This window comes from Cognatilysobacter bugurensis, from assembly GCF_014652095.1.
GTDB classification, from domain to species: Bacteria; Pseudomonadota; Gammaproteobacteria; order Xanthomonadales; family Xanthomonadaceae; genus Cognatilysobacter; species Cognatilysobacter bugurensis.
The window spans coordinates 1-56,308 of the sequence record NZ_BMYD01000002.1 but is presented as its reverse complement, the minus strand read 5'-3'; the positions used below and the strand labels follow the sequence as shown (position 1 = coordinate 56,308).

Annotated in this window: 50 protein-coding genes and 1 pseudogene (1 of these 51 cut by a window edge); 21 read left to right on the top strand and 30 right to left on the bottom strand. The window is 69.2% G+C overall.

Annotated elements, in window-relative coordinates; all coding sequences use genetic code 11:
- The 6 genes from IE075_RS07420 to IE075_RS07395 form a co-directional block, all read right to left on the bottom strand.
- On the bottom strand, positions 1-1,087 hold the beginning of the coding sequence (locus tag IE075_RS07420) for an amidohydrolase family protein (RefSeq protein WP_229792394.1). 2,396 nt of this gene lie to the left of the window's left edge; the window shows 1,087 of its 3,483 coding nt (coding positions 1-1,087); the start codon lies at positions 1,085-1,087; its stop codon lies off the left edge, out of view.
- A gap of 206 nt (positions 1,088-1,293) precedes the next feature.
- Positions 1,294-2,241, bottom strand: coding sequence for a DegV family protein (locus IE075_RS07415; RefSeq protein WP_189454977.1), 948 nt, complete (start codon positions 2,239-2,241; stop codon positions 1,294-1,296).
- Positions 2,242-2,445: 204 nt separating this feature from the next.
- Positions 2,446-2,781, bottom strand: a complete 336-nt coding sequence (locus IE075_RS07410; RefSeq protein ID WP_189454975.1) for a KGG domain-containing protein — start codon at positions 2,779-2,781, stop codon at positions 2,446-2,448.
- Positions 2,782-2,955: 174 nt separating this feature from the next.
- Positions 2,956-3,360 (bottom strand): DUF1761 domain-containing protein, encoded by a 405-nt coding sequence (locus tag IE075_RS07405; RefSeq protein WP_189454973.1) that lies wholly within the window; start codon positions 3,358-3,360, stop codon positions 2,956-2,958.
- Between the two features lie 109 nt (positions 3,361-3,469).
- Entirely contained in the window at positions 3,470-4,774 is a 1,305-nt protein-coding gene (locus tag IE075_RS07400) for an amidohydrolase family protein (RefSeq protein ID WP_189454971.1), read from the bottom strand.
- Positions 4,771-6,231, bottom strand: a complete 1,461-nt coding sequence (locus IE075_RS07395; protein ID WP_189454969.1) for an amidohydrolase — start codon at positions 6,229-6,231, stop codon at positions 4,771-4,773. Before IE075_RS07395 ends, IE075_RS07400 begins: the two co-directional genes overlap by 4 nt.
- Before the next feature lie 243 nt (positions 6,232-6,474).
- Between IE075_RS07395 and IE075_RS07390 the strand changes: the two genes are divergently transcribed.
- The 3 genes from IE075_RS07390 (at position 6,475) to IE075_RS07380 (ending at position 8,531) form a co-directional block, all read left to right on the top strand.
- Positions 6,475-7,251 carry an AMP nucleosidase gene (locus tag IE075_RS07390; protein WP_189454967.1) on the top strand — a complete coding sequence of 259 codons (777 nt, stop codon included), beginning with the start codon at positions 6,475-6,477 and terminating at the stop codon, positions 7,249-7,251.
- A 75-nt stretch (positions 7,252-7,326) separates the two neighbouring features.
- On the top strand, positions 7,327-7,953 hold the full coding sequence (locus tag IE075_RS07385; RefSeq protein ID WP_189454966.1) for a lysozyme inhibitor LprI family protein: 627 nt from the start codon (positions 7,327-7,329) through the stop codon (positions 7,951-7,953).
- Between the two features lie 11 nt (positions 7,954-7,964).
- Positions 7,965-8,531, top strand: a complete 567-nt coding sequence (locus IE075_RS07380) for a DUF924 family protein (protein ID WP_189454964.1) — start codon at positions 7,965-7,967, stop codon at positions 8,529-8,531.
- Between the two features lie 111 nt (positions 8,532-8,642).
- On the opposite strand, the gene yihA is transcribed toward IE075_RS07380, so the two are convergent.
- Positions 8,643-9,263 (bottom strand): ribosome biogenesis GTP-binding protein YihA/YsxC, encoded by a 621-nt coding sequence (gene yihA, locus IE075_RS07375; RefSeq protein WP_189454962.1) that lies wholly within the window; start codon positions 9,261-9,263, stop codon positions 8,643-8,645.
- A gap of 181 nt (positions 9,264-9,444) precedes the next feature.
- Here yihA and IE075_RS07370 point away from each other — a divergent pair, with 181 nt between their 5' ends.
- The 4 genes from IE075_RS07370 to IE075_RS07355 all read left to right on the top strand — a co-directional run bounded on the left by IE075_RS07370 (position 9,445) and on the right by IE075_RS07355 (position 12,891).
- Complete coding sequence (locus IE075_RS07370; protein WP_189454960.1) at positions 9,445-10,350, top strand: c-type cytochrome; 906 nt, start codon at positions 9,445-9,447, stop codon at positions 10,348-10,350.
- A 121-nt stretch (positions 10,351-10,471) separates the two neighbouring features.
- Positions 10,472-11,125 (top strand): thiol:disulfide interchange protein DsbA/DsbL, encoded by a 654-nt coding sequence (locus tag IE075_RS07365; protein ID WP_189454959.1) that lies wholly within the window; start codon positions 10,472-10,474, stop codon positions 11,123-11,125.
- A gap of 115 nt (positions 11,126-11,240) precedes the next feature.
- On the top strand, positions 11,241-12,116 hold the full coding sequence (locus IE075_RS07360; protein ID WP_189454957.1) for a thiol:disulfide interchange protein DsbA/DsbL: 876 nt from the start codon (positions 11,241-11,243) through the stop codon (positions 12,114-12,116).
- Positions 12,117-12,135: 19 nt separating this feature from the next.
- Positions 12,136-12,891, top strand: a complete 756-nt coding sequence (locus IE075_RS07355) for an endonuclease/exonuclease/phosphatase family protein (RefSeq protein ID WP_189454956.1) — start codon at positions 12,136-12,138, stop codon at positions 12,889-12,891.
- 305 nt (positions 12,892-13,196) lie between these two features.
- Here IE075_RS07355 and IE075_RS07350 read toward each other — a convergent pair whose 3' ends face one another.
- Together IE075_RS07350 and IE075_RS07345 are read right to left on the bottom strand one after the other, a co-directional pair.
- Positions 13,197-16,121, bottom strand: coding sequence for a TonB-dependent receptor (locus IE075_RS07350; RefSeq protein WP_189454954.1), 2,925 nt, complete (start codon positions 16,119-16,121; stop codon positions 13,197-13,199).
- 122 nt (positions 16,122-16,243) lie between these two features.
- A complete protein-coding gene (locus IE075_RS07345; protein ID WP_229792393.1) occupies positions 16,244-17,047 on the bottom strand; it encodes a sulfite exporter TauE/SafE family protein in 804 nt (267 codons plus the stop codon).
- Positions 17,048-17,363: 316 nt separating this feature from the next.
- Between IE075_RS07345 and IE075_RS07340 the strand changes: the two genes are divergently transcribed.
- Genes IE075_RS07340 through IE075_RS07330 form a run of 3 tightly spaced genes read left to right on the top strand, consistent with a single transcriptional unit; the run spans position 17,364 to position 21,487 of the window.
- Complete coding sequence (locus IE075_RS07340) at positions 17,364-19,325, top strand: lytic transglycosylase domain-containing protein (protein ID WP_425489358.1); 1,962 nt, start codon at positions 17,364-17,366, stop codon at positions 19,323-19,325.
- A 9-nt stretch (positions 19,326-19,334) separates the two neighbouring features.
- Complete coding sequence (locus IE075_RS07335; protein ID WP_189454949.1) at positions 19,335-20,237, top strand: complex I NDUFA9 subunit family protein; 903 nt, start codon at positions 19,335-19,337, stop codon at positions 20,235-20,237.
- Between the two features lie 11 nt (positions 20,238-20,248).
- Positions 20,249-21,487 (top strand): multifunctional CCA addition/repair protein, encoded by a 1,239-nt coding sequence (locus IE075_RS07330; RefSeq protein WP_189455821.1) that lies wholly within the window; start codon positions 20,249-20,251, stop codon positions 21,485-21,487.
- Between the two features lie 187 nt (positions 21,488-21,674).
- Here IE075_RS07330 and IE075_RS07325 read toward each other — a convergent pair whose 3' ends face one another.
- Entirely contained in the window at positions 21,675-22,106 is a 432-nt protein-coding gene (locus IE075_RS07325; protein WP_189454947.1) for a VanZ family protein, read from the bottom strand.
- Between the two features lie 46 nt (positions 22,107-22,152).
- Positions 22,153-23,418 carry a class I SAM-dependent methyltransferase gene (locus tag IE075_RS07320; RefSeq protein WP_189454945.1) on the bottom strand — a complete coding sequence of 422 codons (1,266 nt, stop codon included), beginning with the start codon at positions 23,416-23,418 and terminating at the stop codon, positions 22,153-22,155.
- A 92-nt stretch (positions 23,419-23,510) separates the two neighbouring features.
- Here IE075_RS07320 and IE075_RS07315 point away from each other — a divergent pair, with 92 nt between their 5' ends.
- Complete coding sequence (locus IE075_RS07315) at positions 23,511-24,254, top strand: pteridine reductase (RefSeq protein WP_189454943.1); 744 nt, start codon at positions 23,511-23,513, stop codon at positions 24,252-24,254.
- 319 nt (positions 24,255-24,573) lie between these two features.
- Here the strand turns inward: IE075_RS07315 and IE075_RS07310 are convergent, their stop codons facing one another.
- The 3 genes from IE075_RS07310 to tsaD form a co-directional block, all read right to left on the bottom strand.
- Positions 24,574-24,972 (bottom strand): 2-amino-4-hydroxy-6-hydroxymethyldihydropteridine diphosphokinase, encoded by a 399-nt coding sequence (locus IE075_RS07310; RefSeq protein ID WP_189454941.1) that lies wholly within the window; start codon positions 24,970-24,972, stop codon positions 24,574-24,576.
- A 1-nt stretch (position 24,973) separates the two neighbouring features.
- Positions 24,974-25,330, bottom strand: coding sequence for a dihydroneopterin aldolase (locus IE075_RS07305; protein WP_189454940.1), 357 nt, complete (start codon positions 25,328-25,330; stop codon positions 24,974-24,976).
- A 172-nt stretch (positions 25,331-25,502) separates the two neighbouring features.
- Positions 25,503-26,540 (bottom strand): tRNA (adenosine(37)-N6)-threonylcarbamoyltransferase complex transferase subunit TsaD, encoded by a 1,038-nt coding sequence (gene tsaD / locus IE075_RS07300; protein ID WP_189454938.1) that lies wholly within the window; start codon positions 26,538-26,540, stop codon positions 25,503-25,505.
- 163 nt (positions 26,541-26,703) lie between these two features.
- Between tsaD and rpsU the strand changes: the two genes are divergently transcribed.
- The 4 genes from rpsU (at position 26,704) to dnaG (ending at position 30,006) form a co-directional block, all read left to right on the top strand.
- Positions 26,704-26,919: a 30S ribosomal protein S21 gene (rpsU, locus tag IE075_RS07295; RefSeq protein WP_182823286.1), complete on the top strand. Its 216-nt coding sequence runs from the start codon at positions 26,704-26,706 to the stop codon at positions 26,917-26,919.
- Positions 26,920-27,137: 218 nt separating this feature from the next.
- Positions 27,138-27,584, top strand: coding sequence for a GatB/YqeY domain-containing protein (locus tag IE075_RS07290; protein ID WP_189454937.1), 447 nt, complete (start codon positions 27,138-27,140; stop codon positions 27,582-27,584).
- Between the two features lie 3 nt (positions 27,585-27,587).
- Positions 27,588-28,112, top strand: coding sequence for a GNAT family N-acetyltransferase (locus tag IE075_RS07285; RefSeq protein WP_189454935.1), 525 nt, complete (start codon positions 27,588-27,590; stop codon positions 28,110-28,112).
- Positions 28,113-28,272: 160 nt separating this feature from the next.
- Complete coding sequence (gene dnaG / locus IE075_RS07280) at positions 28,273-30,006, top strand: DNA primase (protein WP_189454934.1); 1,734 nt, start codon at positions 28,273-28,275, stop codon at positions 30,004-30,006.
- A 144-nt stretch (positions 30,007-30,150) separates the two neighbouring features.
- Here dnaG and IE075_RS07275 read toward each other — a convergent pair whose 3' ends face one another.
- From IE075_RS07275 to IE075_RS07245, 7 genes are all read right to left on the bottom strand, one after another.
- On the bottom strand, positions 30,151-30,987 hold the full coding sequence (locus tag IE075_RS07275; RefSeq protein WP_189454932.1) for a phytanoyl-CoA dioxygenase family protein: 837 nt from the start codon (positions 30,985-30,987) through the stop codon (positions 30,151-30,153).
- 672 nt (positions 30,988-31,659) lie between these two features.
- On the bottom strand, positions 31,660-32,967 hold the full coding sequence (locus tag IE075_RS07270) for a Xaa-Pro dipeptidase (protein WP_189454931.1): 1,308 nt from the start codon (positions 32,965-32,967) through the stop codon (positions 31,660-31,662).
- Between the two features lie 220 nt (positions 32,968-33,187).
- Positions 33,188-34,057, bottom strand: coding sequence for a calcium-binding protein (locus IE075_RS07265; protein ID WP_189454929.1), 870 nt, complete (start codon positions 34,055-34,057; stop codon positions 33,188-33,190).
- 54 nt (positions 34,058-34,111) lie between these two features.
- Positions 34,112-35,032: a heme o synthase gene (cyoE, locus tag IE075_RS07260; RefSeq protein WP_189454927.1), complete on the bottom strand. Its 921-nt coding sequence runs from the start codon at positions 35,030-35,032 to the stop codon at positions 34,112-34,114.
- Positions 35,029-36,219, bottom strand: a complete 1,191-nt coding sequence (locus IE075_RS07255; protein ID WP_189454926.1) for a COX15/CtaA family protein — start codon at positions 36,217-36,219, stop codon at positions 35,029-35,031. Before IE075_RS07255 ends, cyoE begins: the two co-directional genes overlap by 4 nt.
- A 10-nt stretch (positions 36,220-36,229) precedes the next feature.
- Positions 36,230-36,820 carry a hypothetical protein gene (locus IE075_RS07250; RefSeq protein ID WP_189454923.1) on the bottom strand — a complete coding sequence of 197 codons (591 nt, stop codon included), beginning with the start codon at positions 36,818-36,820 and terminating at the stop codon, positions 36,230-36,232.
- Positions 36,817-37,563, bottom strand: a complete 747-nt coding sequence (locus IE075_RS07245) for an SURF1 family protein (RefSeq protein WP_189454921.1) — start codon at positions 37,561-37,563, stop codon at positions 36,817-36,819. Before IE075_RS07245 ends, IE075_RS07250 begins: the two co-directional genes overlap by 4 nt.
- A gap of 66 nt (positions 37,564-37,629) precedes the next feature.
- On the opposite strand from IE075_RS07245, the gene IE075_RS07240 reads away from it, so the two are divergent.
- Complete coding sequence (locus IE075_RS07240) at positions 37,630-37,836, top strand: twin transmembrane helix small protein (protein WP_189454919.1); 207 nt, start codon at positions 37,630-37,632, stop codon at positions 37,834-37,836.
- A gap of 115 nt (positions 37,837-37,951) precedes the next feature.
- Here IE075_RS07240 and IE075_RS07235 read toward each other — a convergent pair whose 3' ends face one another.
- Genes IE075_RS07235 through coxB form a run of 5 tightly spaced genes read right to left on the bottom strand, consistent with a single transcriptional unit; the run spans position 37,952 to position 42,222 of the window.
- Positions 37,952-38,833: a cytochrome c oxidase subunit 3 gene (locus tag IE075_RS07235; protein ID WP_189454917.1), complete on the bottom strand. Its 882-nt coding sequence runs from the start codon at positions 38,831-38,833 to the stop codon at positions 37,952-37,954.
- A 29-nt stretch (positions 38,834-38,862) separates the two neighbouring features.
- Positions 38,863-39,471 (bottom strand): cytochrome c oxidase assembly protein, encoded by a 609-nt coding sequence (locus tag IE075_RS07230; protein WP_189454915.1) that lies wholly within the window; start codon positions 39,469-39,471, stop codon positions 38,863-38,865.
- On the bottom strand, positions 39,468-39,602 hold the full coding sequence (locus tag IE075_RS15780) for a hypothetical protein (RefSeq protein WP_268244920.1): 135 nt from the start codon (positions 39,600-39,602) through the stop codon (positions 39,468-39,470). The genes IE075_RS07230 and IE075_RS15780 overlap by 4 nt, the downstream gene beginning before the upstream one ends.
- Positions 39,603-39,610: 8 nt before the next feature.
- Positions 39,611-41,233, bottom strand: coding sequence for a cytochrome c oxidase subunit I (ctaD, locus tag IE075_RS07225; protein ID WP_189454912.1), 1,623 nt, complete (start codon positions 41,231-41,233; stop codon positions 39,611-39,613).
- Between the two features lie 50 nt (positions 41,234-41,283).
- Positions 41,284-42,222: a cytochrome c oxidase subunit II gene (gene coxB, locus IE075_RS07220; protein WP_189454910.1), complete on the bottom strand. Its 939-nt coding sequence runs from the start codon at positions 42,220-42,222 to the stop codon at positions 41,284-41,286.
- Positions 42,223-42,608: 386 nt separating this feature from the next.
- On the opposite strand from coxB, the gene putA reads away from it, so the two are divergent.
- Positions 42,609-45,857, top strand: a complete 3,249-nt coding sequence (gene putA, locus IE075_RS07215) for a bifunctional proline dehydrogenase/L-glutamate gamma-semialdehyde dehydrogenase PutA (protein WP_189454908.1) — start codon at positions 42,609-42,611, stop codon at positions 45,855-45,857.
- A gap of 239 nt (positions 45,858-46,096) precedes the next feature.
- On the opposite strand, the gene IE075_RS07210 is transcribed toward putA, so the two are convergent.
- The gene (locus tag IE075_RS07210) at positions 46,097-47,467 is read right to left on the bottom strand and encodes an OmpP1/FadL family transporter (protein WP_189454906.1); all 1,371 of its coding nucleotides are present in this window, start codon (positions 47,465-47,467) and stop codon (positions 46,097-46,099) included.
- A gap of 194 nt (positions 47,468-47,661) precedes the next feature.
- Between IE075_RS07210 and IE075_RS07205 the strand changes: the two genes are divergently transcribed.
- Together IE075_RS07205 and IE075_RS07200 are read left to right on the top strand one after the other, a co-directional pair.
- Positions 47,662-48,354: a rhomboid family intramembrane serine protease gene (locus IE075_RS07205; protein WP_189454904.1), complete on the top strand. Its 693-nt coding sequence runs from the start codon at positions 47,662-47,664 to the stop codon at positions 48,352-48,354.
- Positions 48,355-48,517: 163 nt separating this feature from the next.
- Positions 48,518-48,838 carry a DUF1820 family protein gene (locus tag IE075_RS07200; RefSeq protein WP_189454902.1) on the top strand — a complete coding sequence of 107 codons (321 nt, stop codon included), beginning with the start codon at positions 48,518-48,520 and terminating at the stop codon, positions 48,836-48,838.
- Between the two features lie 48 nt (positions 48,839-48,886).
- On the opposite strand, the pseudogene IE075_RS07195 reads toward IE075_RS07200, so the two are convergent.
- The 3 genes and pseudogenes from IE075_RS07195 to gpmI all read right to left on the bottom strand — a co-directional run.
- A pseudogene (locus IE075_RS07195) lies at positions 48,887-50,143 on the bottom strand (S41 family peptidase); the annotation flags it as partial.
- Between the two features lie 59 nt (positions 50,144-50,202).
- Complete coding sequence (locus tag IE075_RS07190) at positions 50,203-51,408, bottom strand: murein hydrolase activator EnvC family protein (protein ID WP_189454899.1); 1,206 nt, start codon at positions 51,406-51,408, stop codon at positions 50,203-50,205.
- A complete protein-coding gene (gene gpmI, locus IE075_RS07185) occupies positions 51,405-52,958 on the bottom strand; it encodes a 2,3-bisphosphoglycerate-independent phosphoglycerate mutase (protein ID WP_308427817.1) in 1,554 nt (517 codons plus the stop codon). The genes IE075_RS07190 and gpmI overlap by 4 nt, the downstream gene beginning before the upstream one ends.
- Positions 52,959-53,082: 124 nt before the next feature.
- On the opposite strand from gpmI, the gene IE075_RS07180 reads away from it, so the two are divergent.
- Both IE075_RS07180 and IE075_RS07175 read left to right on the top strand, forming a co-directional pair.
- A complete protein-coding gene (locus IE075_RS07180) occupies positions 53,083-53,748 on the top strand; it encodes a DUF4097 family beta strand repeat-containing protein (RefSeq protein ID WP_189454895.1) in 666 nt (221 codons plus the stop codon).
- Positions 53,749-53,833: 85 nt separating this feature from the next.
- Complete coding sequence (locus IE075_RS07175; RefSeq protein ID WP_189454893.1) at positions 53,834-55,615, top strand: M28 family metallopeptidase; 1,782 nt, start codon at positions 53,834-53,836, stop codon at positions 55,613-55,615.
- Positions 55,616-56,308: the final 693 nt, after the last annotated feature.

Genomic DNA, 56,308 nt, shown 5'->3' with positions numbered 1-56,308 from the left:
AGTTCGCGTACGGGCCGAAGATCGCCCACGCCTCCTGCTGGTCGTGGCTGAGGCCGTCCCAGACCGGGCGCACGAGACCGCTCGCGAGATCCATCACGTGCAGCACCGACTTGTCGCGAACGCGCTTTACAAACGCGAGCGAATTGCCGTCCGGCGAGGGCTGCGGGCGCACTGCGCCGCCGGGCGTCGCGATCAGCGTGTCGATCTTGCCGGTCTCGCGATCGAGGCGCTTGATCGCGTAGATTAGCCCGTGCGGGTTCTTGTTGTACTGGAACGTCGGGCCGGGGCTGACGTCCTCGGAGAAATAGACGTAGCGACCATCAGGCGACACGGCCGGCTCGCCGAGGTCCTGCTGGTCGTTCTTCTGCTTCGTCAGCTGCAGGCCGGCGCCGCCGGCGCCGCTCGTGTGATAGATCCACAGCTCGCCCGCGCCGAGCGAACGCTCACCGGTGAAGTGCTTGCGGCCGACGAGGAACTGCCCGTCCGGCGTCCACGCGGGGTTGTTGAGCAGGCGGAAGTCTTCCTTCGTCACCTGCACCGGGTTGCGGCCGTCGACGCCGATGCGCCAGAAGTTGTTGCCACCGCCGCGGTCGGAGGTGAACGCGAGTTCCTGGCCGTCGGGCGAGAAGCGCGGTTGCACGTCCCAGGCCGGGCCCGAGGTCACGCGCGTCGCGCGGCCGCCGCTGATCGGCATGCGGTAGACGTCGCCGAGCAGCGAGAACGCGACGTCGCGCCCGTCGGGCGAGACGTCCACGTCGAGCCAGGTGCCTTCGCTCGTCTCGAAGCGAATCGTCTTGGTCGGGCCGTGGGCGGCGGTGATGTCCCACTTCGCTTCCTTGCCGTCTTCGCCCGGCTTGCGCTGGCCCTTCGCGGTGTCGAGCGGCGCCTGCGCGGGGTCGTTCGCGACCGGGTCGAGCGCATCCTGTTCGAGCTGCACGCCGTTCGCGTCGCCGTCGGGGTCGGCCGTGTCCTTGTCCTGCGGCGCCGGCTGCGGCGTCGGCGGGGCGGGCTGCTGGCTGTAGGCAACGCCAGCGGAAACGGTGAGCGCGCTCGCGAGCGCAAGGGCGAGCAGGGTGCGGGTCGGCATGGGATTGGGTCACGCGGTCGAACGGACCCGCAGCCTAGCGCGAGCAGCCCGGCCCATGCCCGGGCCGAACCGCGTGTTCAGCCATCCGCGTGCATCGATCGCCCGATTCGGTCAATCGCGTCGGCGCGGCCCATGTCGGCGATCGCGTAAGCCGGGCGGCGCGGATCGATTGCACGACCGCGCTGCCCGGATCAGCAACTTGCGACTCAGTCGTCGAAGCCGCCGGCCTCGGACGCAAAGCCGACTGCGAGCGCGCCTTTGCCGACGTTGACCATGCCGGTGAGGCTCATCACCGATTCGAACAGCTCGACCTGGTGCGTGCGGCAGCTGTCGACGAGCTCGCGGTAGCCCGGCAGCGCGCGCATCTCGTTGAGTTCACCGCCGTAGCAGAGCGCTACGGTCGGCGTCATCAGTTCGCCGTTGCGCACGCGCCGCGCGGTGAACTTGAACAGCCGCTCGACCGCCGGGTCGAAACCCTTGATCTTCGCGACCGGCGAGGTCTCGCCGCGGTGGCAGTGCAGCACCGGTTTGATGTCGAGCGCGCTGCCGAGCGCCGCGCTGAACAGGCTGACGCTGCGGTCGCCCTTTTTCCGGGCGCGCGCGCGGATGTAGTACAGGTCGCGCGGGACCATGTACGCGCGCGTGTTCTGCGCGACCTGCTCGAGGCGCGCGCGCATTTTCGGCGGTGACTCGCCCGCTTCGCGCAGGCGGATGGACTCGACGGCGGTGATCGCCTGACCCGAGAACAGGCTCTGCGTATCGAGCACGCGCAGTGCGAACGGCGTGGTGATACCCGCAGCCGAGCGCACGGGCTTGTAATCGTTGAGGATCGCGAAGCTCGCCTGCGTGGCGTTGTCGAAAATCGGGCTGCGCGTGCGCGCGATCGTCATGCAGAACACGTAGTCGTAGTCGATGACCAGCCGCTGCAGGAACAGGTCCTGGATCTGCTGGACGGTGTACGGCATCGTTTCGGCTTCGTGTCCGTGTTCGGCCACATGCGCTTTCAGGAACTCGAGCGTCGCCTCTTCGTTGCGCTGATCGGCGAGCACGGCTTCGCCGATTCGCACCGTGATCGGCAGAATCGTGACGTTGTGTTTTTGCAGATAGTCGATCGGCAGGTCGCAGGCCGAGTCGACGACGATTCCAATGCGCATGATGTGCCGTCCCCTGTAACGGCGAAGAAGTCTCTCGTTAACGGCCAAAGAATACCGCCGCTTGAGGCCGGAAAAATTCTTGCCCACCAAACGGTTGCGTACGTTTGCAGCGGAGCGCCGCTGACCCGGGGGTACGGCGCGAGCACGCATGCGGATGCACCGCCGCGACATGCGCGGCGGTGCGGGGACGGAGGACGGCTCGGATCAGTGACGGGCGTCAGGACCGCGGGCGTCGGCCGCGGCCGGGCCCGATCCTGTTTCGCGCGGAGTGCGCGCGCTGCGCTGCCCGCTCGCTTCGCCGCCGCGCGCGCCGATCTCGGCCATGTGCTCGCGGTTTCGGCTCACCGCCTCACCGCCCTTGCGTCCGGCGGCACGCGCTTCTTCGGGCGTGAACTCGTGCGCGTTGCCGCTGCGGTGTGCCGCGCGGCCGCCCAACGAGGCGATCTCGCGCTGCTTGCGTTCGTCCATGGCCGCAAACCCGCGCCGGCTGCGGCCTTTTTCTCCGGAACCGTTGCGGTCGGAGTTGGTCTGGTTCGGCATGGTCGTGCTCCTGCTGGGGACTGCGCGCCCCGGCGCCGGAATAGCGACGGGCCGCCCCTGCAGTGCCGCAACGCGCGTGCCAGCCGTTTCGCACACGAAACTACACCGCACCGGGCTGGGCGGAAAACGCGGCGCGCAAATTATTCCGCGGTCGGCACGACTTGCCGGAATGGGTCAGCGCCAGGCGCCGAGGATCAGCCCGTACAGGCAGAACTGCAGCACGTGGTAGCCGCTGTCGATCATCCACAGCATGACGCTGCGCTGCGAAAACGCGTAGTTGATGCCAAAGCTCATCGCGACGAAGAACACGCCGACGACGAAGCCCGCACCGAAGCCGTCGGCCGCCGACGCGGTCGGGCCCAGGAACACCGAGAACATCAGCGCCGAGAACAGGCTGCACAGCAGCGCGGTCGCGAAGATGCGCGCGGGGTGAGCCGGCAGGGCGTGGAGGTCGATGCCCGCCTCCCGGCACCACGTGCGCTTGAACAGCGGCCCGTACCAGAGTGCGCCGAGCGCGAATGAGGACAACGCCGCGACGAGGATCGCGAGCCAGTTGAGGTCGATCGAGGGCATCGTCATGGCCGGCTCCGGTCGGCCGCGATGGCGGCCCGGCGCGCATCGTACTGCGCGCCAACCGTACGACCGACGCCGCGCCGATGCCCGCAGGCACCGGCGCGACGCATCACGCTCAGCGCGTGTCGCCCGCCGGGTACGCGCGCGGCAGACCGCCCTGCTCGGCCGGGATCGCCGTGCGCAGGTAGCGATCGCGCAACTCGGTCTGGCGGCTGCGCATCGGGATCGCGCGGCCGTCGAGCCAGACCTGCGCGGCGACCGTCGTGACTTCGAGCGGGTCGCCGGTCCACAGCACGAGGTCGGCGCGCTGGCCGGGTGCAATGCGGCCTATCTGGTCGCCGACACCGAGCGCCTCGGCGGGAACGGACGTCAGACCCTTGAGCCCGTCTTCCCACGGCAGTCCGTTCGCGACCGCATTGCCCGCGAGTTGGCGCACCTTGCGCGCGTTATGCGAGCCGTCGCCGCTCTGCGCAAAGCTGACCTCGACGCCGGCCGCACGCAGCTTCGCGGCGGTGTCGAGCGACGCGCCGATCTCATCGAAGCTCGAAGGCAGGTTTGCGAGCGGGTCGACGAACACCGGCACCTTCGCCGCGGCGAGGTCGGACGCCAGCTTCCACGACTCGGCGCCGCCGACGATCGCGACCTTGACGCCTTTGTCCTTCGACCACTTCAGCAACTGGCGAATGTCCGACGCGCGGTCGATATCGACGAACACACGCCCGCCGCCGTCGAGATAGCGCTTGAGCGTGTCGCGCCCGGCCGGCGTGAGCAGCGCAACGTGCGAGCCGACCGGGATGCGGCCGTTCACCTCGTCGATGAGCTGGTCGAGAATCATCCACTGCGCCGCGCGCGAGTTACCGGTGAGCTCGGCCGCATCGCTGCCGAGCTGCACGAACAGCGCGCGCTTGCCCATCGGCTCGGCGCTGCCGTCGAAGCGCACCACGCCGCCCTGCCCGGCCACGATCGAACCGCCGGCCGCGGCACCGGCGCCGAGCAGCGTCCAGCCGATGCCTTCGACTCGCGCGACCGGCACGAGCACGGACTCCGGGTTGTACGCGAGCGTCACGTCGAACTCGGGGCGCACGACCATGTCCTTCGCGTTCGCGCCGAGCGCGAGCGATTCATCGACGGTCGCCCGCTCACCCGAAACCTCTTCAAGGCCGATCTCGGTGATGCCGCCGAACAGCGCCGGCGTGACCGGCCGACCCTGCGCGTCGACCGTCTGCACGCCGGCCGGGGCGGCCAGGCCGGTGCCTACGGCGCGGATCTTGCCGCCGCTCACGAGCACGTCGGCGTTCTTCAGCGTGCCTTGCGCGCCGGCGGTGTGCACCGTCGCATTCCGGATCAACAACTCCTGCGCGGCGAGCGTCGGCGAGAGCGCCAGCAGCAGCGCGCCGGCGAGTGCGGTCGCACGGTTCATTGCACACCTCCGGTGGCCGGGACGCCCTGGCCGAGCATGAAGTCCGATCGCGGCTGCAGGCGCGGGTCGTTGCGGTCGAACACGCGCGCGCCGTCGACGTAGACCTGCTCGGCCTTCGTGTAGACGCTGAACGGGTTGCCGCTCCAGAGCACGACGTCGCCCATCTTGCCGGGCTCGATCGTGCCGGTCTTATCGAGGATGCCGAGCGACTTCGCGGCGTTGCTCGTCACCCAGCGGATCGCACGCTCGGGCGCGATGTCCATGCCCGCGCGCTTCGCATTCGCGATCACCTTCGCCGCTTCCTGGTTGAGGCGCTGGATGCCCTCTTCTGAGTCCGAATGCACGATCGCGCAGCCGTTTGCGGGGCGGTCGACGAGCGCGATGTTTTCCTGGATGCCGTCGAACGCTTCCATCTTGAAGCCCCACCAGTCGGCCCACAGCGCGCCGCACACGCCGTCGGCAGCAAGGCGGTCCGCGAGCTTGTAGGCCTCGACGCCGTGGTGGAACGCGGCGACCTTGAAGCCGAACTCCTTCGCGAGATCGAGCATCGTGGTCATCTCGTCCGCGCGGTAGCAGTGGATGTGCACGAGGATGTCGCCGTTCATCGCGCCGGCGAGCGTGTCGAGCTTGAGATCGCGCTTGCCGCCGGTGTCGCCGCCGCTGTCGGGCGTCTCTTCGGACTGCCACCAGCGACGCTTGCGCGGCAGCGTGTCCTTCGGCGCGTTCTTCTTCATGTACTCGCTCGCGTCGATGAACGCGGCGCGGTAGCCGGCGACGTTCGCCATGCGCGTGGCCGGGCCGCCCTTGTTGCCGTAGACGCGCTTGGGGTTTTCGCCGCAGGCCATCTTCACGCCCCAGGGCGCGCCGGGGAACTTCATCGCCTGATAGGTGTTTGCGGGCACGTTCTTGAGCGTGACGCCGCGGCCGCCGATGAGGTTCGCCGAGCCCGGCAGAATCTGCAGCGAGGTGATGCCGCCGGCGAGCGCGGTGGCAAAGCCCGGGTCTTGCGGCCACACCGAGTGCTCGGCCCAGACGTTCGGCGTCGTCGGCGCGGTGGCCTCGTTGCCGTCGCTGTGCGCCTGCACGCCGGGGCTCGGGTACACGCCGAGGTGCGAGTGCACGTCGATCAGCCCGGGCGTGACCCACTTGCCGGTGGCATCCACGCGCGTGGCGCCGGCAGGCACGGCCAGGTTGGCGCCGACCGCGACGATGCGCCCGTCCTGCAGCAGCACGTCGGCGCCGTCGAGGCGCGTGCCCGCGCCGGTGAGCACGGTGGCGTTCGTGAGCAGCACCGGCGTGGACGCGATCGGCCGGTACGTGCTCGGGTAGGGATCGGCGATGAAGCGCGACGCGGAGGCCGGCTGCGCGGGCGCAGACGGTTCGGTCGTGGGCGGCGCGGCACTCGCCGGTGCGCACAGCAGTGCGACGGCGAGCGCCGCGCAGATCGGTCGAAGCATGGGCATTCCCTGGAAGGACAAGGACATCGAAACGAGGGGGCAACTGCCGCACCGTAGCGGTCCGCGCATGAGGCTGCCAACCCTGCCAGAGGCCCTGCGGCTTGTCTGAATGCGCGGTTTGGACCTGTGCGCGTGCATGCGGCCAGATCGGGCAACGCTCCGTACCGCCGCGGGCAGACCGTTTCGGCGCGCTGGGCGAATCTGGTTTACTCCCCGCTTCCCGTTTTGGAAGCCCGACCGCCGATGAAGGACAAGCCGCAGATCGTCGCCAACTGGTTGCCGCGTTACACCGGCGTGCCGCTGGAGGAGTTCGGCCAGCACATCCTGCTGACGAACTTCACCGGCTACCTGCAGACCTTCGCCCGGCTCACCGGGGGCGAGGTTGTCGGTCTCGACCGCCCGATGCCGAGCGTCACCGCCGACGGCATCACGCTGATCAACTTCGGCATGGGCAGCCCGAACGCGGCGACGGTCATGGACCTGCTCGGCGCGATCGACCCGAAGGCCGTGCTGTTCCTCGGCAAGTGCGGCGGGCTGAAGAAAAAGAACCAGCTGGGCGATCTGGTGCTGCCGATCGCGGCGATCCGCGGCGAAGGCACGAGCAACGACTACATGCCCGCCGAAGTCCCCGCGCTGCCCGCGTTCGCACTGCAGCGCGCGGTGTCGACGATGATCCGCGACCTCGGCCACGACTACTGGACCGGCACCGTCTACACGACGAACCGCCGCGTCTGGGAGCACGACGAAGCGTTCAAGAAATACCTGCGCCGGCTGCGCTGCATGGCGATCGACATGGAGACCGCGACGGTGTTCGCCGCCGGCTTCGCGAACCGCATCCCGGTCGGCGCGCTGCTGCTCGTGTCCGACCAGCCGATGATCCCGGAAGGCGTGAAGACCGAGGCGTCGGACCTGCGCGTGAGCAGCGAGTTCGTCGACCGCCACATCCAGGTCGGCATCGAAGCGCTGCGCCTGATTCGGCGTCACGGAAAATCGGTGCGCCACCTGCGTTTCGACGAGTAATCGATCACGCGTAACCACAGTCGCGGCCGCTGAGAAGGCCGCGTCCTACACTGCGTGCCCAACGGGAGCACGCACATGGACATGCAAGTGGACCGGGCGCTGTACCTGCTGCTGGGTGCCGCGCTGACGTGGAGTTGGCACCTCATGCAACGCCGGCTCGAACGGCGCGGCACGACAGAAGCGATCGAACGCGGCAGCAAGCTGCTTGCGCTGAAGCAGGGCCTGGACGGCGCGAACACGAGCCTCGGCGACCTGCGGCGCTTCGAGTCCCAGCTCATCGGCAAGGCCGAAACCGCAGTGCGGATCGCCGACACCTACGTCAGCCAGGCCGAAGACCTCGCGCGGCAGGACGTGCGCGCGGGCTTCGACCGCGACGACATCAACCAGCAGGCGATCGCATCGTTCGGGCTCATGGACGCGCGCCTGCGTGCGCTCGTGGTGCACCTGCGCCGCCAGCTCGACGACGACGGCCGCGCCGCATTCGATGCCGCATACGCAGCCTGGCTCGAATTTCGCGAGCGGCATGCGCGCTTCGTCGCACACTCCTACGCGGGCGGCGCGGTGCGGCCGCTGATCCACGCGGTCACGCTCGAAAGCGTCACCGCCGCATGGATCAGCGAGCTTGAAACGCAGCTCGGTGACGACGAAGCCGCGTGGACGCGCCGGGACGACGCCCCCCGTGCGCTGCGCGCGGGTCATTGACGGAGGCGACGATGCACGAGGCGAGCGATCAAGATTCCACGTCGGACGAGGCGCGACGCGTCGTCGAGTTCTGGCAGCAGGCCGGACCGTCGTGCTGGTTTACGCGCAGCGACGCGTTCGATGCGCAATGCGCGCAGTTCCTGCCGCTGCACCTGCGCGCATCGCGCCGCGAACTCGAGGAATGGGCCGGCACCGCAACCGGCGCCCTCGCGCTCGTGTTGCTGCTCGATCAGATCCCGCGCAACGTCTACCGCGACAGCGCGCACTCGTATGCGACCGACGGGCTCGCGCGCCACTACGCCGACGAGGCGATCAACGCAGGCTTCGACGTGCAGGTCGATCCCGCGCTGCGCGTGTTTTTCTATCTGCCGTTCGAGCATTCCGAAGCGCTCGACGACCAGCGCCGCTCGCTCGAGTTGCATCAACGACTCGATGGGCCGGACGCGAGCCACTGGGCGCAGCTGCACTTCGATCTGATCGAGCGCTTCGGCCGCTTCCCGCATCGCAACGCCGCGCTTGGTCGAACGACGACCCCCGAAGAGCAGGCCTATCTCGATGCGGGCGGCTTTGCGGGCTGACGCGGCTTCGCTAAGGCGTCCGTGCGGCTGCCTTGAAGCCGCCATCGACGCAGGTCCTGCGCGAGGGATCTGGCCGAACGCGCACCGCGTGAGCCGCGGTGCGAAGGCGATTTACATCTGCAGCCAGCCGCTGACGACGCTGCGCGCCTCGTCGAGCCCCTGCTTCGACTCGCCGGAAAACACCTGCACGCTGACCGTGTCGCCGTACGACTGCGCAAGGTCCTTGCGCACCGCCAGCAGCGTCTGCGTCTGCTGGCCGCGGCCGAGCTTGTCGGCCTTGGTGAGGATCGCGTGCGCAGGCAGGTCGCGGCTCACCGCGTAGCCGAGCATCTGCCGGTCGTAGTCCTTGAGCGGGTGGCGGATGTCCATCACCACGACCAATCCCTTGAGCGCCTCGCGCGTGCGGAAGTACTCGTCGATAAACGCCTGCCAGTGCGCCTGCAGGTCCTTTGGCACCTTCGCGTAGCCGTAGCCGGGCAGGTCGACGAGGTAGCGGTCGGTCGTAGGCGGCACGTCGAAAAAGACGAGCTGCTGGGTGCGCCCGGGCGTCTTCGACACGCGGGCGAGCGCGTTCTGCTGGCAGATCGCGTTGAGCGCGGTCGACTTGCCGGCGTTCGACCGGCCGGCAAAAGCGACCTCGAAGCCGCCGTCGGGCGGCAGCTGGCGGGCGTTGTGGGCGGCGAGCATGTACTGCGCGCGGGCGAGTGGATTGCGCGGTGCGGGATTCGACATTCCGACAGGATCGCACGCACCCGCCGGCGGGCGCGAACCGGCGCGGCCGCGGCCTGCGTCACGCCCCGCCCGGGCCGCCGCGACCGCCGCGTTGACCGCCCTCCGGGGCGCGACCATAATTCCGCGGTTCCGGCGCGCGTTGCGCATGCGCGCCGCCCCGCTGTCCCCGAGGTTTTCCCTGATGAGCCAAGTCCGCGTCCTGGGCCTGATCGGCGCCGCCGTGATCACGGCCGCCGCCGTCGCCTACGCCCAGACCACCGTGAACCCGCTGCCGGACAACACTCCGGTGCAGGCGGCGCCGCTCGACACCAACATCCCCGAAAAGGCGGATTGGGGCGATGCGAAGAACGGCGCGACCCTCGCGGGCGCGTGCGCGGCCTGCCACGGCCTCGACGGCAACCCGACCGATCCGCAGTACCCGCGCATCGCCGGCCAGCCCGAGCGCTACGTCGCGCAGCAGCTGCACCTGTTCAAGACCAGCGAGCGCAACAGCGGCATGGCCGCGGTCATGAAGCCGTTCGCCGACCCACTGACCGCGCAGCAGATGCGCGATCTGGGCGCGTACTTCGCGACGCAGACCCCGGGCGCCGGCATCGCCGACGACACCGTGATCGCCGACGGCCCGAACGCGGGCAAGAAGTTCTACGAAATCGGCGAGACGCTCTACATCAAGGGCGACCCGTCGCGCGGCCTGCCGGCGTGCATGGCGTGCCACGGCCCGGCCGGCGCCGGCAACCCTGGCCCGCCGTACCCGGCGGTCGCGGGTCAGTACGCGCCGTACGCGCAGCGCCGCCTCGAGGAATACCGCGCCGGCACCGCGCAGGCCGACCGCCCGCTATTCCACGTCATGGCCAGCGTTGCGAAGAAGCTGACCGACGAGGAAATCGGCTCGCTCGCCAGCTACCTGCAGGGCCTGCACACGCGCTCGTACGACTTCGCGTCCGCGGCGACGCCGACCGGAGCCCCGGCCCCGGCGGGTCAGGCCGCCCCGGGCGCAGCACCGGCGGCGGCCCCTGCCCCGGCCGCTCCGACCGAAGCCGCGCCGGCTGCGGCAGGCGCCGAGGCAACCCCGACGACCGGCTCCTGAACTTTTTCGACAAGGCCCTGTCCAAGCAGACTCTCTCCTTGTTGTAACGCTGGTTCGATTCAACGCCGACCGTGTCCCACGGTCGGCGTTTTTCTTTGATGACCCTGTCTCCGAGACGCCGATGACCGTTCGCGCCCTGACGTTTCTGCTCGTCGCCCTGCTGATGCCGACGCTCGCGCTCGGCGCGGGCAAGCCCGCCGCACCGCGCGGCCCGGCGCCCGTGGAGGGCACCGATTACGTGCGCATCGAAGGCGGCGCGCCGTATGCACCGGCCCCGGGGACGATCGAGGTCGCCGAGGTCTTCGGCTACACCTGTCCCGCCTGTGCCCAGTTCGAATCCCTGCTCAACGCGTGGAAGGCCAAGCTGCCGGTCGATGTGCGCGTGCGTTACGTGCCGGCGCCGTTCGGCGGGCCGTGGATTCCGTACGCCCGTGCGTACTTCGCCGGCGAAGCGCTCGGCGTGAGCGCTCGCACGCACCCGCGCGTGTTCCGCGCGCTGCACGAGTCCGGCGAACTGCCGCGCAACCCGACCGCCGACGAGCTCGCCGCGTTCTACGCCGGCCTCGGCGTGCCGGCTGCGCGCTTCAACGCCGCGTATGCCGCGCCCTCGGTCGACGCCCAGCTCGCGCGCGCGCGTACGTTCATCGAGCGCAGCGGAGTCGAAGGCACGCCGGCGCTCGTCATCAACGGCAAGTACCGCGTGATCGGCACGAGCTACCAGGACATGCTGCGCATCGCGGAACACCTGGTTGCCCGCGAACGCGCGGCGCGTTGAGGCGCCTACACTCTTCGTTCAAATCGGCCGCGGCTATGCTGTCCGCCGCGGCGCTTCGGGGCCACAGGCCCTCCTCGCAGCCCGGCTGCGCCTATCTGTTGTGGAGATCGAATCGATGACCCTGCGTCCGGTTGCCTCGTTCCGTACCGCATTCCGCTTCTCGAACCTGCGCGGCGTCGCCGTGCTCGCGGCCGCATTCACGCTTGCAGCCTGCTCGGGTCAGGAAGCCGCTGCACCGGTCGCCCCGGCTCCGGTCACCACCGCGCCCGCCGCCCCCGTGGCCGCCGCGCCGGCAGCACCGATCGCGACCGCGCCGGTTGCCGAAACCGCCGCACCGGCCGCCTCCGGCCCGATCGTGCCGCCCACCGGCCCCGCGCCTGTCGCCGGTACCGATTACGTCGAGATCCCGGGTGGCCAGCCGTACGAGCCGACGCGCGGCCAGGTCGAGGTCGTCGAGGTGTTCGGCTACACCTGCCCGCATTGCGCGACGTTCGAGCCGCTGGTCGACTCGTGGAAGACCAAGCTGCCGGCGGACGTGAAGTTCACCCCGGTTGCGGCGCCGTTCGGCGGCTACTGGGTGCCGTACGCGAAGGCGTTCTACACCGCGCAGACGATGGGCCTGCTCGACAAGACGCATGACGCGATGTTCCGCGCCGTCCACCTCGACCGCAGCCTGCCGATCCAGCCGGCTCCGTCGAACGAGCAGATCGCACAGTGGTACGCGCAGCACGGCGCGAACCCGCAGCAGTTCGCGAGCACGATGTCGAGCTTCGCGACCGACGCCAAGCTCAAGCGCGCCGAGCAGTGGCTGCAGCGCAGCGGCGTCGACAGCACGCCGATGCTCATCGTCAACGGCAAGTACCGGGTGACGGGCAAGAGCCACGAAGAGAACCTCCGCATCGCCGAGCACCTGATCGCGCGTGAGCGCGGCGGCGCAGCGGCGGCACCGGAAGCTGCCCAGGCCCCGGCCGCGCCTGCCGGCAACGGCTGAGGCGCGGCCGCAGCCCGGCATGGCGACGCGCGCGCTCCGCCTTCTCAGCGCGAACATCCAGGCCGGGTCCAGCACGCGCGGCTACAGCGACTATGTCGCGCGCAGCTGGTCGCACGTGCTGCCAATGGGCAAGCGCGGCAGCCTCGACCTGATTGCACGACTGGCCGGCGAGCACGACATCGTCGGTCTTCAGGAAAGCGACCCGGGCAGCCTGCGCTCGGGGTTCGTGTGCCAGACGCACTACCTTGCCCAGCGCGGCGGTTTCGATTACTGGACCCACCAGCCGAACCGCCGCGTCGGCGGCGTCGCCTCCAGCGCGAACGGCCTGCTCAGCAAGCTTGAGCCGCGCGAGGTGATTCACCACTCGCTTCCGGGCCGCGTCAAAGGCCGCGGCGTGCTGCTGGCGCGCTTCGGCGACTCGCCTGACGCGCTGCTCGTGGCCGTCGCGCATCTCTCGCTCGGGGCGGGCTCGCGCCTGTCGCAGCTGACGTTCATCGCCGAACTGCTGCACAACCACCCGAACGCCGTGCTGATGGGCGACTTCAACTGCGCCGTCGAAGCGCCTGAGATGGCCGCGCTGTTTCGCGGCACGCGGCTTCAGCCACCGACCTGCACGGTGCCCACGTTTCCAAGCTGGCGACCGCTGCGCGCGATCGACCACATCCTCATCGGCGACGGCCTGCGCTGCGCCGAACCGCGTGCACTTGCAGCCGCCCAGTCCGATCACCTGGCGCTGTCGCTGCAGCTCGAGGTGCCGGAGTCGGCGCTGGAGTAAGCAGTCGCAGGCGCCTGCACGCGGCGCGCTCAGGCGCGCTCAGGCGCGCTCAGGTGACACCCGAGCTGATGCTTCGCATGTCGATCAGGTGTGCCGCCGCGCGCGTTGACCGCGATCGCAGGGCGCGGACACAGACGCCATGCGCGATCGCGCTCTCGTTCAACGCGGCAGGCCCGGGTGCACGGCGGCCATTGCCAGACAACCGCGTTTCGCGGACGCCGGCCGCATGCGTGCATCGACGCCAATAAAAAACGGCCGACGCAATGCGCCGGCCGTTCTCGTTACACGGGGTTTTCTATCGAACCTTAGAACCGCAGGTTGGCGCGCATGTAGAAGAAGCGGCCGCCCGGGATGTCGTAGGTCGACGCGTCGTAACCGTTGAGCGAGCACGACAGGCAGATCGGCGGATCGGTGTCGAACAGGTTGTTGACACCCGCGGTGAGCTGCAGGCCCTTCATCCAGTCGAACTGATAACCGACCTGGACGTCGTGGTACGTCGTTGCCTCGAGCGTGTTCGTGCCCTCAACCGGGTTGCTGCAGACCGGGAAGTTGACCGTGAACTGGACGCACTGCTCCTCAAGCTCGGAGATGTGACGCACCGACCAGGCCGCGTTGAAGTTGCCGAGCTTCCAGTCCAGCGACGCGTTCGACGTCCAATCCGGGATCGCACTGTCGTTGACCTCGACGCCCACGGTGCGCGGCTGCACCTGGCCTGCGGCGCCAACGGCCTCGTAGCCGGTCACGAACGTGTTCTGCCAGGTGAACTTGAAGCGGCCCAGGCTCGTTTCCGGCAGCGTCCAGAACACGTCGGCATCCCAGCCCTCGGTCTTGATCGAACCCAGGTTCGTCAGCCGGTTGTTGAAGCCGTTGATGCTGCCCACAGACGAGCGCGTGATGCCGTTGCAGTACAGCGGATCGAGCGTCTGGACGCAGAGGTCGAGTTGGGTTTGCGCGTCGATCGCCTGCACCGCACCTTCGATCGCATGCCGGTAGTACGTGACCTCGAAGTCCATCCGATCCGACCAGCGCGTGCCGCTGAGCAGGTTCGGGCTGAAGACGAAGCCGGCGGTGAAGCTGCGCGCGGTTTCCGGCTCGAGATTCGGATTGCCGCCCGTGGTCACGGAGATCTGCGAGTTCGTCTGGATTGCGCCTGCCGGAACGCCGAGCGCGGCGCAGTTGGCCGGGTTGCCGCTGGGGGGCGTGAGGTCCAGGCCGATCAAGCAGGGATCGTTGAGCTCGAGGTCGGCGCGGCTGTCGGAGCCGTAGAGCTCGCCGATCGACGGCGCGCGGAAGCCTTCGGCGAACGTCGCACGCAGCAGCAGCTCGTCGGCCACCTGCCAGCGCAGGCCGTACTTCGGCGTGAACTGGCCGCCGAACGTCGAGTAATCCGAGTAGCGCCCGGCCAGGCTCAGGTCGAGGCTCTTGCCGAGGAAGTTGTTGCGCGCCAGCGGCACGTTGAACTCGACGTAGGCTTCGTTGACGTCGTACTCGCCCGAAGTCGGCAGCGACGGCACGCCGTTGTAGAAGCCTGCGACGGTGAGCGGGTCAGGCTGGTAGAAGCCTTCGTAGCTGCGGTGTTCGAGACCTGTGGCGAACGACACCGGACCCGCCCAGATGTTGAACAGGTCGCCGGAGATGTTCGCGGTGACCTGCGTGAGCTTCTGCTCGCTGCGATCGCGCACGATGGGCTGGATGAAGGCCAGCATCGCCGGCGTGATCGTGCCCGGGCCGCCGAAGATGTTCAGCGGCGTGCAACCCGGCGTCGCCGCGCAGACCGCCGGATCGCCGAGCGCGATGTTGATGTTGCGGATGTTGTAGCTGCCGAAGTTCGTCTGCTCGGCTTCGTTGCGTGAGAACGCAGCGTTGACGTCCCAGATGTACTGGCGCTCGCCGATGTCGAGCGTGCCCTCGAGCCCGGTGCCGAAGTACTGCGTGTCGACCTTTTGCTCGAACACGCGCGCCCCACCCTCGACCGGGCGGCGCCCGATGAGCACGAGGTTCGCGCCCGGGCCGCTGGAGATCAGGTCGATGCCGAATGGGTTGAACGGGTTGAGCCGCGAGATCGTGATGTCGTCAGCGAACGGGTTGCCCGTGCCGGCGTCGGGGCCAAGGAAGATCGGTTCCGGCGCGGCCTGGTTGACCGACTCGCGGCGGTTCACGAGCGCTTTCGCATAGGCGCTCATCGAATCGCTGATGTGGAAGCGGTACTGGCCGAAGAGGCCGGCCCGTTCGGACGGCGTCATCAGGAGGTTGAACTGCGAGAAGTTGAAGCGGTTTGCGGTGGTGAAGCCGATGAAGTCGTTCGGGTAGTTGACCCCGTTCGGGAAGCTGCTGCCGTTCGGCGTGGTGATGTTGCAGAACGCCACCGGCGGCGTGGCCGGGTTGCTGTCGGTGTCGGTCAGCGGGCACACCGTGCTCGGCGTGCCGGGGAAGAAGATGAAGCGCCCGTTTGGTGTGGCCGAGCTGCCGCCCGTCAGCCCGGTGCCGGGCTTCGGAAACGCCGACTGCTCGCGGTCGCGCGAGAACACCGGCTCCTGGTCGACATAGCTCGCCCCAAGGAACAGGTTGCTGCGCTCGGTGCTCATGCCCCAGGCGAGGTCGACGCTCTTCTGCTCGCCGTCGCCTTCGCCGTACTCACCGTAGTTGAGCGTGACCTGGCCGCCTTCGAAATTGCGGCGGGTGATGATGTTGACCACACCGGCAATCGCGTCCGAGCCATACAGCGAGGACGCGCCGTCTTCGAGCACCTCGATCCGCTCCACGAGCGCGAGCGGAATCGTGTTGAGGTCGGTCGAGGCGCCGACGCCGGAGGCGGAGGATTCGTTGACCCAACGCATGCCGTCGACAAGGACGAGCACACGCTTCGAGCCGAGGTTGCGCAGATCGACCTGGGCGGAGCCCGCGCCGACGCCGTCACCGTTTGGCGAGAAGCCGAAGTTGCCCGACGAGTTGAACTTGGTGTTCAGCGCCGAGCCCGAGCCTGTGAGCTCCTGCACGATGTCGCCGATCGAGGTCAGGCCCGTGCGCTCGATGTCCTCGCGCGTGAGGGTCTGGACGGGGGTCTGGCTTTCGATGTCGGCGCGCTTGATGCGCGTGCCGGTGACCTGCACGCGGTCCAGCGTGGTCGCATCGGCGGGCGCAGCGTCTTGGGCGCTTGCGACGACCGGCAGGCTCAACAACAAAGACAACTGGACGGCTTGGGTCAGGGTACGGCGGCGCAGCGTGTTCATCGATCTCTCTCTCCGTAAGAAATGCGTCTACAACAGGCCCTCTCGCCGCCCCCCGGGCGCGGCGTCATGCGGTTGTAAACAATCCCTTAACCGTCCACAAGCGGCAGAAGTGCCCCATACGGTCAAGCACTGACGATGAGCGACACGGCGACCGCTATTAAGAATCCGGCAAACACGCGCTTGAGCGCAGCGCCGCCGAGCCGGTGCGCGAGTCTCGTGCCGTACGGGGCGGCGAACACCGATGCCGTCGCGACGCCGATCGCGGCAGGCAGGTAGACGAAGCCGACCGCGTGCTGCGGCAACGCGCCGGCAGGTGCGTGCAGCGCATAGCCGACCGCGCTGGCCAGGCCGATCGCGACCCCGCACGCCGAGGAAGTGCCGACCGCGCGCACCGGTGCGACGCCGCGCCAGACGAGCAGCGGCACCGTCATGCTGCCGCCGCCGATGCCAACCACGCTCGACACCGCGCCGATCACGCCGCCGGCCAGCGTCATGAGCGGGCCGCGCGGCGTCGGCGCGTCGGGCTCCCCGACGCCGCGTGCCCGGGTCAGCAGCAGTTGCGCCGCCGCGATTGCGCAATAGCCGGCCACGGCCCAGCGCAGCAACGCGCCGTCAACGCGCACGGCAAACCCGCTGCCGAGCCAGCCGCCGAGGAGCAGGCCGGGCACCATCCATATGACCACCGGCGTGAGCACGCTGCCGCGGCGCGCATGCGCGCGTGCCGACGCGGCCGCGGTGAGCACGATGCTGGCGAGCGAACTCGCAAGCGCCGCGTGCATTGCGGCTTCCACCGGCACGACACCGAGCGCAGGCAACAACCACGCAAGCGCGGCCACGAGCACGAGCCCGCCGCCGACGCCGAGCAGTCCGGCCAGCACGCCGGCGATCGCGCCGAGGACGAGGTACAGCACGAACGCAAGCAACACGCAGCCTCCTTCGACGCTCGCAACGCGAGCGTGCACATTCCTTTCACACGGTGTGTTCAGCGCGGCTGGCTATAGTCCATCGATGCCTCGATTCACCCGTTCGCGCCTTCGCTTGCGCCTCATCCTACCGGCGATACTTGCCGGCGCCGCCACCGCCGCTTGCGCTCAGAGCGCCATGCGTCCGCCCGTGCAGTCGCAGTCGCCGCCGCGCGCGACGCCTGCCTTGGTACTTCCCGCGTCACCGGCGTCGAATCCGACTGCGCCGCCACCGGCAAGCCCGCGTGTTGCGCCCCCAGTCGACCCGCGCCTGCCACAGGTGCGTGCCGCGATCGCGGCGGCCGAACGCGGCGACCTCGATGCGGCGTCGACGACGGGCCTGGTCTCGCACCCGCTGTACCCGTGGATCGAATACGCGCAGCTGCGCCGCGGCATCGACGCGCTCGACGCGGCGCGCGCGAAAACATTCCTCGACCGCCACGCGGGCACCGCAGCCGGTGAAGCGTTCCGCGAGCTGTGGCTGGCCTCGCGTGCACGCCAGCGCGATTGGGCGGGGTTCCTGGCCGCGTGGTCGGCGACGCCTGCGATGGAGCGCAACCGCGGGCTGCAGTGCGCGCACCTCGCTGCACGCGCCGCAACCGGTCGCATCGATGCACAGTGGACGCGCGAGCTGCAGGCGCTTTGGCGCGACGCAGCGACCGCGCTGCCCGACGTCTGCGACGCACCCGTGGCCGCCCTCGCCGAACGCGGCGAACTGTCGCCGGCCCTGCGGTGGGAGCGCATCGATGCCGCTGCGGCTGAAGGCCAGAGCGGCGTCATGCGCGCGGCCGCACGTGGCCTTCCCGCCGATGAGGCGGCGCTTGCGAACGACTACGCGGCGTTTATCGACGCGGTGCACGAGCGCGCATTGAGCTGGCCGAAGACCGAGCGCAGCCGCCGCATCGCGTCCTACGGGCTCGCGCGCCTCGCGAAGAGCAGCCCTACGCAGGCCGAGGCTCTGTTGCCGCGGTATGCGAACGCACTCGGCTTCACCGATGCTGACCGCGGCCGCGTGCTGTATCCGGTCGCGCTGTGGACGGTCGCTTCGTACGAGCCCGAGTCCGCGCGCCGGTTGAACGCGGTGCCCGACGTCGCCTACGACGCGCGCTTGCACGAGTGGCGCGCGCGCGAAGCGATGGCGCGCTCTGACTGGCCCGCGGCGCTCGCCGCGATCCGCCGCATGGCGCCCGCACAGCGCAACGACTCGCGCTGGCAGTACTTCGAAGCGCGGCTGGCCGAACGCACCGGCGACGCCGCGGCCGCGCAGCGCCTGTACCGCGAAGCGGCAAAAAAACCCGAATTCCACGGCTTCCTCGCCGCTGACCGCATCAAGGTCCCGTACGCGCTGTGCCCGTGGTGGCCCGTCGTCGCCCCGACCGAACGCGAATCTGTCGCGCGTGATCCGGCAATCGTGCGCGCGATGGGCCTGCATACGCTCGGTCGCAGCGGCTGGGCCGTGGCCGAATGGAACGAAGCGCTGTCGCGTTTTTCCGATGCGCAGCGGCGCATCGCAGTCGACGTCGCACAGGACCACGGGTGGTTCGACCGCGCGGTGTTCTCGCTCGGCAAAAAAGACCCCGAAGAACTGCGCCTGTACCACCTGCGCTTTCCGCTGCACCACGACGCGATCATCCGCCGCGAAGCCGCGCGCAACCGCATCGATCCGGCCTGGGTCGCCGCGGAGATCCGCGCCGAGAGCATCTTCAACCCGGATGCACGCTCGGGCGCGAACGCGATGGGCCTCATGCAGGTGCTGCCGTCGACCGGCGCGGCCGTCGCACGCCGCATCGGCGTGCCGTGGCGCGGCGCCGAGAGCCTGTACGAGCCGGAGACCAATATCGTGCTCGGCACCGCCTACCTGCGTCAGTTGCTCGATCAATACGGTGCGCAGCCGTATTTCGCGGTCGCCGGCTACAACGCAGGCCCCGCACCGCTCAATCGCTGGAAGTCGCAGCGACCGGGCATGGACGCGGATTTCTGGATCGAGACCGTGAGCTACAAGGAAACGCGCGATTACCTCGCGCGCGTGTTCGCGTTCGCGACGATCTACGACTGGCGGCTCAACGGCGACGCGCTGAACCTGCTCGATCGCATGCACGGCCGCATCGACGGGCCGCGCAAGAAGTTCGCGTGCCCGGTGCCGGACATCAGCCTGCCCTCACCGAGCGGCGAGGCGAATCCAGGCGCCAAGCCCTCTGCGGCGAAGCCTGCGGCCATCCCGGTCCGCACGCCGCAGCGCTAGACTCGCGCGATGGCACGCCACGTCATCGTCCTCGGCGGCACCGGCTTCGTCGGCCGTCACCTCGTTGCGCAGCTCCTCGGTGCCGGCCACCGCGTGACGGTGCTCAGCCGCGGCGTGGATGCACACGTGCGCACGCAGCTGCCCGCGGGTGTCGAGATCGACGAAGGCAATGTGCACGAGCCCGCGTTCCTGCGCGCCTCGTTCGAAGGCGCGGAGGCCGTCGTCAATCTCGTCGGCATCCTCAATGAGCGCGGCGACGCTGGCGATGGCTTCGAGCATGTGTTCGTCGACCTGCTCGACAGCGTGCTTGCGGCGATGCGCGCGAGCGGCGTGAAGCGGCTGCTGCAGATGAGCGCGCTCAACGCAGGTCGCGGCGAGAGCCACTACCTGCAGGCACGCGGACGCGCCGAGCAGCACCTGCGTGCGTCGGATATCGACTGGACCGTGTTCCGCCCGTCGGTGATTGCAGGGCCCGGCGACGGGCTGTTCTGCCGGTTCGACCGGCTGCTTGCGCTGACGCCGGCGCTGCCCATCGGGCGCGGCGATGCGCGCTTCCAGCCGGTGTGGGTGGGCGACGTGGCCGCGGCGTTCGTGCGAGCGCTCGCCGATCCGGCCACTCGCTTTCGCGCGTACGACCTGGTCGGCCCCGACGTGCTCACGCTCGCCGAGATCGTGCGCCTGACCGCCGAGGCGCGCGGCCGCCATCGCGCCGTGCTTGCCCTGCCCGCGTCGCTCGGCCGCCTGCAGGCAGAGATCGGCGAGCACCTGCCGGGCAAGCCGATCAGCCGCGACAACTGGCGCTCGCTGCAGCTCGATTCGACGAGCACGTCCGACGGCCTGGCCAAGCTCGGCATCGTCGCGACACCGGTCGTGCCGCGCGTGCGCGAGATCCTCGCGTCCTCTGACGCATGAGCGAGGCGGGCATGGAGGTGTACCTCGTCGGCGGCGCGGTGCGCGATGCACTGCTCGGACTGCCTGCGGGCGACCGCGATTACGTCGTCGTCGGGCAAACCCCGGAGGCGATGGAAGCCGCGGGCTTTCGCGCGGTCGGGCGCGATTTCCCGGTGTTTTTGCATCCGCGCACGGGCGAGGAGTACGCGCTTGCGCGCACCGAACGCAAGTCCGGCCGCGGCTACCGCGGCTTCGTCGTCGATGCCGACCCGTCGGTCACGCTCGAGGACGACCTGCAACGGCGCGACTTCACGATCAACGCGATCGCGCAGGCACTCGGTGCCGATGGCGCGCCGGGCGCGCTCGTCGATCCCTGCGGCGGCGTGCGCGACCTCGACGCGCGCGTGCTGCGCCACGTCGGCCCAGCGTTCGTCGAAGACCCGCTGCGCGTGCTGCGCGCGGCGCGTTTCATGGCGCGCTTCGCCCCGCTCGGCTTCACCGTCGCGCCGGAAACGCTCGAGCTCATGCGCGACATGGCGGCCAGCGGCGAGCTGGCCGAGCTCGTGCCCGAACGCGTGTGGCAGGAGCTGCGACGTGCGCTCACGAGCGCGGCGCCGTCCGCGTTCCTGCGCACGCTGCACGACTGCGGTGCGCTGTGCGCGGTGCTGCCGGAGATCGACGCGCTCTATGGTGTCCCGCAGCGCGCCGAGTACCACCCCGAAGTCGACACCGGCGTGCACGTCGAGCTCGTGTGCGACATGGCCGCGCGGCTCGCGCCCGGCGATGACCTCATCGGCTTTGCCGCGCTCACGCACGATCTCGGCAAGGCGCTCACGCCCGAGGACGTGCTGCCCAAGCACATCGGCCATGAGCGCGCCGGCGTCGCGCCGCTGCGTGGGCTGTGCGCGCGGCTGCGCGTGCCGGTGGAGCATCGCGAGTTGGCGATCGCCGCCTGCCGCGAGCACCTCAACGTGCACCGCTTCGACGAGTTGCGCGCGAAGAGCGTCGTCGAGCTGATCCAGCGCTGCGACGGCTTCCGCCGGCCCGAGCGCATCGCGCAGATCGCGCTCGTGTGCGAGGCCGACAAGCGTGGCCGGACCGGACTGCAGGACGTGCCGTACGCGCCGGGCCCCGCGCTGCGCGTCGCGCATGCGGCCGCGTGCGCGGTGCGTGCGAGCGACCTGCCGCCGGGCCTCGAAGGGCCGGCGATCGGTGAAGCCTTGCGCCGCGCGCGGGTGCGCGCGGTCGCGGAGGCGACGGGCAAGCACTGAGGCGAGAGGTTCCGACTGGCTCGGCGCTGCACGGGTTCGATATCGAGTGCGCGTGCTGTTTAGACACGTGCCGTCCGCCGCCGTTGCAGCTCTGCCCAAGTCCGTCGCCGGGTCGCTGCGTGGCCGCGTGGATACGTCCTAGGCCATGCATCCACGTATCCCGCTGTTGCACCAATGCGCGTCAGCGTCACCGTGTGACTCTCGTCCTCACCTGCATCAGCCACGCCTCGAGCGCCACGAGCATCTCCCGCAGCCGCGTGCGTTGGAGACTCCAGCCAAGCAGCACGCCGAGCGTGTTCGCCACGACGTCGGCGGCATCGGCGCGGCGCGTGGCCGTCAGCGCGTCCTGTGCGAGTTCGATGCCGATGCCGAGTGCGACGAGCCCCAGCATTGCAAAGACCTGCAGGCGCACGCGCGCGATCAGCAGCACCGCATACGCCGCGAGCACGGCGTAGCCGAACAGGTGCTGGACCTTGTCGATGCCGTCGAACGCGGGCGGCGGCAGGCGCTGGGCCGGCAGCAGCGATCCGAACAGCACGACTGCGATCATCGCAATCCAAAGCGCCAGCCACGCATGGGGCCAGCGCTGCGGGCGCAGGCGTCGCACCGGCGCGCTCATGCCGCGTCGCGTCTGCGGCGGCTTTGGGTGCAGCGCGCCTGCACGATTACAGCCGGAAGCTCAGGTCGCCCGCGAGGAACGCGATGCCGAACTCGACGTCCTTCTCGAAGCCCATGACCTGAAAACGCTCGCCCATCTCGGTCGGCAGCGTGAGCCGCTTGACCTCGTTGTGGCGCCGCAGCCGCTCGCGCTCGTCGTCGAGGCGCTCGATGCGCTCGAGCACGCCCGCAAGGCCGTTGCCGAGCAGGAAGCTCGACTGCGTGCAGTAACCGGCGAGGTCGAAGCCTGCGCCGACGCCGGCCTCGGCCAGCGCGGTGAAGTCGACCGATGCGGTGATGTCCTGCAGCCCGGGCCAGATCAACGGATCGCCGTGCACGCGGTGGCGCGAGAACGCGCGCAGCGTGCCGTCGTCGCGCTCGGGCAGGTAGTACTCGCCGCGCGGGTAGCCGTAGTCGACGAACAGCATCGCGCCGCGCTGCAACCCGCCCGACACGGCCTGGATCCAGTACGGCAATTGCGGCAGCAACTCGGAGCGGTAGCCGTCCGCGAACGACCGGCCGATGCGGCGCTCGATGTGGCGCACGGCCTGTTCGAGGAACGCGTCGGCCGGCCGCAGCGTACGCGCAAACCCGTCGCCCTCGACGATCACGTGCTCTTCGTACACGAGCCCGCCGTCGATCGCGAAGCGCGGCGTCGGCAGCGCGTCGAGCACCTCGTTCGCGAACAGCACGCCGGCCCAGTCGTGCGGCAGCGGGCCGTCGAGCCATTCGACGAGCTCGAACAACATCGGCGGCAGCCGCTCCTGCAAACGCTCGCGCTGGCGTTCGCGCAGCTGCGCGCTGGGCTCGAGGATGAGATAGCGGTCGGGCAAAGCATCGAGTTCGAGCAGGCGCTGCAGCGCAACCTGGGCGAACGCGCCGGTGCCGCCGCCGAGTTCGAAGAACACGGCCGATGGACCAAGCTGGCGCAGCACCGGCGCAACGGCTTCAGCCGTGCATGCGGCAAATACGGGGCCAAGCTCGGGCGCGGTGACGAAGTCGCCTTCCGGGCCGAACTTCGTCGCGCCCGCGCTGTAGTAGCCGAGGCCGGGCGCATACAGCGCAAGCTCCATGAAACGCGAGAACGGAATCGCGCCGTCGTTGGCTGCGATCTGTTCGCGGATCAGCGTCGCGAGCCGCGCGCTGTGCGCGATCGCGTCGTTGCCGGGTTCGTCCGCGTCATGCTGTTTGCCGCGGCGCGGATCGGCATCAGGCGCGTCGGCCGGCGCCGTTGAACCGGGGCGGGGTGCGTCGGGCGCAGTCGATGACGTCATGCGGCGGCTCTGCGTGGATACTGGGCGTCGCAGCATACCGGCCGTCTCTGAACGGCCGCGTGGTCGCGCCACTTCCGATTCGACCGACTTCGATGACTTCTGCACCTGCCCCCGTCGCCCTCATCACCGGCAGCGCCAAGCGCATCGGCGCATGCATCGCGCGTCGCCTGCATGCGCAGGGCTGGTCGCTTGCACTGCACTACCGTCGCTCGCGCGAGGAGATGGACGAACTCCTCGCCGAGCTCAACGGTGTCCGCGCGGGAAGCGCGATCGCACTGCAGGCCGAGCTGGCCGAGTTCGACCGCCTGCCCGAGCTCATCGCCGGCGCGGTAGGTCATTTCGGCCGGCTCAATGCGCTCGTCAACAACGCGAGCGCGTACTACGCGACGCCGCTCGGCACGGTCACGCCCGCGCAGTGGGAGGAGCTGTTTGCAAGCAACGCGCGTGCGCCGTTCTTCCTCGCGCAGGCCGCCGCGCCGCACCTGCGTGCAAGCGGCGGCGCGATCGTCAACATCGCCGACATCTACGCGCGCCGGCCGCTGCCGGGACACAGCGTGTACTGCATGGCAAAGGCGGCGCTCGTGATGGCCACGCAGGCCCTCGCGCTCGAGCTCGGGCCCGAGGTGCGCGTCAACGCGATCGCGCCAGGCAACATCCTGTGGTCGACGAACGAGGTGAAGGCCGAGACGCTCGCGACCGTCGTCGAGCGCACCGCGCTCGCGCGTCAGGGCACGCCCGAGGACATTGCCGATGCGGTGCGCTACCTGGTGTGCGACGCGCGCTACGTGACCGGCACCGTGCTCGAAGTCGACGGTGGGCGCAGCCTGTCGATCTGAGCGCGGAGGTCGCCGTGCGGCAGAGATCGCGTGGCGGAGCGGACTCGAGCGCAGCGTTCGGCAGACCCTCACTTCGGCACATACGAGCGCTGCTCGCACGCAGGGCACCTTGGCAATGCACGCGATGACCCGGGGTCGGGCACATGCCTGTCGGACACGTCGGCGGAGCGCCGGCGCGAGGATCAGAACACCGCGTCGAGCGCCCGTCGAGCCCGGCATCGGCCAGCAGTAATCGCACAGGCCGCCCGTCGAATTTGCCCCTGTCGCGTGCAGTCAATGGACGTGCCTGTCGAACCAACGGACTGCGCGGATGCGTGGATCAGCCCGCCGCGTCGAAGCGCCCGTCGAGCCCGGCGTCGGCGAGCAGCAGGCGCACATGCGGGGCATCGAACTCGCCCTTGGCACGTGCATGCGCATCGACCTGCCAGTGCGTGTCGACGCAACACGCCAACACGTCGATGTCGAGCGGCACGCCGTCGACGCTTCCGCGTCCGAACGCGCGCTCGATCGCTTTGCAGGCGTCGACGAGGGCCTCGCGGTCGAGCGGGACGTCCAAGCTTACGAGTCGGTTGCGGTAGCGCTTGGGCGCGCCACTCGCGGCATCGGTCAACCGCTCGCGCGTGAGCGGCTCGACCTCGCCGAGCGTGCGCAACGCCTCGAGCGCGGCATCGAGCGTGTCGTGTTGCGCCTCGGCGCCGAGCAGCAACAGCCACTGCATGTCAGCGCCGGCGCACGAGGTCGATGCCGACGTGCGCGCAGCCGAGCAGCAGCGCGGCCTGCGGCTTGTCGATGCGCAGCCGCACGGCTTGGGCATCGAAACGCTCGAGCAGATGCGCACACAGCGCTTCGCCGAGCGTCTCGAGCAACGCGTCCTCGCGGGCGCCAATAAATGTGCGCACGGCTTCGACGACGTGTCCGTAATCGATCGTCGCGCGCTTGTCGCCGTCCGACAGCGGCGTGCCCTCGGGCAGCGTGAGCTCAAGATCGAGCCGCAGCGGCTGATGCCCCTGGCGCTCCCAGTCGTAGACGCCGACGCGCATGTCGACCTGCAGGCCGGTGATGTAGATCGTGTCCATGGCGGCGCTCGGGATGCGGGGTTCCGGATCGGAGCGCAATGCTAGCCGCGCGCGCCATTGAACCGCGCATCGGCAGGCATGCTCGACTGCGACATTCCGACGCGGATTGCGGGCCAGCAGGCGCCGGCGTTGCCGCGGGTGCGATGCGGCCGCACGCACCGCCCATCGCCCCTCACGCCGCCGGCGCGACCTCGGACAGCGTCGCCATGTCCCAGCGCGGCGTCACGCGCACCGACGCGTCCTCGTGCTGGCCGGCCTGCAGCCGCAGCGCGCCGGCGAACGCGATCATCGCGCCGTTGTCGGTGCACAGCGCCGGCGGCGGGAAGCTCACGCGGCCGCCGCGCTTGTCCGCCATCGCCGCGAGCTTCGCGCGCAGGCGGCGGTTCGCGCCGACCCCGCCGGCGACCACGAGCGTGTCGCAGCCGGCCGCATCGAGCGCGCGCGTGCACTTGATTGCGAGCGTGTCGACCACGGCGTCTTCAAAGCCGCGCGCGATGTCCGCGCGCGTCGTCTCGCTCTTCTCGCTTTGCTGCCACGCGAGCAGCACCTGCGTCTTGAGGCCGCTGAAGCTGAAATCGAGACCGGGCCGATCGGTCATCGGCCGCGCGAACTTGAACACGCCGGGCCGCCCGGTTTCCGCGAGCTTGGCCAGCTGCGGGCCGCCCGGATACGGCAGGCCCATGAGCTTGGCGGTCTTGTCGAACGCTTCGCCGGCCGCGTCGTCGAGCGTCTCGCCGAGCAGCCGGTAGCGGCCGATCGCATCGACCGCGACGAGCTGCGTGTGCCCGCCGGAGACGAGCAGCGCGACGAACGGCGGCTCAGGGCGGCCGCGCGGATCGGCGTCGTCCATGAGCGGCGCGAGCAGATGGCCTTCCATGTGGTGCACCGCGATCGCCGGCACGTCGAGCGCCCACGCGAGCGAGCGCGCCACGCCGGCACCGACGAGCAACGCGCCGACGAGGCCGGGCCCGGCGGTGTAGGCCACGCCGTCGAGGTCGCCGACGCGCAGGCCGGCCTCGACCATCGTCTGCCGGATCAGCGGCAGCAGCTTGCGCACGTGGTCCCGGCTCGCGAGCTCGGGCACCACGCCGCCGTATTCGGCATGCAGCGCGATCTGGCTGTAGACCGCGTGGGCGCGCAGGCCGGTCGCGGTGTCATAGACGGCGACGCCGGTTTCATCGCAGCTGGTTTCGATGCCGAGAACGATCACGGGAGCAGGGCCGGTTGAAGAGGAGGAAGAACCACGGGTCCTGCCAGCGGTGACCGCCGTCGCAGGTTTGTCGGCGCCCCGGCTTGCATGTCAAGCGGAGGCGTCGTTATCATACGCGGCTCGCCCGCTCTGACTGGGCGGTCCTCCGAATCAGAGATCACGTATGCCCAGCGTCAAAGTCCGCGAAAACGAGCCTTTCGAGTTTGCACTGCGTCGCTTCAAGCGCACTTGTGAGAAGGCCGGCGTCCTCGCCGAGACCCGCAAGCGCGAGTTCTACGAGAAGCCGACCCAGGAACGCAAGCGCAAGGCCGCGGCCGCGGTGAAGCGCCAGTCCCGTCGCACCTCGCGCGACGTGACCAAGCGCCAGCGCCTGTACTGATCGCGCGTCCGGCCCCGGCCGGCACCGTCGCTCGCTGAAGCCGGCCGCGCCTCGCGCGGTCGGCTTTTTGCGTTTGCCGCGCAAAGCCCCCGACGCCTGCTGACCTATGCGCGCGGCCGTTGCGTGCACATGAGGCCCCGCCCTGAGGCGGCCGTGTCCTGCGGACCGCCGGCGCCTGCCGCCCCACTTCCCTTGCTTCTTTATATCGAGACCCCGCCATGACCCTCAAGCAGCGACTCAACGACGACATGAAGGCCGCGATGAAGGGCGGCGACAAGCACAGCCTCGGCGTGATCCGGCTCATCAACGCCGCCATCAAGCAGAAGGAAGTCGACGAGCGCATCGAACTCGACGATGCCGCCGTGATCGCCGTGCTCGACAAGATGGTCAAGCAGCGCCGCGATTCGGTGAGCCAGTACGAAGCCGCCGGCCGCAGCGACCTCGCCGAGATCGAGCAGGCCGAGATCGTCGTCGTCGAGCGCTACGTGCCGGCGAAGATGGGCGAAGCCGAGATCCTCGCGGCGATCGATGCCGCGATCGCCGAGACCGGCGCGAGCGGCCCGGCGGACATCGGCAAGCTCATGGGCGCGCTCAAGCCCAAGCTCGCCGGGCAGGCCGACATGGGCCAGGTCTCGGCGCTTGTAAAGCGCCGCCTCGCAGGCTGAGCGATGCACGACGCGCCCGCGGTCGCCCTGCGCTTCGCGCGGCGCGAGGACGTGCCGCAGGTGCTCGCGTTCATCCGTGAGCTCGCGCAGTACGAGCAGCTCGCGCACGAAGTCATCGCCGACGAGGCCACGCTCGAAGGCAGCCTGTTCGGCGAGCGCCCCGCCGCGGAAGTCGTGCTCGCGGAAGTCGACGGCGAGGCAGCCGGCTTTGCGCTGTTCTTCCACAACTTCTCGACGTTCCTCGGCCGCCGCGGGCTTTACCTCGAGGATCTGTACGTGTCGCCGCGGTTTCGCGGCCACGGCCTCGGCCGCCGCCTCATGGCGTGCCTCGCGGCGATCGCGGTCGAGCGCGGCTGCGGCCGCTTCGAGTGGTGGGTGCTGGACTGGAACACGCCGGCGATCGACTTCTACCGCGCGCTCGGCGCAGTCGGCATGGACGAGTGGACCGTGCAACGCGTGAGCGGCGATGCGCTGCAGGCGCTCGCACGCGAGATCGAGCCGGCCGCGCTGCCGCGGCGCGACGACTGACCCACATGGCATCCTGCGCCGACATGCCCCGTCTTCGCGCGCCGTCGCTGCATTGCCGCCCGGGTGGCTGGCCCCTTCAGCCCGTGCGCGCGCGCCTGCGGGCCGCCGAATCGACATGCACGGCCCGGCGCCCCCACGCCGCGCGCGACAGGAGCTGAGCATGGGCCGCATCCCCGACGCGTTCATCGACGACCTGCTCGCGCGCAGCGACCTCGTGGAGGTAATCGGCACGCGCGTGCCGCTCAAGCGCCAAGGCAAGGAGTATTCGGCGCGCTGCCCGTTCCACGACGAGCGATCGCCAAGCTTCACGGTGTCGCCGGTCAAGCAGTTCTATCACTGCTTCGGCTGCGGGGCCCACGGCACTGCGATCAGCTTCCTCATGAATTACGACCGCCTCGAGTTCCTCGACGCGGTCGAGGAACTCGCGCGCCGCATCGGCGTCGAGGTGCCGCGCGACACGCGCCAGCGCAACGTCAATCCGGACCTGCAGGACCTCTACACCGCGGTGGACGCCGCCGCGAAGTTCTTCCGCGCCCAACTCGCGACGAGCCCGAAGGCGCAGGCGTATCTCGATCGGCGCGGCATCGGCGCGGAGGCCCGCGAGCGCTTCTCGATCGGCTACGCGCCCGACGGCTTCACCGCACTGCGCGATGCGCTCGGCACCGAGCCGCGCCGCCTGCAGTTGCTCGAGCGCGCGGGCCTGTTCTCGAAGAACGAATCCGGCCGCGTGTACGACAAGTTCCGCGACCGCGTGATGTTCCCGATCTTCGATCGCCGCGGCCGGCCGATCGCGTTCGGTGGACGCGTACTTGAGAAAGACGCATCGCCGAAGTACCTCAACTCGCCCGAAACGCCGCTGTTCCACAAGGGCCGCGAGCTCTACGGGCTGTGGCAGGTGCGGCAGGCGCACAACCGCATCGAACGGCTCATCGTCGTCGAGGGCTACATGGACGTGGTCGCGCTGTTCGAAGCCGGTTTCGACACTGCGGTCGCCACGCTCGGCACCGCGACGACGCCCGACCACGCCGAACTTTTGTTCCGCAACGCGCCGGACGTCTACTTCTGCTTCGACGGCGACCGAGCGGGCCGCGCCGCGGCGTGGAAGGCGGTCGAATCCGTGCTGCCGCGCATGAAGGACGGCCGGCAGGCGTTCTTCCTGTTCCTGCCCGACGGCGAGGACCCGGACTCGCTGGTGCGGCGTCAGGGTGCGCCGGCGTTCGAGCTGCAGCTCAAGATCGCGACGCCGCTGTCGCAGTTCCTGTTCGACTCGCTGTCGACCGACGTCAACCTCGCCACGCTCGAAGGCAAGGGCCGGCTCGCCGAGCGCGCGAAGCCGCTGCTCGCGCAGATCCCCGACGGCGCGTTCGCCGATCTCATGCAGCAGCGCCTGACCGAACTCACCGGCGTGGGCGGCCGCGCCGCTCCGCCGCAGACGCACGTGCCCGCGCAGCGCGCCCGCACCACGCGCGGCGGCACGCCCGCGCCCAAGCGCAGCCTCGTGCGCAGCGCGATCGAGCTGCTGCTGCAGCGGCCCTCGCTCGCGCTCGATCTCGCGGTGCCGCCGCGGTTCGCCGCGCTCGACCAGCCGGGCGTGCCGCTGCTCGTCGAACTCGTCGAGCTCGTGCACGAACGTCCCGACATCGGCACCGGCGTGCTGATCGAGCAGTTCGAGGGCCGCGACGAATACCCCGCGTTGCAGAAACTCGCCGCGCAATCGCAGCCGGGCGATCCGCTGCAGTGGCAGCAGGTGTTTCACGACAACGTCGTCCAGCTCGAGCGCCTCACGCTGCAGCAGCGCATCGACACGCTGCAGGCCAAGCAGCGCGAAGGGGGCCTCGACGAGGCCGACAAGGTCGAGATGCGCGCGCTGCTGCAGACGCTTGTCCGCGCCTGATCCGCGTCAGCGCGGGTGCTTGGGTAACCTTTGCTCAATCGCGCGCTTGGCTTCTACGCGCGGCCAGCGGCTGGCCTAAATCGGCCGCGCGCTTGGCGCAGCACGTCGCGACCGCATGATTCGCGGCCCACGCGTGCGACAGGGCTACATCACGCCCATGACCAAGCCTTCGATCGTGTGCTGCTGCACGATCGGCTCGAGCTCATCGACGAGCCGGTACGTCATGTGCCGCTTCACCGAGTCCGGCAGCGTCTCGGCATACGCCCTCGACACCTGCAGGTCATGGCGTTCGGCGTTGCGCGCGCACGGCGCGTCGACGCCGAGCACGAGCGTCGGCCGTGATCGATCCGAACGGTTCGCGGTGCCGCGGTGGATCGTCAGCGCGGAGCGCGCGGAAATGTCGCCCATCCGCGGCGTGCGCCGCACGGCGCGTTCGACGTAGCGACTGGAATACTCCGCCGGCGGGAACATGCCGTGCGCGAAGTCCTCGCCCGCATCCCACTGCGTGCCGAGTGCGATCTCGAACGGCCCCATGTCGTCGGACACGTCGACCGTGGTGAGGTTGAACGCGAGCGAGTTCAGACGCCGCCCGGCCAGGGTCTCGTCGGGCGCCGGAAAATCCCGATGCCACGGCTGGTTCATCGCTCCGGGCCCCGGGATGTCGAAGCCGATTTCGACGATGCGGTAGTCCGGTCCGAGCGTCGCCTCGCAGACGGCGACCACCCACGGATGCGTCACCAGATCGACGAAACCGCGCAGGCGTTCGGGATGGATCTCGACGTAGAAGCGGTTCGGACCGCGACCGAGCGCGCCGCCGGGGCGCTGCAGTGCGTCCTGAAACAGCGCCTCGATGTCTTCGCCGACCTGCTCGACCCATTCCCGCTCGAACGCGCCCTTGAGGCCGATGATGCCGTCGCCGTAGAGGCCGCCCATGATCGCGGCGACGTCGTACCCCGTGCCCTGCTCAATGCTCGTGCTCATGCTGTCCCATCACGCTCGCTGCGCCCCCGCTGAGGCCCCGTGGTGCCGCGCCCGTCCTCGGCTCACCCCGGGCTTGCATCACCGGGCGGGGCCTGCGCCGGCGGACGACGCGGTGGTCGATCACACGCTGCCACGGCTCCGGTTTGCGTTCGATGACGGCGGGCGACGCGGTGGACCGCACCATTGGTCGAGCCAATGCGACCCGCGGTGGGCCACCGCCGTGGGTCGATCGAGCCGAGTAAATCGCGGCCTTTCACAGCGGCGCGCGGGTGCCGGGTGGCGGTGCACGGGCAAGCTGGTGCGGCCGCGAGCGGTCTGTATCGACGCGGCGTGCGTGGTGCCAATGCGCCTCGCATCGCGCTGAGCGTCGGGGCCGACCGTTGTACCGCCCGCTGAACTGACGCCCCGATGCGGGCACGAGCGCTTGATCAGGCGGGCACGCCACGCGAGAGTGGACCGGTCGTATCCACGACGCACCTCAAGGCCTCCGCCATGAACCTCAAGAAGCTCCTCGTTGGTGCCACGTTGTTTGCCACCGCGTTTGCCGCGTATGCCGCCACCACCGGCTGCCCGCTCGGCTGCTGCTGATCCGAGCCGTTGATCGGCCCTGACGGCCCCGCCCCGGCGGGGCCGTTTGCGTTTGAGGCGGTCAGCACGCCATGCGCGATAACTTCAGCGCGCGGCCTCGCGCTTGATCACCTCGCCGCCCTTGATCACGACCAGGATCGCCTCGAGCAGCTGCACGTCCTGCGTCGGATCGCCGGCAACGGCCACCAGATCCGCATAGCGGCCCGGCTCGATCACGCCCACGTCGTCACGCGCGAGCGCCTGCGCAGCGTTCACGGTCGCGCTCTGAATCGCCTGCAGCGGCGTCATCCCGTAGCGGACCATCACCTCGAACTGCTGGCCGTTGTCGCCGTGCGGATGCACGCCTGCGTCGGTGCCGTAGACCATCTTCGCCCCGGCCGCGTGCGCACGTTTGAAGCCCTGGCGCTGCACCTCGGCGATCTCGCGGTCCTTGCGCAGGTTGTCCTCGAGCACGCCGTTCTTCTTGCCTTCGCGCTGCGTGTACTCGGTGTTGTAGATGTCCATCGACAGCCACGCGCCGTGCTTCTTCGCGAGCGCGATGCCCTCGTCGTCGATGAGGCTCGCGTGCTCGATGGTGTCGACGCCCGCGCGGATCGCATCCTTGATGCCGGCCGCGCCGTGCGCATGCGCAGCGACCTTCAGGCCCATCATGTGCGCGTCGTCGGCGATCGACTTCATCTCCTCATAGCTCAGCTGCTGCTGGCCTGGCTCGGTGTTGCGCGAGAACACGCCGCCCGTCGCACAGATCTTGATCACCTGCGCGCCGTACTTGCGCAGCGTGCGCACCGCGCGACGCGCCTCGTCGGCGCTGTCGGCATTGAACGCGCTCTTTTCGTCCATCGAGGGCGGGAAGTACGTCGAATCGCAGTGCCCGCCCGTCGCACCGAACGAATGCCCGGCGGTGACGATGCGCGGGCCGACCACCTTGCCCGCGTCGATCGCCTGCCGCAGGCCGACGTCGTTCCACGCATCCGCGCCGACGTTGCGCACGGTGGTGAAGCCGGCGAGCAGCGTCTTGTGCGCGTTCGGCACCGCGAGCATCGACCAGAAGCGGTCGTTGAACTGCAGGCCGGTGTAGCCGCCGTAGCTCGGGTCGCTGTCGAGATGCACGTGCATGTCGATCAGGCCCGGCAACAGCGTGAGGCCCGGCAGTTCGACGCGCTCGGCGTTGGCCGGCACGGCATCGCCGGCCCGGCCCACCTCGACGATGCGCCCGTCGCGCACGAGCAGCTGCGGGCTGTCGACGTAGCGGCCGCTGCGCACGTCGAGCATGCGCGCGGCGGTGATCACGACCTCGTCGCTGCCCGGCACGGGGCCCGGGCCGGCCGGTTGAGCGTGGGCAATGGACGACGCGAGCAGCAGCGACAGCGCGGCAGGAGCAAGGCGGTGCATGGCAACACTCCGGACAGGACGCGGCCAGCATACGCACGCGCACCGGCAAGCCGCGATGCACGGCTTGCCGGCTGGGTCCGGGCACCGGGTCGACGCGGGACGGCCGCCCTGTCGCACCCTTGTCTGCCGCGGAGGCGCGGGTCGTCCGGTCGCGCACGTGCGTGATGCAGGCGAATCGACGCCGAAGCGAGCATATGGGCCTGCGTGGACGCTGACCGCGTTATGGGCCGACGACCTGTCCCGCCGGTGCATCACGGCCCCGACCGATGAGCCGCGCAACCGACATGCGTTCGAGCATCACACCGAACGTGTACGGCATCGGTTGAGGCCCAGTGCGACCGGGCTCGCCGTCGACGGCGAGCGCGGCGCAGGGGCGCGGGCGCCGGCAGGCCCAGAACTCACCGGCAGTTGCACCGATGCGCACGGACACCGGCTGCAGGTCGCGCAGGTGTGCGCCCATGGGCACCGGCATCTGCGGCGGCGCGTATCCGGGCCGCTCAAGCATGGCGTGCACGTTGCCGCCGAGCACGAGCAACCGGCCGTGTGGCAGCGCGTCGTGCGCCGCACGCGCGACCTCGGCCATGAAGCGGTCACGCGCGTTGGGATCGGTGCGCGGCGCCTCGGCGGCCATGTCGTACGCAAGCAGTGCAACATCGCGGCCCTGCCCGCGCAGTGCGCGCATCGCGTCGATCAGATCGAGCATCTCCTCGCTGCGTCGCCCGTCGTGGTCCGTGTCGGCGCGTTGCCAGAACGCGCGTGCGCGCAGCGCGGCGCGCGCGTCGGCATCGCCGTTCGATTCGAGATAGGCGTCGAGCGATGCCTGCTCGCGATGCGGCATCTCCAGCGCGAGCAGCACCGGCCCTTCATCGGCATACCGGGTCGCGAGCACGCGCACGAGTTCGGGGATCTCGCGCGTGCCGTGCAGTTCGCCAAGCAGGATCAACCGACGTGCGCCGGCGTGCGCATGGATCGCCTGTGCAGCATCGCGAATGCCGGAATCCGTGGCTGCAGTCGGCTGGGCGGACACCCCGCCTGACACCGCGATGATCGCGGCGAGCAGCCAGCGCTGCCAGATTCGTTTGCGTCCCATCGCTCTCGCCCCGTCCGTGGTCTGCCACCGACGTTGGGCTGCAAAGGCCGCGCTTCAAGCCAGCGGTTGCAGCTCGAAGGGCGCGGCCGGCGCAAGCCACGGCATCAGCCAGTGGTCGAGCAGCAGGAACGCGAACAGCGCCATCAGGTACACGATCGAATAGTTGAAGACCTTCATCGCGTACAGTTCATCGGGCGGATCCATCAGCTTCCAGGCGTAGCCGAGAAACACCGCGCCGAGCACGAGCGCGCCGCCGAGATAGAACAGCCCGCTCATGCCCGTCACCCAGGGCAACACGGTCACGACGACGAGCAGCACCGTGTAGAACAGGATCTGCCAGCGCGTGTAATGCACACCGTGCGTGACCGGCAGCATCGGCACGAGCGCGCGCGCGTAGTCCTCGCGGCGGAAGATCGCGAGCGCCCAGAAATGCGGCGGCGTCCACACGAAGATGATGAGCACGAGCAGCAGCGCGTGCGCCCAGTCCCATTCGTTGCGCATCCCGGTGACCGCGGCCCAGCCGAGCAGCGGCGGCGCCGCGCCGGCGATGCCGCCGATCACGATGTTCTGCGGCGTCGCGCGCTTGAGGAAGACGGTGTAGATCACCGCGTAGCCGATCAGCGAGGCGAACGTGAGCGCGGCGGTGATCCAGTTGACCCACAGCACGAGGATCAGCATTGACGCTGCGCCAAGCGCGAGCGCGAACACGAGCGCCTGCCGCGGCGACACCTGGCCTGCGACGATTGGTCGCCATGAGGTGCGCGCCATCTTCGCGTCGATACGCGCATCGAGCAGCTGGTTGATCGCCGCCGCGCTCGAGGCCGCGAGCCAGATGCCGAGAAAGCCGAGCACCGACTCCTTGAGCGGCGGCAGCCCTGGCACCGCGAGGAACATGCCGACGATCGCGGTGAACACGATCAGCGCGACGACGCGCGGCTTGGTGAGGTCCCAGTACTGGCGGAGCGACGCGCTCATCCGTGTTCCGGCGCGCGCAGGCGCGCGAGAAGGGTGACGAGCACGAACAGCAGCAGCACCGCGCCGGCGTTGTGCAGCACGGCCACCGACAGCGGCAGCGAGAGCTTCACGTTCGCGATGCCGAGCGTGACCTGCGCGAACGTGAGCAGCGCGAGCAGCGTCGCCCAGCCGCGCATGCCCGGCGTGCGCACGAGCCGCAAGGCGAGCGCGAGCAATGCGACGAACGCGACGATCGCCCACAGCCGGTGCGCCATCTGGATCGCGATGCGGGCCGCGCCGTCGAGCACGCCGCCTTCGTAATCAACGCCGATGCCGCGCCAGAGCACGAAGCCCTCGCGGTAATCCGCCGGCGGCCACCACTGACCCACGCAGCGCGGGAAATCGAACGTGTGCATGTCGTCGGTTAACCAGCCGCCCGCCCCGCACGACAGCGCCGCGTAGTTCGCGCTGGTCCAGCCGCCGAGCGCGATCTGCACACCGAGCACGGCCAGCGCTGCCGCGACCATCCAGCGCAGCCGCTTCGCGTCGGCAAGGCGGATCGGACGGTCGGTCGCGCGCCATGCGATCCACACGAGCAGCGCAAACGTGGTCAGACCGCCGAGCAGATGCGCCATCACGACAACCGGCTTGAGCAGCCAGGTCACCGTCCACATGCCGAGCAGCGCCTGGAAGATGATCACCGCGAGCGTGAGTGCGGACACGCGCGAAAGCCCGACGTTGTTCCAGCGTGCTGCCGCGAACAACAGGATCGCTTCGCCAGCGCCGGCGAGCACCGACGCGAGCACGTACTCGGCCCGCATGTAGAGCGGGATCGACACCGCGACGAGCGCTGCGGCCGCGACCACCTGGGCGATCCCGTGTCGACGCCGGCGCGCGGCGATCAGGGCGAGCGCGAGCACGAACACGCCGAGCCCGCCGGCGATGATGCGATGGAACTGCTCGCGCCAGGCTTTATGCGGTTCGATCGCGCGGATCGCGGTCAGCGTGTCGTCCGCGTCGGCACCGGCATGCGTTGGCCACGCCGCCCGGCCGTAGCAGGTCGGCCAATCCGGGCAGCTCAGGCCCGCGTTCGACAGGCGCACGAACGCACCGAACACGATCACGCACAGCGCCAGCGCGACGGCGAACCACGCGATGCGGCGGAACGTGCGAAACGCAGGTGGTTTGGATACGGCGGGCGTGCTCATGCAGTCGGAATCACTTGAGCTTGAGGAGCTTGGCGAGGTCGGCGCGCAGCCCGGCCGGATCGGAGCCGGGAGCGTAGCGCAGGATCGCAAAGCCGTTCGGATCGATGACATAGACCGGGGAGCCGCCGGCCGCATTGGCACGCGGGAGGTTTCCGCGCAGTTCCGCGGACGGCTGCACGAGGCGCAGCGTCGCCGGACGCGGCGCGCGCTCCGGATAGACGCAAGGTGTCGACGCGCACAGCCACAGCACGTGGACGCGATCGGCGTCCTTGCCGAACAGCTGCCAGACGGTGTCGACGTCGCGTGCGAGCTTCATGCAGTCATCGCCGCATTCGCGCGGCGCGACTACCGCAATACGCCAAGTGCGATCGATCGGCTGCCATGCATAGCGCTTGCCATCCGCGAGGACCGGGCTGAGCGTGCGCAGATCGCCGGGGGGATCGAGCAACTCGCCGTGGTTCTTGAGGCCGGCCGGACGCCATCCACTGAAGCGCAAGGCACCGGCCACGACGAGGCTGCCGAGGAACAGCGCGGCGATCACGACGAGCATCGCGCGGTTGCGGCGGCGGACCTTGGGGTCGAAGGGGTCAGGCGCGTTCATCGGCGCAGGCTCCGGAACGTGAGAACGAGGGCGGTGATCAGCGTCGCGAGCGCGAGGCCGAACCATTGGACCGCGTAGCCGCGGTGCTTCGTGGGCGGCAGCGTGTTCGCAAGCAGTACGAGGTCACGCTCGAACCCGATGCGCAGGGCCGGGTCCAGTCGCAACACACGCGGCGCCAGCGCGGGCACCCCGAGCGCGCGCGCAAGCGCGTCGCGATCGAGCCGGGTCGCGAGCCACGCGGTCGTTGCCCCGCCTGCATCCGCGCGGGCCGCGACGGCCTCGCCGAGGGCCAGTCCCGGCGACGGGGGCGGCGCCAGCAAGCCGTGCAACTCGACGCTGCCCGGCGCCGGCGGGGCGAGCGCGGCCGCAGGCAGGCGTCGATCGCCGGGCCAAGGCAGCCAGCCGAGATCGACGAGCAGCGGCTCGCCGCCCGCGTCGGGCTGGAACGCGCGGTACACGCGCACGCCGACCCGTCCGTTGCGTTGCTGGTTGTCGAGCAGCACCGGCGACTGCGCCATGAAGCGTCCGCTGCCGCGCGCCCAGTCGTAGTCGCCCGCGCGCTCGCTCGATTGCGCGGCGGTCAAGCCCTGCGGCTTGCGGCGCGACAACACGGCGTCGGCCCGGTCGAGCATGAGTTGTTTTTCGTCGGCGCGGCTCAACTGCCAGGCACCGAGCGAAGCGAAGCCGGCGCACAGCGCGAGCGCGAACAGCCAGCCGGCGATCAACGCGCCGCGACGTGTCACGCGGCGACTCCACGGCGCTGCGATAATGCGGGCAGGACGGCCGCCGCGCCGATTCGGAGTGCCCGGATGAAAACGCTGTTGATCGTCGCCTTCCTGATTCTCATCGTCTGGAACCTCGGCGCCGGGCTCTATTACATGCTGGTGGACAAAGGCCAGAGCAAGCGCACCGTGAATGCGCTGACGCGCCGCATCGCGTTGTCGATCGCGCTGATCGTGATCGTGGTCGTGGCGATCAAGTTCGGCTGGATCCAGCCGCACGGCGTGGGCGCCTGATCGAGCGGCGCACGCCATTCTAACGGCTCGCCCCGCGCGAGCGCTCCAGACGAAGCGGGCCGGCAATGCCGGCCCGTCGTGCATCCGGTGTCCGCGGCGCGCCGCGGGCGTGGAATCAGATCACGTAGACGAACAGGAACAGGCCGAGCCAGACCACGTCGACGAAATGCCAGTACCACGCGACCGCTTCGAATCCGAAGTGGTCATCGCTCGAGAAGTGACCCTTCAGGCAGCGGAACCAGATCACCGCGAGCATGATCGTGCCGAGCGTGACGTGCAGACCATGGAAGCCGGTGAGCATGAAGAACGTCGAACCGTAGATGCCCGAGCCGAGGGTCAGGTTGAGTTCGGTGTAGGCGTGGATGTACTCCTCCGCCTGGAAGAACAGGAACACGATGCCGAGCAGCACGGTCGCGCCCAGCCAGATCAGCAGCGGCTTGCGATGGCCCGCCTTGAGCGCGTGGTGGGCGGCGGTGATCGTGATGCCGGACGTCAGCAGGATCATCGTGTTGAGCAGTGGCAGGCCCCACGCGGGGATCGTCTGGAACTCGCCGCCGATCTGCCCGGGACCGCTCGTCGGCCACGCGTTGCTGAAGGTGTCCCACAACAATGAATTCGTAGCACCGCCGTCGCCCGCGCCGCCGAGCCACGGCAGCGCGAACTGGCGCGCGTAGAACAGGGCGCCGAAGAATGCCGCGAAGAACATGATCTCCGAGAAGATGAACCACACCATCCCCATGCGGAAGGAGATGTCGACCTGGCGGTTGTAGTTGCCGCCGATCGACTCGCGGATCACGTCGCCGAACCAGCCGAACAGCACGCCGATCATCAGCGCGGCGCCGACGAAGAACGTCCACATGCCCCACGAGGTCTCGTTCATCCAGCTCGCAAGGCCGAACATCGTCACGAACAGCGCGATGGAGCCGTAGAACGGCCAGCGGCTGCTGTGCGGTACGAAATAGAGGTTCGGGTCGTGCGGGGTGCTGGCGTGGGCCATGGCGGCGTCCGGTTCTGTAAGGGCGTGGATCAGGGCGTCGAACGTGGAGCGGTCGCGCTTGCGCCGTGGGCGGAAGCGGCGAGCGCCTTGTCGGTCAGCCCGTCGTTCTTGAAGAAGGTATACGAGAGGGTGACGGTCTTGATGTCATCGGGCAGGTTCGGGTCGACGATGAAGCGCACCGGCATGTCGCGCCCTTCCCCGGCCTGCAGCGTCTGCGCGGTGAAGCAGAAGCACTCGGTTTTGTTGAAGTAGCCCGACGCGCGCGCCGGCGCGACGGACGGCACCGCGCTGCCCACAACCGGACGGTCGGTGAGGTTCTCCGCGCGATACGTCGTCTCGTACTGCTCGCCGACGCGCACCTGCATCGACAACTCGTTCGGCGCAAAGCGCCACGGCAGCTTGGAGTTCACCCCGCCGTCGAACTGCACGGTCACCATGCGTCCGACGGTCGGCTTCGCGGCAGCGGCTACCGCCTCGCCTTCGACCGCACCGCGCTCGAGCCGGATGCCGAACACCTTCTCGCAGGCGATCCGGTACAGCGGCACGAGCGCGAAGCTGAAGGCGAACGCGGCGAGCGCGACCGCGATCATCTTCGTCAGTCCCGAACGGACACTGCGTTGGACGTCCGGCGTGTTCATGTCGACGGCAGATTGATCACGATGAAACCGACGTACACCGCGACCGCCGCCGCCGCGATCCACAGCGCGAGGCGGCGCGCCCGACGGCGACGCGCAACCAGCTCTTCATTGGAGAACGGCGGACGGTTCATGGCAGATCTCAGTGCGTGATGTCGCCGTGGGCGAGATCGCCGTCACGGATGACCGGCGGCGTCGCAAACGTGTGGTGCGGCGCCGGGCTTGGCACTGTCCATTCCAGACCGTGCGCACCTTCCCACGAGCGGGCCGCAGCCTTCTCGCCGTACTTCAGCGAGTGCCACAGCACGAACAGCATGATGAACGGCGTGCTGAACATGCCGAACGCGCCGATCGAGCTGATCAGGTTCCAGTCCGCGAACACCACGTTGTAGTCGGGAATACGGCGCGGCATGCCGGCCAGGCCCAGGAAGTGCTGCGGGAAGAACAGCAGGTTCACGAAGACGACGCTGACCCAGAAGTGGATCCCGGCGAGCTTCTGGCTGTACATCCGGCCGGTCCACTTCGGCCACCAGTAGTAGACGGCCGCGATGATCGAGAACAGCGCGCCGGTCACGAGCACGTAGTGGAAGTGCGCGACGACGAAGTAGGTGTCGTGGTACTGGAAGTCCGCCGGCACGATCGCGAGCATCAGGCCCGAGAAGCCGCCGATCGTGAAGAGGATCACGAAGGCGATCGACCACTGCATCGGCGCTTCGAACGTGAGCGAGCCGCGCCACATCGTCGTGACCCAGTTGAACACCTTCACGCCCGTCGGGATCGCGATCAGCATCGTCGCGTACATGAAGTAGAGCTCGCCACCGAGCGGCATGCCGACGGTGAACATGTGGTGGGCCCACACGATGAACGACAGGAACGCGATCGCGGCGATCGCATACACCATGGCCTGGTAGCCGAACAGCGGCTTGCGCGCAAAGGTCGGGATGATCTCCGACACGATGCCGAACGCCGGCAGGATCATGATGTAGACCTCGGGGTGCCCGAAGAACCAGAAGATGTGCTGGTACATCACCGGGTCACCGCCACCGGCGGCGTTGAAGAACGAAGTGCCGAAGAACTTGTCGGTCAGCAGCATCGTCACCGCACCGGCAAGCACCGGCATCACGGCGATCAGCAGGAACGCGGTGATGAGCCACGACCAGCAGAAGATCGGCATCTTGAGCAGGTCGATGCCCGGCGCGCGCATGTTGAGGATCGTCGCGATGACGTTGATCGCACCCATGATCGAGCTGATGCCCATCATGTGAATCGCGAAGATCGCGAACGCGACGTTCGAGCCGCCCTGTAGTGACAGCGGCGGATACAGCGTCCAGCCGCCGGCCGGGGCACCGCCCGGGAGGAACAGCGTCATCAGCAGCATCGTGAACGCGAACGGCAGGATCCAGAAGGACCAGTTGTTCATGCGCGGCAGCGCCATGTCGGGCGCACCGATCTGCAACGGGATCATCCAGTTCGCCAGGCCGACGAACGCAGGCATGACGCCGCCGAAGATCATGACCAGCGCATGCATGGTGGTCATCTGGTTGAAGAACATCGGCTCGACGAACTGCAGGCCCGGCGTCAGCAGCTCCGCACGGATCACGACGCTCATCGCCGCGCCGACGAGGAACATCAGGAAGCTGAAGATCAGGTACAGGGTCCCGATGTCTTTGTGGTTCGTCGAGAAGAACCAGCGCTCGATGAAACCCTGCTGGTGACCGTGGTCATCGTGGTGATGATCGGCAGCGGTGGTGTGCGTGGCAGCCATGGCCTACCTCAAAAAGAATGCGTGTATGACGGCAAGAACGGAGGGCGGGATCAGCCTGCCGTCGGTGTGGCCGCGAGAGCCGGATCGGCTTCGCGACCACCGGCCGGCGTCGGCGCCGGCACCGGCGGCGTCACCGGAGTGGCGCCGGCCGGGGTGAGGCGCGCCTTTTCAGCGGCGAGCCACTGGTCGAACTCGGCCTTCGGCACGGCCTTCACCACGATCGGCATGAACGCGTGGTCCTTGCCGCACAGCTCCGCACACTGGCCGCGGTAGATGCCCGGCTGGCGGATTTCCGTCCATGCCTCGTTGATGAGGCCCGGGATTGCGTCCTGCTTCCAGCCCAGTGCCGGCACCCACCACGCGTGGATCACGTCGTCGGCGGTCATCACGAAGCGGATCTTCGTTTCGGTCGGAAGAACGAGCACGTTGTCGACGTCGAGCAGGTAGTTCGCGTGCTCGTTGACGGTCGGCACGGTGCCGCCCTGACGGATCTCGTCGCTCTTGCGATCCAGGCGGCTCGTGATCGTGACGTTCTCGCCGAGGTAGTCGTACTTCCACATCCACTGGTAACCGGTGACCTTCACGGTCATCTCAGGGTTGCGGGTGTCGTACATCGCGATGAGCTTGCTCGTGGCCGGGAACGCCATGGCGACGAGCAGCAGGATCGGCACCACGGTCCAGACGATCTCGAGCTTCGTGCTGTGCGTGAAGTCGCGATCGGGCACAGCGCCCTTGGACTTGCGGAACTTGAACATCGCAACGGCCATCGCGCCGAACACGATCACGCCGATGATCACGCAGATCCACAGCGTGAGCATGTGGGCCTCGTAGGCGTTGTGCGAGTGCAGCGTGACACCCGGATTCATGTTCAGCTGCCAGCGCTGGGGCGCGGCATTGGCCGGCGACACGACCTCCTGGGCGGAGGCGAGGAGCGGCAGCGCCACCGCGGCAACACCCGCGGCCCACTGCTGGAAACGACCGGCTTTCATCAGTTCGAGCCCCAAAGATACAGCGTGAAATCAGCTTGGTTGTCAGTAATGCCGCGATCGAGCCACCGTCCGGCGGCGCCGGCGGCATCCTGGCCGTGCGGGCTGGCGGTGCGGAATCACAGGCGGCTCCGGCGCGTTTGGAGCCGGGGCCGCTCGCACTGCTCGAAACGATTCGGCAGGCGCCACGGAAACCGAGAAATGGTAGCGGTCAGACCCTTTACGGGCAACCCGAACGCGCATTGGACGCAAGTCCGGTCGCAGGATTTGAGACGCGGCGACCTGGTGACGGCGCGCCGCCGCCGGAGTGCCGCGTGTTCAGCCGGCGCGGCGCGGTTCGCGCCGGGCCCAATTAGACTAGACGGCTCTTCGCGCATCCCGTGGACGCAATGCTCTCCGACGCCCCTTCCGCTGCCGCGCCGCCCGCCGCCGCTGCCGCCGCGCTGATCCGACCCGAGTTGCCGCCTGCGCCCAGCAGGCCGCGCGCCGCGATCACCGCAGCGTGGGTGCGCGACGAAGCCGAGCATGTGCGCATGCTGCTCGATCAGGCCCGCCTGCCCGAGGCCGACGCGCGCGCTGCGCAGGCCACGGCGGCCGACCTCGTCACCCGCGTGCGCCGCCGTGCGAGCGACCAGGGCGCGATCGAAGCGTTCATGCGCCAGTACGACCTCGGCAGCGAGGAAGGCGTGCTGCTCATGTGCGTGGCCGAGGCGCTGCTGCGCATTCCGGACGCCGAGACCGCCGACCGCCTGATCCGCGACAAGCTCGGCGAGGCCGACTGGAAGCGCCACGTCGGCCAGTCCGACTCCGTGCTCGTGAACGCGTCGACCTGGGGCCTGCTGCTGACCGGTCACCTCGTCGACCTCGCCGACGAGACCAAGCGCGATGCGCACGGCGCGTTCCGTCGCCTGATCGGCCGCGTCGGCGAGCCGGTGATCCGCCTGGCCGTGCGCCAGGCGATGCGAATCATGGGCCACCAATTCGTTATGGGCCGCACGATCGACGAAGCGCTCACGCGTTCGCGCAAGGGCGACAACGCGGCCTACCGCTATTCGTTCGACATGCTCGGCGAAGGCGCGCTGACGACAAAGGATGCGCTGCGCTACCTGCAGGCGTACCGCGATGCGATCCACGCGATCGGCAGACATGCTGCTCCGCATCGCCAAGGCGATGCTCAGGGCAACTTCGCGGGCGCCGACGTGTTCGGCACGCCCTCGATCTCGGTCAAGCTCTCGGCGCTGCACCCGCGCTACGAGCACGCCAAGCGCGCGCGCGTGCTGGCCGAACTGACCCCGCGCGTGCTCGAACTCGCGCAGCTCGCGAAGCGCTACGGCATCGGTTTCACCATCGACGCCGAAGAAGCCGACCGCCTCGAACTTTCGCTCGATGTGATCGCTGCGGCGTACCGCGACGCTTCGCTCGAAGGCTGGGAAGGCTACGGCCTCGCGATCCAGGCCTACCAAAAACGCGCACCCGAGGTCATCGAGTTCATCGCCGACCTCGCGCGCCAGACCGGCCGCCGGATCCCGGTGCGCCTGGTCAAGGGCGCGTACTGGGACAGCGAGGTCAAGCGCGCGCAGGTGGACGGGCAGCTGGGCTACCCCGTGTTCACTCGCAAACCGAACACCGACGTGAGCTACCTCGCGAACGCACGCGCGATGCTCGAAGCGGGCGACGCGATCTACCCGATGTTCGCCACGCACAACGCGCACACGATCGCCGCGATCCACCAGCGCGCGAAGTCGCTCGGCCGCCTCAAGCACTTCGAGTTCCAGAAGCTGCACGGCATGGGCGACGACCTCTATGCCGAAGTGATTCCGGCCGATCGCCTCGACGTGCCGTGCCGCGTGTACGCGCCGGTCGGCTCGCACGAGGACCTGCTGCCCTACCTCGTGCGCCGCCTGCTCGAGAACGGGGCGAACTCGAGCTTCGTCAACCGCATCACCGACGAGGATGTCGCGATAGACGATCTCGTGCGCGACCCGGTGCAAACCGTCGCGGCCTTTGAATCCATTCCACACCCCCGCATTCCGCTGCCGGTCGACCTCTACCGCAGCTATGGCCTCGACAGGAGCAACTCCATGGGCGTGAACCTCGCCAACGACGATCAGCTGCGCTCGCTCGCCGAGGCACTCAACGCGGCGAGTGCACAGCGCTGGCGTGCGACGCCGCTCGTGCCGGGTGCGGGCGCATACAGCGCGCCGCGCCCGGTCACGAACCCGGCCGACCGGCGCGAGGTGATCGGCGAGTGGCTCCCGGCCGACACGGCGACCGTCGAACGCGCGCTTGCAAATGCGGTGACCGCCCATGCGCGCTGGGACGCGACGCCGGCCGCCAGCCGCGCCGCAATCCTCGAGCACGCGGCCGACCTCATGGAAGCGCGCATGGCGGGCTTCATCGCGATGTGCACGAAAGAAGCCGGCAAGACGATCCCCGACGGCGTCGCCGAAGTGCGCGAAGCCGTCGATTTCCTGCGTTACTACGCGGCGCAGGCTCGTGCGCTGTTCAAGCCCGAGGCGCTGCCGGGCCCGACCGGAGAGTCGAACACCCTGCAACTCTCCGGCCGCGGCGTGTTCGTGTGCATTTCGCCGTGGAACTTCCCGCTCGCGATCTTCGCGGGCCAGGTCGCCGCCGCGCTCGCCGCGGGCAACAGCGTGATCGCCAAGCCTGCCGAACAGACCAACCTCGTCGGCTTTGCAGCCGTGAAGCTGTTGCACGAAGCCGGCGTGCCCGAGGACGTGCTGCAGTTCCTGCCCGGCGACGGCGCCACCGTCGGTGCGGCACTCACGCGCGATCCCCGCGTGGCGGGCGTCGCATTCACCGGTTCGACCGACACCGCGCGTGCGATCAACCGGGCGCTCGCCGCGCGCGATGCCGCGATCGGCGTGCTGATCGCCGAGACCGGCGGCCAGAACGCGCTGATCGCCGACTCGTCGTCGCTGCCTGAACAGGTCGTCAAGGATGCGATCGGCTCGGCGTTTACCTCGGCCGGCCAGCGCTGCTCGGCCGCGCGCGTGCTGTTCGTGCAGGACGACATCGCCGACAAGGTCACCCACATGCTCGCCGGTGCGATGGCGGAACTGAAGATCGGCGACCCGGGTCTGCTGTCGACCGACGTCGGCCCGGTCATCGACGAGGACGCGCTCGCGATGCTGCGCGAGCACGCGCAGCGCATGGACCGCGAGGCGCAGAAGATCGCTGAAGTCGAGTTGCCCGAGGCCTGCGCGCATGGCAGCTTCTTCGCGCCGCGCGCGTACTCGATCGCATCGCTCGACGTGCTGCACAAGGAGATCTTCGGGCCGGTGCTGCACGTCGTGCGCTGGAAGGCCGACCGGCTCGACGCAGTGATCGACGCGATCAACCAGACCGGTTACGGCCTGACCCTGGGCATCCACTCGCGCATCGACGAGACGATCGAGAAGATCGCGGCCCGTATCAAGGTCGGCAATTGCTACGTCAACCGCAACCAGATCGGCGCCGTGGTCGGCGTGCAGCCGTTCGGCGGGCAGGGCCTGTCGGGCACCGGCCCGAAGGCCGGCGGCCCGCACTACCTGCCGCGCTTCACGACCGAAAAGACGATCACGATCAATACGACGGCGGCCGGCGGCAACGCGTCGCTGCTGACGCTCGGCGACTGATTTTTTCGAAGAGTCGAGGTGCGAAAAGCCCCGCTTCGTGCGGGGTTTTTCTTATCGCACGACAGTCGGCGGCATGACGCTCGAACGCAGCGGGTTTGAGGCTGTCGCTCCGTGCAGCGGCGCGATCCGGACGGCTCGCCGCACCCAACTGAGCGAGCGCAAGACCAACGGTGCGAGCGTATAACCCATAAAAAAGCCCCGCCGAAGCGGGGCTTTAGGTCGTGCAAAAAACGGGTGGATCAGAAGCGGAACTGACCCGACACGCCAACGATGTTGACCGCCGAGTCGAACGTGCCGCTCAGGCGCTGGCCGCCTTGCGCCACCGGCGTGTTGATGACCACCGCGACCGGCGTGTCCGGGCTGATGCGCGTGTACGCGAAGTTGATCTGCAGCGCATCGCTGAACTGCCAGGTCGCGCCGAGCGAGTACCACTTGCGGTCCTCGTCGGGCAGGCGCGGCGTGCGGTACTGGATCGTCGTCGGCGTCTCGTCGTACGCGTAACCGGCGCGAAGCGTCCACGCGTCGTTGAGCTTGAACTCGCCGCCGAGCGACATGAAGCGCGTCGTGTCCCAGTTGAACTCCTCGACCGAGTCCGGATCGGGATTCGCGAAGTTAATGCGCACTTCCTGCAGCGACTCCCAGCCCGTCTCCGAGTAGGTGGTCTGAAGCTTGAACGTGTCGGTCAGCTGGTAGCTGACGGCCAGCATGGTGGTCGCGGGCGTGGTCAGGTCGGCGGTGACGCTGCCGTCCTGGAAGAACGGAGCACGGCCCGCGGCGTCGAGTGCCGCACGTGCCTGCGCCGGGACAGTCCAGTCGGCTTCGCCGCGCAGCTCATAGTCGATTTCCGACTGGTACGACAGACCGATCGCAAGCTTGTCGGTGGGGCGCAGCGACGCGCCGACCACCCAGCCGATGCCGTTGTCGGCGCCGCCGATCTCGGCGAAGCCGTCCGAACCCTGCGGACGTGCGAACGCCGGCGCGAACGGCCGGGCAGCAACCGGCAGCGCGGCAAACAGACCGGTACCGAAGTCCACGGCCTTCGACAGCGTGACGTCCGCGCGCGAGAACACGAGGCCGCCGCCGACCGAGAAGCGCTCCGGCACGATGTCGAGTGCGCCCGACAGCGTCAGGTTGACGATCTTCACGTCGGACTCGACGGCGAAGTAGCGGCCGACCCAATCTCGCTCGTATTCAGTCTTCAGGCCGAACGGCGCATGCACCATCGCACCGACCGCAACGCCGTTGTCGAACTTGTGCACGAGCGACAGCGCCGGAACGGCCGCCAGATCGCCCGCGTCACCGCCGTTGCCGCCGCTCAGCGGCTGGCCGGTGATGTCGGTGCCGCCGCCGGTGAACTCGGCGTCGATCGAGATCAGCGACAGGTCGTTCTGGACCGTCGTGCCCTCGAAGGTGGTCATCATCGCCGGGTTGTTGACGACGACGGCCGTGTCGTCCTTTGCCACCGCAGAGCCGGAGAACGCGCTGCCCAGCGACTTGACACTGTTTTCCTTGAGCTGGAAGCCCGACGCCTGGACCTGGCCGAACGCGAGTGCGCCGGTGATGCCGAGCGCAAGCGCCGACAGGCGCGTGGTGCGGTGTGCAAACTGCATGACGTGTAATCTCCGCTGGAATTTGGGTCGGACGCCATGGCGATCCGTGTGTGCCGCCGCCGCGGCGGACGACGCGGCCTTGTGCCCCGTGTCTCGTCCAACGTACGACGTCGTATGCACTATAGCGCGCCCCTTCACCCCAATGTAACAACTCGGCGTGCGTCGCTCGCAGGTTCTGCGGCGGGTTCAGATTGATGTTCGTCGCCCTGCCCGCCCGCGTAAAGCGCCGCCCGCGCTGGGCGACGCCGCTGCTGTTCGCAGCGCTGTGGGGCAGCTTCGTGGTCGCGATCGCGATGCCAGAAGCCGAGCAGCGCGCGCTCATGCTCGACTGGGGCGCGCTGACCGGCGGCCTCGACAGCGGCGCAGCCTGGCAGCAGGCCCTGCGCGACGGCACGCTCGGCCGCCTCGCGACCGCTGTATTCCTGCACGCGGACTGGGCCCATCTGCTCGGCAATTTGTTGTTTTTGCTTATCTTCGGCCTGCCTGCCGAACGCGCGATGGGGCCGTGGCGGCTGCTCGGCCTGTTCCTGCTCGGCGGCGCGATGGCGAACCTTGCGACCGTGTTGTCGATCGGCACGCCCGACCGGCTCGTAATCGGCGCGAGCGGCGCGGTGTCTGCCCTGATCGGCGCCTACCTCGCGCTGTTCCCGGGCGCGAGACTCGGCGTCGTGCTGCCGCTCGGGCTCTATCTACAGTTCGTGCGGGCACCGGCAGCGCTGCTGATTGGCCTGTGGGCGGCGTTGCAGTTGCTGTACACGTTCATCGGGCCGGCGTTCGGCGCGGTCGCGTGGGCGGCCCACCTCGCGGGCTTTGCGTTTGGCGGTGCGTTCGCGTTGATCGCGCGGCGGGCGATCGCGCGTCGGCTGCGGCGCAAGCGCGGTTTCTGAAGCGGGCTTCCGACAACGGGGCCGCATGGCACTCGACAGCTCGCTCCGAACCTGACGCCGCGTCGGCAAATCCACGCTACCGCCTTGAGAAGCACGGCCGCCAGCCCCATCGTGCAGGCTGGCGTCGTACGGCGCCGCCGCCCTTCCCCGCCTGCCACACGCCATGCCCAAGACGCTCTACAAGGTCACCTTCCTCAACGCAGGCAAGGTGTACGAACTCTATGCCCGTCATGTCGGATCGGGCGCGCTGTGGGGCTTCACCGAGGTCGGCGAACTCGTGTTCGACGTGCACGACGGCGTGGTGATCGACCCGACCGAGGAGCGGCTGCGAGACGAGTTCGGCAACACCCGCGTGCTGCACCTGCCGATGCACAGCATCGTGCGCATCGAGGAAGTCGAGCGCAAAGGCCAGTCGGCGATCCGCGACGCGACGACCGGCGAGAAGGTCGTCACGCCGTTCCCGCTGCCCGCCAAGCCGCGCTGAGTCCGCCGGCCGCGATGTCCATGCGGCCGGCGAGCCGGTGGCTTACCGCGCGGCCTTCATCTTCTTGAGCTCGGCGAGCGCGGCCGCGATCGGCGCCTCTCCCTCGAGCACGTCACCGGCCGGCGCGCCCTCCGCGTCGCCGCGCAGGTGCCCGGGCAGGTCGGCTTCGGTCACGCGGTCGGGCTGTGCCTCGGTGTCGCCCTCGGGGCTCAGTACCACGTCCGGCGCGATGCCCGCGGCCTGGATCGAGCGGCCGTCCGGCGTGTAATAGCGCGCCGTCGTGAGCTTGACCGAGTCGCCGTTGTCGAGCGGTAGCAGCGTCTGCACCGAGCCCTTGCCGAACGTCCGGCTGCCGACAATCCGCGCGCGGTCGTGGTCGGCCAGGGCGCCGGCCAGCACTTCCGACGCGCTGGCCGATCCGGCATCGACGAGCACCGTGACGGGCGCGCCGTTCAACCGATCGCCCGGCGTCGCCCTGAACTGCGCATCCGTGATCGCGATGCGCCCGCGGGTGCTCACAATCTGGCCGCGCTCGAGCAGGTCGTCGGCGATCTGCACGGCAGCGGTGAGCAGGCCGCCGGGGTTGCTGCGCAGGTCGATGACGAGGCCGCGCAACGCGCCTCCGGCCTGTTTCTGGAGCGCGTCGAGTTCCCGCGCGAACGCGTCGGCCGTGTCGGCCTGGAACGCGCTGATGCGCACGTAGCCGTACCCGGGCTCGAGCATGCGCGAACGCACGCTCGCGATCTGGATGGTCTCGCGCGTGACGGGGATCTCGAGCGGCTTGTCGCGCCCCTCGCGCAGGATCGTCAGCACCACCGTCGAGCCCGCCTTGCCCCGCAGCGGCGCCGAGCTGTCGCCTTCGTCGACCTTGAACGGCTTGCCGTCGATCGCGATGATCACGTCGCCTGCTTTGACGCCCGCGCGCGTGGCGGGCGTGCCGTCGATCGGCGCGATGACGCGCAGCGTGCCGTTCGGCTGGCGCTGCAGCTCGACGCCGATGCCCTCGTACGCGCCCCGCGCGCCTTCCTCGAAGTCGGCGGCCTCGGCCTTGTCGAGGTAGACGCTGTGCGGGTCGAGCTGGAACAACAGCCCGCGCACCGCTGACTGCATGAGCTTGGCGTCGTCGACCGGCTCGACGTACGCCTGCTTGATCGCGTTGTAGACCTCGACGTATCGGCGGATCTCGTCGAGCGGCACCTTCGAAGCGGTCGTCTCCGGCGTGGCTGTGGGCGTCGGCGTGCGCTGCGCGAAGGCGGGCGTGAGGCCGAGCGCGAGCGCAGCGGCCAGGAGGGATCGCTTGAACATGGGCACGACTCCGGACTCGATAGCCGATTGGACCGTAATTCGCGTCGCAGGTTCGCCGGTCACCGGCGCAGCCACGTCGCGGGGTTCACGGGGGCGCCGTTGCGACGCAATTCGAAATACAGCGCCGGGCGACCGTGGCCGCCCGACGTGCCGACGGTGGCGAGTGCCTCGCCGCGTCGCACGCGGTCGCCCGTCGACTTGAGCAGTGCGGCGTTATGCGCGTACAGGCTCATGTGGCCATCGCCATGGTCGACGATTGCGAGCAAGCCGTAGCCGGTCATCCATTCCGCATAGACGACGGTGCCCTCGCCTACTGATTTCACCGCGCTTCCGGCGTCGGCGCCGATCAGCAGGCCATCGCTGCGGCGGCCGTCGGGCATGCGCGCGCCGAATCCGGCGAGCAACGCGCCCGACGCCGGCCAGCCGGCGCCGCCCACCTGCGGCGTGCGTGCCGGCGTCTTGGGCTTTGCGGTCTTGGGTTCGGCCGGCGCCCGCGCGGCGCGGGCGGCCGCTTCGCGCCGTGCCTTCTCGCGCGCAGCCGCGGCGGCGCGCAGCTGGCGCAGCAACCGTTCGAGGGCCTGCGCGTCACGGCCGAGCGCCTGCTCGCGGCTGCGCCGGTCGGCATAGCGGGCGTCGAGTTGCGCGACGAGCTTCGCGCGTTCGCCGCGTGCCTGCTCAAGCGAAGCGAGCTGCGCCCGCTGCTCGACGCGCAGCGCATCGAGTTCGCTGCGCCGCGCGGCCACGTCGCGCTCGAGTGCGTCGAGTTCGCGCAGTTGCGTGTTGATCGCTGCGATGCGTTGCGTGCGCTCGCGCTGCAGGTACTGCTGGTAGACGAGTGCGCGGCGCGCCTCGTCGACGCGGTCGTGCGCGAGCACCGCCTTGAGCGGTGCGGTGTCGCCCTGCGAATACGCCGCGCGCAGCAGCCGCGCCAGCGCCTCGCGAACGCTCTGCAGCGACGCCTTCGATGCGTCGCGGCGGCGCTGCACGTCGGCAAGCGCGGCCTCGTCGCGCTCGAGGCGCTCCTCGAGTTCACGCACGCGGCGCTCCGCGGTGCCGAGCTCGGCATCGAGTTCGCGCAACGCGCGCGTCGCGTCGCCGCGCTCGCCCTCGATGCGGCGGCGCTCCGCGGCGACGCTGCCGATTTCGCGACGCAGCGCCTCGAGCTTGCGCTCGGCCTCGCGCCGGTCCTGGGCAGTGGCGGACGTGCACGCAAGCGCGCACACCGCGATGAACGCGCCCGCGACCGTGCGCAGCGCCCGGTTCATCCGAGCAGGCTGGTGCCGGTCATTTCGGCCGGTCGGTCGACGCCGAGCAGGTCCAGGATCGTCGGGGCCACGTCGCGGAGCGCGCCGCCGCTGCGCAGGCTCGCTTCTCGAGGCCCGCAGTAGACAAACGGCACCGGTCCGATCGTGTGCGCCGTGTGCGGCTGGCCGCTCTCGGCGTCGCGCATCATTTCGACGTTGCCGTGGTCGGCCGTGACGATCAGCGCGCCGCCGACCTCGGCCACGGCCGCGCGCACCGCGCCGATCGCGATATCGACCGCTTCGGCCGCCTTGATGGCCGCCGCCAGGATGCCGCTGTGGCCGACCATGTCGGGGTTGGCGATGTTGCAGATCGCGACGTCGACCTCGCGGCTGCGGATCGCAGCGACGAGCTTTTCGGTGACCTCGGGGCAGCTCATCTCGGGCTGCAGGTCGTAGGTCGCGACTTTCGGGCTCGGCACCAGGGTGCGCGTTTCGCCGTCGAACTCCTCCTCGCGGCCGCCGCTGAAGAAGAACGTCACGTGCGCGTATTTTTCGGTCTCGGCGATGCGCAGCTGGCGCAGGCCGCGCGCGGCGAGCACTTCACCCAGGGTGTTGCGCAGGTCCTCGGGTCCGAACGCGACCGGGGCCGGCAGCTTGGCATCGTATTCTGTGAGGCACACGTAGCGTGCCAGCTGCGGACGACGTGCGTCGAAGCCGTCGAACCCGGGCAGCACGAATGCGGCAGTCAGCTGGCGCGCGCGGTCAGCGCGGAAATTCATGAACACGATTGCGTCGCCGTCGCGCACCGGCGCGCCGCCGTCGATGACGGTGGGCAGCACGAACTCGTCGTTCTCGCCGCGGCCGTACGCGGCGTCGAGCGCTTTGAGCGCGGTGTCGGCGCGGTGCTCGCCCTGCGCCTCGACGATCGCGTCCCAGGCGCGGCGCACGCGGTCCCAGCGCTTGTCGCGGTCCATCACGTAGTAGCGGCCGCTGACCGACGCGATGCGCGCGCCGTCAATGCGGTCGCACTCGGCCTGCAGCGCTTCAATGCTCTCGCGCGCTGAGCGCGGCGGCGTGTCGCGGCCATCGAGGAACGCGTGCACGGCGATCCGCTCCACGCCCTGGCGACGGGCGAGGTCGAGCATCGCGAAGATGTGCTGCTCATGGCTGTGCACGCCGCCGGGCGACAGCAGGCCCATCAAGTGCAAGGTGCCACCGCTCGACTTCGCGGCGGCACAGGCCGCGCGCAGCTCGTCGTTGTCGAAAAAGCTGCCGTCCTCGATCGCGCAGTCGATGCGCGTGAGGTCCTGATAGACGATGCGGCCGGCACCGAGGTTCATGTGGCCGACTTCCGAGTTGCCCATCTGCCCGTCCGGCAGCCCGACGTGGCGACCCTCGGTGTGGATCAGCGTGTGCGGGCACGCGGCGACCAGCGCGTGCCAGTTCGGAAGGTCTGCCTGTGCGAGTGCGTTGTCCTCGGGCTCGTCGCGATGGCCCCAACCGTCGAGGATCATCAGCACCACGGGGGTGATGGCGGGAGTGGAGCGCGCGCTTGAACTCGAATCGGACACGACGGAGGTCCCTGTGACTTCGGGCAGATGCCCAGGAAAAGCAGGAGTGCGATTGTAGCCGTGCGACCGGTGAAGCCCGGGCGTGCCGTCGTCGACGGCTTTCCCACTGTTCCGGAGATCCGCCATGATCCTGCGCACCGCCCTTGCCGTGTCCCTCGCCGTCGCCGTGACCGGCCCCGCGTTCGCCTCCGGCAACGACATCGAGAAGGTCAACGGCAGCATCACCGCCGAAGCCGGACAGCGCTACGGCAACCTCGAGACGGTCAACGGCAGCATCCGCGTGGGCGCAGGCGCGCAGGCCGGCAACGTGGAGACCGTTAACGGCGGCGTGCACGTGGACGCGAATGCGCGCACCGCCGGGATCGAAACGGTCAACGGCGCCATCCGCATCGGCGCGGGCAGCACGCTCGGCGGCAATGTCGAGACCGTCAACGGCGGCGTGTTCATCGACCGCGGCAGTTCGGTGGGCGGCGCGATCGAGACCGTGAACGGCGCGATTGGCCTCGTCGATACGGACGTCGCCCGTGGCATTTCCACGGTCAATGGCGACATCACCGTCGGCATCGGGTCGCATGTTCGCGGCGGGCTGCATGTCGAAAAGCAGCCGCAGTGGCTCGGCATGGGCATCCGCCGCAAGCCGCGCATCGTGATCGGCCCGAACGCCCGCGTCGACGGCCCGCTCACTTTCGAGCGCGACGTCGTGCTCTACGTCCACGACACCGCGATGACTGGCGCGATCAGCGGTGCGCAGGCGATCCGCTTCAGCACCCCGACGCCCCCGGACCGCTGAGCCGCCTCGCAGCGCAAGCCGCCGTCATCCACGCCGTGCCTAGAATGCGGCGATGCCGGGCTGTCCGGCGATGATGGGAGGCGCCATGCTTCGACAATCCCTGCTCGCCGCCGCCGTGGCTGCGGCGCTGCTTTCGACCGCTTGCTCGCAGGACCGGGCCGAGCCCACCGCGGCCGCAGCGGCGCCGGCCGCGCCCGCGGCGGCGGCTGCAACTGCGTCGTTCGAACCGGCGATCAACGCCGACGATTTCGTGACGCACGTGAAGACGCTCGCGTCGGACGAGTTCGGCGGCCGCGCGCCCGGCAGCCCGGGCGAGGAAAAGACCGTCGAGTACCTCAAGGCGCAGTTCGAGCGCATGGGCCTCAAGCCGGGCAACGGCGACAGCTATTTCCAGACCGTGCCGATGGTCGAGACCACGGCGGACCCGTCGACGGTGCTCAAGCTGACCGTCGATGGCAAACCGCGCGAACTCAAGTTCGGCACGGACATGGTCGTCGGTACGCGCACCGGCGAGGCGAAGGTTGCGTTCGACGACAGCGAGCTCGTGTTCGTCGGCTACGGCGTCAACGCGTCCGAGCACAACTGGAACGACTACGCCGGCGTCGACGTGAAGGGCAAGACCGTCGTCATCCTCGTCAACGACCCTGGTTTCCACGCGCAGGACCCGGAGCTGTTCGAAGGCAAGCGCATGACCTACTACGGGCGCTGGACCTACAAGTTTGAGGAAGCTGCGCGCCAGGGCGCGAAAGCCGCGATCATCGTGCACGACAACGAAGGCGCGTCCTACGGCTGGGACGTCGTGCGCAACTCCTGGTCAGGCGCGCAGTTCGACCTCCTGGCGGCGGACGATCCGGATCCGCGCCTTCCGGCGCAGGGCTGGATCAGCGGCGACGCTGCACGAGCGCTATTCCGTGATCTTGGCCACGACCTGGACGCGCTGTACCGGGCCGCGAACCGCAGCGGCTTCAAGGCGATGCCGCTCAAGGCATCTGCCTCGCTTGACCTCGACAGCACGATCACCCGCAAGAGTTCGCGCAACGTCGTGGCGATGCTGCCGGGCGCAAAGCGACCGGACGAAGCCGTCGTCTACATGGCGCACTGGGACCACCTGGGCGACCACGCCCACGAGGGGCACGGCGAGCCGACCACCCCGACCGGCGAGGACGCCATCTACAACGGCGCAGTCGACAACGCGACGGGCGTGGCGGGCATTCTCGAAATCGCGGGCGCGTTCGCCGCGCAGAACCTGAAGCCCGAGCGTAGCGTCGTGTTCCTGGGCGTCACGCTCGAAGAATCCGGCCTCTTGGGCTCGAAGTATTACGTCGCGCATCCGGCGGTGCCGCTCGAGAAGACGGTCGCGGTTATCAATCTTGACGCGATGCCGGTCCTCGGACCGTCCCGCGACATGACCGTCGTCGGCTTCGGCAGCTCCGAACTCGAAGACCTGCTCAAGACGACGGCCGACCAGCAGGGTCGGGTCCTTCGCGCCGAGGCCACGCCTGAGGACGGTTTCTACTTCCGTTCCGACCACTTCAATTTCGCGAAAGCCGGCGTCCCCGCGCTGTATGCGAAGGGCGGAGACGACCTCATCGAGGGTGGCGCCGCGGCGGGCCAGGCGGCGCAGGTCGCGTATCGCGACAAGCGCTATCACAAGCCCGACGACGAATACACGCCGGACTGGAACGTCACCGGCGTCGTGCAGGACCTCGAAGCGCTGTACTCCGTCGGCCGAACGGTGGCGAGCGGCGAGCGCTGGCCGACTTGGTACAAGGGCAACGCTTTCCGGGCCGCGGGCGACAAACTGCAAGCCCAACGTGGTCGCACCGCCGAGACCGCGCCCGCTAACCCGGCCAAGCCGTTGCCCTGAGATCGGCTTACGGTGGTTTCAGACTGCCGCCGGCTCCGCGCCGGCGGCAGTCGCTTCGACCGCATAGCGGCGTAGCGACACGGCGCCACAGCGCCACAGCGCCACAGCGCCACAGCGCCACAGCCGAACCAAGCTGAGACCTACAGCCTTTGTCGTTTCTCCGTCGGCGCAAAGGCGACAGCGGCTGCGACGCAAAGCGCGGGGGCCCGTTGGGCACGGCCACACTGTCGGAGGGCAGGCGCGGGCGAACGCCACTGCAAACCCTGGGGACACCGCTCGTCTCCGAGCCGGTCCGCGACTAAGCCGATCTCAGCGTGGTGTGCACCGGCGGCATGCTGACCGCGAGAGAGCGACGAGCCGACACCGCCTGCGCTGCGCGTTCGCGACCAACTCGCGCGCCGAAACGGCAGAACGCGAAGCCGCCACCTGGCGGGCCGCGCCGATCACCTCGGAGCGGACTGAGCGCAACCCGTAACGCGAGCGACGGACCGAGCGGGAGACTGGCACATGAGCGTGCGGCGCCCGCACATCTGACCGCTGAGTCTCCGGCGGCGAGACCACTCCTCTACGTTGAGATGCCGTTCGCACATGGGAAGACATAGCGCCAGACGCGGCAGGACACGGCGCGGATGCGCCTGTGGGGCCGCAGGCCAGCTCGCTTCGCCAAGTAGATACCGGCTCTACTACCGGCTG

What these genes read in the sequence shown, in the direction of transcription:
- IE075_RS07415 (WP_189454977.1), bottom strand. Translation starts at nt 2,241, where the DNA reads ATGCGCATTGGAATCGTCGTCGACTCGGCCTGCGACCTGCCGATCGAC.
- IE075_RS07410 (WP_189454975.1), bottom strand. Translation starts at nt 2,781, where the DNA reads ATGCCGAACCAGACCAACTCCGACCGCAACGGTTCCGGAGAAAAAGGC.
- IE075_RS07405 (WP_189454973.1), bottom strand. Translation starts at nt 3,360, where the DNA reads ATGACGATGCCCTCGATCGACCTCAACTGGCTCGCGATCCTCGTCGCG.
- IE075_RS07400 (WP_189454971.1), bottom strand. Translation starts at nt 4,774, where the DNA reads ATGAACCGTGCGACCGCACTCGCCGGCGCGCTGCTGCTGGCGCTCTCG.
- IE075_RS07395 (WP_189454969.1), bottom strand. Translation starts at nt 6,231, where the DNA reads ATGCTTCGACCGATCTGCGCGGCGCTCGCCGTCGCACTGCTGTGCGCA.
- IE075_RS07390 (WP_189454967.1), top strand. Translation starts at nt 6,475, where the DNA reads ATGAAGGACAAGCCGCAGATCGTCGCCAACTGGTTGCCGCGTTACACC.
- IE075_RS07385 (WP_189454966.1), top strand. Translation starts at nt 7,327, where the DNA reads ATGGACATGCAAGTGGACCGGGCGCTGTACCTGCTGCTGGGTGCCGCG.
- IE075_RS07380 (WP_189454964.1), top strand. Translation starts at nt 7,965, where the DNA reads ATGCACGAGGCGAGCGATCAAGATTCCACGTCGGACGAGGCGCGACGC.
- yihA (WP_189454962.1), bottom strand. Translation starts at nt 9,263, where the DNA reads ATGTCGAATCCCGCACCGCGCAATCCACTCGCCCGCGCGCAGTACATG.
- IE075_RS07370 (WP_189454960.1), top strand. Translation starts at nt 9,445, where the DNA reads ATGAGCCAAGTCCGCGTCCTGGGCCTGATCGGCGCCGCCGTGATCACG.
- IE075_RS07365 (WP_189454959.1), top strand. Translation starts at nt 10,472, where the DNA reads ATGACCGTTCGCGCCCTGACGTTTCTGCTCGTCGCCCTGCTGATGCCG.
- IE075_RS07360 (WP_189454957.1), top strand. Translation starts at nt 11,241, where the DNA reads ATGACCCTGCGTCCGGTTGCCTCGTTCCGTACCGCATTCCGCTTCTCG.
- IE075_RS07355 (WP_189454956.1), top strand. Translation starts at nt 12,136, where the DNA reads ATGGCGACGCGCGCGCTCCGCCTTCTCAGCGCGAACATCCAGGCCGGG.
- IE075_RS07350 (WP_189454954.1), bottom strand. Translation starts at nt 16,121, where the DNA reads ATGAACACGCTGCGCCGCCGTACCCTGACCCAAGCCGTCCAGTTGTCT.
- IE075_RS07335 (WP_189454949.1), top strand. Translation starts at nt 19,335, where the DNA reads ATGGCACGCCACGTCATCGTCCTCGGCGGCACCGGCTTCGTCGGCCGT.
- IE075_RS07330 (WP_189455821.1), top strand. Translation starts at nt 20,249, where the DNA reads ATGGAGGTGTACCTCGTCGGCGGCGCGGTGCGCGATGCACTGCTCGGA.
- IE075_RS07325 (WP_189454947.1), bottom strand. Translation starts at nt 22,106, where the DNA reads ATGAGCGCGCCGGTGCGACGCCTGCGCCCGCAGCGCTGGCCCCATGCG.
- IE075_RS07320 (WP_189454945.1), bottom strand. Translation starts at nt 23,418, where the DNA reads ATGACGTCATCGACTGCGCCCGACGCACCCCGCCCCGGTTCAACGGCG.
- IE075_RS07315 (WP_189454943.1), top strand. Translation starts at nt 23,511, where the DNA reads ATGACTTCTGCACCTGCCCCCGTCGCCCTCATCACCGGCAGCGCCAAG.
- IE075_RS07310 (WP_189454941.1), bottom strand. Translation starts at nt 24,972, where the DNA reads ATGCAGTGGCTGTTGCTGCTCGGCGCCGAGGCGCAACACGACACGCTC.
- IE075_RS07305 (WP_189454940.1), bottom strand. Translation starts at nt 25,330, where the DNA reads ATGGACACGATCTACATCACCGGCCTGCAGGTCGACATGCGCGTCGGC.
- rpsU (WP_182823286.1), top strand. Translation starts at nt 26,704, where the DNA reads ATGCCCAGCGTCAAAGTCCGCGAAAACGAGCCTTTCGAGTTTGCACTG.
- IE075_RS07290 (WP_189454937.1), top strand. Translation starts at nt 27,138, where the DNA reads ATGACCCTCAAGCAGCGACTCAACGACGACATGAAGGCCGCGATGAAG.
- IE075_RS07285 (WP_189454935.1), top strand. Translation starts at nt 27,588, where the DNA reads ATGCACGACGCGCCCGCGGTCGCCCTGCGCTTCGCGCGGCGCGAGGAC.
- dnaG (WP_189454934.1), top strand. Translation starts at nt 28,273, where the DNA reads ATGGGCCGCATCCCCGACGCGTTCATCGACGACCTGCTCGCGCGCAGC.
- IE075_RS07275 (WP_189454932.1), bottom strand. Translation starts at nt 30,987, where the DNA reads ATGAGCACGAGCATTGAGCAGGGCACGGGGTACGACGTCGCCGCGATC.
- IE075_RS07270 (WP_189454931.1), bottom strand. Translation starts at nt 32,967, where the DNA reads ATGCACCGCCTTGCTCCTGCCGCGCTGTCGCTGCTGCTCGCGTCGTCC.
- IE075_RS07265 (WP_189454929.1), bottom strand. Translation starts at nt 34,057, where the DNA reads ATGGGACGCAAACGAATCTGGCAGCGCTGGCTGCTCGCCGCGATCATC.
- cyoE (WP_189454927.1), bottom strand. Translation starts at nt 35,032, where the DNA reads ATGAGCGCGTCGCTCCGCCAGTACTGGGACCTCACCAAGCCGCGCGTC.
- IE075_RS07255 (WP_189454926.1), bottom strand. Translation starts at nt 36,219, where the DNA reads ATGAGCACGCCCGCCGTATCCAAACCACCTGCGTTTCGCACGTTCCGC.
- IE075_RS07250 (WP_189454923.1), bottom strand. Translation starts at nt 36,820, where the DNA reads ATGAACGCGCCTGACCCCTTCGACCCCAAGGTCCGCCGCCGCAACCGC.
- IE075_RS07240 (WP_189454919.1), top strand. Translation starts at nt 37,630, where the DNA reads ATGAAAACGCTGTTGATCGTCGCCTTCCTGATTCTCATCGTCTGGAAC.
- IE075_RS07235 (WP_189454917.1), bottom strand. Translation starts at nt 38,833, where the DNA reads ATGGCCCACGCCAGCACCCCGCACGACCCGAACCTCTATTTCGTACCG.
- IE075_RS07230 (WP_189454915.1), bottom strand. Translation starts at nt 39,471, where the DNA reads ATGAACACGCCGGACGTCCAACGCAGTGTCCGTTCGGGACTGACGAAG.
- IE075_RS15780 (WP_268244920.1), bottom strand. Translation starts at nt 39,602, where the DNA reads ATGAACCGTCCGCCGTTCTCCAATGAAGAGCTGGTTGCGCGTCGCCGT.
- ctaD (WP_189454912.1), bottom strand. Translation starts at nt 41,233, where the DNA reads ATGGCTGCCACGCACACCACCGCTGCCGATCATCACCACGATGACCAC.
- coxB (WP_189454910.1), bottom strand. Translation starts at nt 42,222, where the DNA reads ATGAAAGCCGGTCGTTTCCAGCAGTGGGCCGCGGGTGTTGCCGCGGTG.
- putA (WP_189454908.1), top strand. Translation starts at nt 42,609, where the DNA reads ATGCTCTCCGACGCCCCTTCCGCTGCCGCGCCGCCCGCCGCCGCTGCC.
- IE075_RS07210 (WP_189454906.1), bottom strand. Translation starts at nt 47,467, where the DNA reads ATGCAGTTTGCACACCGCACCACGCGCCTGTCGGCGCTTGCGCTCGGC.
- IE075_RS07205 (WP_189454904.1), top strand. Translation starts at nt 47,662, where the DNA reads ATGTTCGTCGCCCTGCCCGCCCGCGTAAAGCGCCGCCCGCGCTGGGCG.
- IE075_RS07200 (WP_189454902.1), top strand. Translation starts at nt 48,518, where the DNA reads ATGCCCAAGACGCTCTACAAGGTCACCTTCCTCAACGCAGGCAAGGTG.
- IE075_RS07190 (WP_189454899.1), bottom strand. Translation starts at nt 51,408, where the DNA reads ATGAACCGGGCGCTGCGCACGGTCGCGGGCGCGTTCATCGCGGTGTGC.
- IE075_RS07180 (WP_189454895.1), top strand. Translation starts at nt 53,083, where the DNA reads ATGATCCTGCGCACCGCCCTTGCCGTGTCCCTCGCCGTCGCCGTGACC.
- IE075_RS07175 (WP_189454893.1), top strand. Translation starts at nt 53,834, where the DNA reads ATGCTTCGACAATCCCTGCTCGCCGCCGCCGTGGCTGCGGCGCTGCTT.